At 56.5% G+C, this 57,671-nt stretch carries 40 protein-coding genes, 3 tRNA genes and 1 CRISPR repeat array (2 of these 44 cut by a window edge); of the genes, 12 read left to right on the top strand and 31 right to left on the bottom strand.

What is annotated here, in order from left to right; genetic code table 11:
• The 5 genes from IEX77_RS05930 to IEX77_RS05910 all read right to left on the bottom strand — a co-directional run.
• Positions 1 to 577, bottom strand: the beginning of a protein-coding gene (locus IEX77_RS05930; RefSeq protein ID WP_060935776.1) for an IMP dehydrogenase. It extends 920 nt beyond the left edge of the window; 577 of the gene's 1,497 nt are visible here — the first part of the coding sequence; the start codon lies at positions 575 to 577; its stop codon lies off the left edge, out of view.
• Positions 578 to 605: 28 nt separating this feature from the next.
• Entirely contained in the window at positions 606 to 1,823 is a 1,218-nt protein-coding gene (locus tag IEX77_RS05925) for a bifunctional 3,4-dihydroxy-2-butanone-4-phosphate synthase/GTP cyclohydrolase II (protein ID WP_188808125.1), read from the bottom strand.
• Entirely contained in the window at positions 1,820 to 3,856 is a 2,037-nt protein-coding gene (locus IEX77_RS05920) for an LptF/LptG family permease (protein ID WP_229770811.1), read from the bottom strand. The genes IEX77_RS05925 and IEX77_RS05920 overlap by 4 nt, the downstream gene beginning before the upstream one ends.
• Before the next feature lie 310 nt (positions 3,857 to 4,166).
• A complete protein-coding gene (locus IEX77_RS05915; RefSeq protein ID WP_229770810.1) occupies positions 4,167 to 5,681 on the bottom strand; it encodes a RagB/SusD family nutrient uptake outer membrane protein in 1,515 nt (504 codons plus the stop codon).
• Between the two features lie 36 nt (positions 5,682 to 5,717).
• Complete coding sequence (locus tag IEX77_RS05910) at positions 5,718 to 8,783, bottom strand: SusC/RagA family TonB-linked outer membrane protein (RefSeq protein ID WP_188808124.1); 3,066 nt, start codon at positions 8,781 to 8,783, stop codon at positions 5,718 to 5,720.
• Between the two features lie 1,126 nt (positions 8,784 to 9,909).
• On the opposite strand from IEX77_RS05910, the gene IEX77_RS05905 reads away from it, so the two are divergent.
• The 3 genes from IEX77_RS05905 (at position 9,910) to rnr (ending at position 14,661) form a co-directional block, all read left to right on the top strand.
• Positions 9,910 to 11,451, top strand: a complete 1,542-nt coding sequence (locus IEX77_RS05905; protein ID WP_188808123.1) for a sensor histidine kinase — start codon at positions 9,910 to 9,912, stop codon at positions 11,449 to 11,451.
• A gap of 76 nt (positions 11,452 to 11,527) precedes the next feature.
• A complete protein-coding gene (locus IEX77_RS05900) occupies positions 11,528 to 12,253 on the top strand; it encodes a response regulator transcription factor (protein WP_188808122.1) in 726 nt (241 codons plus the stop codon).
• A gap of 140 nt (positions 12,254 to 12,393) precedes the next feature.
• Entirely contained in the window at positions 12,394 to 14,661 is a 2,268-nt protein-coding gene (rnr, locus tag IEX77_RS05895) for a ribonuclease R (protein ID WP_188808121.1), read from the top strand.
• A 121-nt stretch (positions 14,662 to 14,782) separates the two neighbouring features.
• Here the strand turns inward: rnr and fabG are convergent, their stop codons facing one another.
• Together fabG and IEX77_RS05885 are read right to left on the bottom strand one after the other, a co-directional pair.
• Positions 14,783 to 15,529 carry a 3-oxoacyl-[acyl-carrier-protein] reductase gene (gene fabG / locus IEX77_RS05890; protein WP_060935769.1) on the bottom strand — a complete coding sequence of 249 codons (747 nt, stop codon included), beginning with the start codon at positions 15,527 to 15,529 and terminating at the stop codon, positions 14,783 to 14,785.
• 11 nt (positions 15,530 to 15,540) lie between these two features.
• Positions 15,541 to 16,155, bottom strand: coding sequence for a TetR/AcrR family transcriptional regulator (locus IEX77_RS05885; RefSeq protein ID WP_044115279.1), 615 nt, complete (start codon positions 16,153 to 16,155; stop codon positions 15,541 to 15,543).
• Positions 16,156 to 16,818: 663 nt separating this feature from the next.
• Between IEX77_RS05885 and IEX77_RS05880 the strand changes: the two genes are divergently transcribed.
• Positions 16,819 to 17,373 (top strand): pyruvoyl-dependent arginine decarboxylase, encoded by a 555-nt coding sequence (locus tag IEX77_RS05880; protein ID WP_188808120.1) that lies wholly within the window; start codon positions 16,819 to 16,821, stop codon positions 17,371 to 17,373.
• Positions 17,374 to 17,514: 141 nt separating this feature from the next.
• Here the strand turns inward: IEX77_RS05880 and IEX77_RS05875 are convergent, their stop codons facing one another.
• The gene (locus IEX77_RS05875) at positions 17,515 to 18,402 is read right to left on the bottom strand and encodes a YicC/YloC family endoribonuclease (protein ID WP_188808119.1); all 888 of its coding nucleotides are present in this window, start codon (positions 18,400 to 18,402) and stop codon (positions 17,515 to 17,517) included.
• Positions 18,403 to 18,481: 79 nt separating this feature from the next.
• The gene (locus IEX77_RS05870) at positions 18,482 to 19,135 is read right to left on the bottom strand and encodes a hypothetical protein (RefSeq protein ID WP_188808118.1); all 654 of its coding nucleotides are present in this window, start codon (positions 19,133 to 19,135) and stop codon (positions 18,482 to 18,484) included.
• A gap of 279 nt (positions 19,136 to 19,414) precedes the next feature.
• On the opposite strand from IEX77_RS05870, the gene IEX77_RS05865 reads away from it, so the two are divergent.
• Both IEX77_RS05865 and IEX77_RS05860 read left to right on the top strand, forming a co-directional pair.
• Positions 19,415 to 20,044, top strand: a complete 630-nt coding sequence (locus tag IEX77_RS05865) for a ribonuclease H1 domain-containing protein (protein WP_188808117.1) — start codon at positions 19,415 to 19,417, stop codon at positions 20,042 to 20,044.
• Positions 20,045 to 20,319: 275 nt separating this feature from the next.
• A complete protein-coding gene (locus IEX77_RS05860; protein ID WP_188808116.1) occupies positions 20,320 to 21,678 on the top strand; it encodes an alanine/glycine:cation symporter family protein in 1,359 nt (452 codons plus the stop codon).
• A gap of 83 nt (positions 21,679 to 21,761) precedes the next feature.
• Here the strand turns inward: IEX77_RS05860 and IEX77_RS05855 are convergent, their stop codons facing one another.
• From IEX77_RS05855 to IEX77_RS05810, 10 genes are all read right to left on the bottom strand, one after another.
• Positions 21,762 to 22,541, bottom strand: a complete 780-nt coding sequence (locus IEX77_RS05855; protein ID WP_188808115.1) for a 3'-5' exonuclease — start codon at positions 22,539 to 22,541, stop codon at positions 21,762 to 21,764.
• Between the two features lie 5 nt (positions 22,542 to 22,546).
• A complete protein-coding gene (locus IEX77_RS05850) occupies positions 22,547 to 24,325 on the bottom strand; it encodes a bifunctional metallophosphatase/5'-nucleotidase (protein WP_188808114.1) in 1,779 nt (592 codons plus the stop codon).
• A gap of 44 nt (positions 24,326 to 24,369) precedes the next feature.
• Entirely contained in the window at positions 24,370 to 26,412 is a 2,043-nt protein-coding gene (gene metG, locus IEX77_RS05845; protein ID WP_188808113.1) for a methionine--tRNA ligase, read from the bottom strand.
• 81 nt (positions 26,413 to 26,493) lie between these two features.
• The gene (gene galE / locus IEX77_RS05840; protein ID WP_188808112.1) at positions 26,494 to 27,528 is read right to left on the bottom strand and encodes a UDP-glucose 4-epimerase GalE; all 1,035 of its coding nucleotides are present in this window, start codon (positions 27,526 to 27,528) and stop codon (positions 26,494 to 26,496) included.
• Positions 27,529 to 27,549: 21 nt separating this feature from the next.
• Positions 27,550 to 28,146, bottom strand: coding sequence for a ribosome biogenesis GTP-binding protein YihA/YsxC (gene yihA / locus IEX77_RS05835; protein WP_188808111.1), 597 nt, complete (start codon positions 28,144 to 28,146; stop codon positions 27,550 to 27,552).
• Between the two features lie 568 nt (positions 28,147 to 28,714).
• Positions 28,715 to 31,231, bottom strand: a complete 2,517-nt coding sequence (locus IEX77_RS05830; RefSeq protein ID WP_188808110.1) for a glycosyl hydrolase family 95 catalytic domain-containing protein — start codon at positions 31,229 to 31,231, stop codon at positions 28,715 to 28,717.
• Between the two features lie 202 nt (positions 31,232 to 31,433).
• Entirely contained in the window at positions 31,434 to 32,771 is a 1,338-nt protein-coding gene (gdhA, locus tag IEX77_RS05825) for an NADP-specific glutamate dehydrogenase (RefSeq protein ID WP_044115292.1), read from the bottom strand.
• A gap of 325 nt (positions 32,772 to 33,096) precedes the next feature.
• The gene (locus IEX77_RS05820) at positions 33,097 to 34,329 is read right to left on the bottom strand and encodes an ABC transporter permease (protein WP_188808109.1); all 1,233 of its coding nucleotides are present in this window, start codon (positions 34,327 to 34,329) and stop codon (positions 33,097 to 33,099) included.
• 28 nt (positions 34,330 to 34,357) lie between these two features.
• On the bottom strand, positions 34,358 to 34,702 hold the full coding sequence (gene rbfA / locus IEX77_RS05815; protein WP_188808108.1) for a 30S ribosome-binding factor RbfA: 345 nt from the start codon (positions 34,700 to 34,702) through the stop codon (positions 34,358 to 34,360).
• A 266-nt stretch (positions 34,703 to 34,968) separates the two neighbouring features.
• Complete coding sequence (locus IEX77_RS05810) at positions 34,969 to 35,466, bottom strand: hypothetical protein (protein ID WP_188808107.1); 498 nt, start codon at positions 35,464 to 35,466, stop codon at positions 34,969 to 34,971.
• Between the two features lie 561 nt (positions 35,467 to 36,027).
• On the opposite strand from IEX77_RS05810, the gene cas9 reads away from it, so the two are divergent.
• From cas9 to IEX77_RS05785, 5 genes are all read left to right on the top strand, one after another.
• Complete coding sequence (gene cas9, locus IEX77_RS05805; protein ID WP_188808106.1) at positions 36,028 to 39,663, top strand: type II CRISPR RNA-guided endonuclease Cas9; 3,636 nt, start codon at positions 36,028 to 36,030, stop codon at positions 39,661 to 39,663.
• Positions 39,664 to 39,678: 15 nt separating this feature from the next.
• Positions 39,679 to 40,602 (top strand): type II CRISPR-associated endonuclease Cas1, encoded by a 924-nt coding sequence (cas1, locus tag IEX77_RS05800; RefSeq protein ID WP_188808105.1) that lies wholly within the window; start codon positions 39,679 to 39,681, stop codon positions 40,600 to 40,602.
• Positions 40,584 to 40,922, top strand: a complete 339-nt coding sequence (gene cas2 / locus IEX77_RS05795; protein ID WP_188808104.1) for a CRISPR-associated endonuclease Cas2 — start codon at positions 40,584 to 40,586, stop codon at positions 40,920 to 40,922. Before cas1 ends, cas2 begins: the two co-directional genes overlap by 19 nt.
• Before the next feature lie 115 nt (positions 40,923 to 41,037).
• A CRISPR array of direct repeats spans positions 41,038 to 42,567; the repeat unit is 48 nt; unit sequence GCTGTATTAGCTACTGTGAAAGTACGAAATCTGAAAGCTAATCACAGC.
• Positions 42,568 to 44,177: 1,610 nt separating this feature from the next.
• A tRNA-Asn gene (locus IEX77_RS05790) sits at positions 44,178 to 44,251 on the top strand.
• Positions 44,252 to 44,306: 55 nt separating this feature from the next.
• Positions 44,307 to 44,380, top strand: a tRNA-Asn gene (locus IEX77_RS05785).
• A gap of 166 nt (positions 44,381 to 44,546) precedes the next feature.
• On the opposite strand, the gene trxB is transcribed toward IEX77_RS05785, so the two are convergent.
• The 8 genes from trxB to IEX77_RS05745 all read right to left on the bottom strand — a co-directional run bounded on the left by trxB (position 44,547) and on the right by IEX77_RS05745 (position 51,077).
• Positions 44,547 to 45,491, bottom strand: coding sequence for a thioredoxin-disulfide reductase (trxB, locus tag IEX77_RS05780; protein WP_188808103.1), 945 nt, complete (start codon positions 45,489 to 45,491; stop codon positions 44,547 to 44,549).
• A gap of 45 nt (positions 45,492 to 45,536) precedes the next feature.
• Entirely contained in the window at positions 45,537 to 46,040 is a 504-nt protein-coding gene (locus tag IEX77_RS05775) for an RNA polymerase sigma factor (protein ID WP_044115306.1), read from the bottom strand.
• Positions 46,041 to 46,192: 152 nt separating this feature from the next.
• Positions 46,193 to 46,861, bottom strand: coding sequence for a uracil-DNA glycosylase (ung, locus tag IEX77_RS05770; RefSeq protein WP_188808102.1), 669 nt, complete (start codon positions 46,859 to 46,861; stop codon positions 46,193 to 46,195).
• Positions 46,858 to 47,730, bottom strand: coding sequence for an HAD family hydrolase (locus IEX77_RS05765; protein WP_188808101.1), 873 nt, complete (start codon positions 47,728 to 47,730; stop codon positions 46,858 to 46,860). Before IEX77_RS05765 ends, ung begins: the two co-directional genes overlap by 4 nt.
• 75 nt (positions 47,731 to 47,805) lie before the next feature.
• Positions 47,806 to 47,884 (bottom strand) — tRNA-His (locus IEX77_RS05760).
• A 65-nt stretch (positions 47,885 to 47,949) separates the two neighbouring features.
• Positions 47,950 to 48,645, bottom strand: a complete 696-nt coding sequence (locus tag IEX77_RS05755) for an RluA family pseudouridine synthase (RefSeq protein ID WP_188808100.1) — start codon at positions 48,643 to 48,645, stop codon at positions 47,950 to 47,952.
• A 23-nt stretch (positions 48,646 to 48,668) separates the two neighbouring features.
• On the bottom strand, positions 48,669 to 50,465 hold the full coding sequence (locus tag IEX77_RS05750) for a chloride channel protein (RefSeq protein ID WP_188808099.1): 1,797 nt from the start codon (positions 50,463 to 50,465) through the stop codon (positions 48,669 to 48,671).
• Between the two features lie 15 nt (positions 50,466 to 50,480).
• Entirely contained in the window at positions 50,481 to 51,077 is a 597-nt protein-coding gene (locus IEX77_RS05745) for an L-threonylcarbamoyladenylate synthase (RefSeq protein WP_188808098.1), read from the bottom strand.
• Between the two features lie 819 nt (positions 51,078 to 51,896).
• Here IEX77_RS05745 and IEX77_RS05740 point away from each other — a divergent pair.
• A complete protein-coding gene (locus tag IEX77_RS05740; protein ID WP_188808097.1) occupies positions 51,897 to 54,284 on the top strand; it encodes an outer membrane beta-barrel family protein in 2,388 nt (795 codons plus the stop codon).
• A 304-nt stretch (positions 54,285 to 54,588) separates the two neighbouring features.
• Here the strand turns inward: IEX77_RS05740 and rfbB are convergent, their stop codons facing one another.
• The 4 genes in view from rfbB to rfbA are tightly spaced (at most 22 nt apart) and all read right to left on the bottom strand, a layout consistent with a single transcriptional unit that may run on beyond the window.
• The gene (gene rfbB, locus IEX77_RS05735) at positions 54,589 to 55,629 is read right to left on the bottom strand and encodes a dTDP-glucose 4,6-dehydratase (protein WP_188808096.1); all 1,041 of its coding nucleotides are present in this window, start codon (positions 55,627 to 55,629) and stop codon (positions 54,589 to 54,591) included.
• Positions 55,630 to 55,648: 19 nt separating this feature from the next.
• On the bottom strand, positions 55,649 to 56,512 hold the full coding sequence (rfbD, locus tag IEX77_RS05730; protein WP_188808095.1) for a dTDP-4-dehydrorhamnose reductase: 864 nt from the start codon (positions 56,510 to 56,512) through the stop codon (positions 55,649 to 55,651).
• Positions 56,509 to 57,081, bottom strand: a complete 573-nt coding sequence (rfbC, locus tag IEX77_RS05725) for a dTDP-4-dehydrorhamnose 3,5-epimerase (protein WP_188808094.1) — start codon at positions 57,079 to 57,081, stop codon at positions 56,509 to 56,511. Before rfbC ends, rfbD begins: the two co-directional genes overlap by 4 nt.
• 22 nt (positions 57,082 to 57,103) lie before the next feature.
• On the bottom strand, positions 57,104 to 57,671 hold the 3' portion of the coding sequence (gene rfbA, locus IEX77_RS05720) for a glucose-1-phosphate thymidylyltransferase RfbA (protein ID WP_188808093.1). The gene runs 311 nt beyond the window's last position; 568 of the gene's 879 nt are visible here — the last part of the coding sequence; its start codon lies beyond the right edge, outside the window; it ends in the stop codon at positions 57,104 to 57,106.

The raw sequence follows: 57,671 nt of genomic DNA, 5'->3' as shown, positions 1-57,671 counted from the left end.
TGTGCTCCCAGATGATGTTGTTGGCTTCCTTGAGGGAGATGCCGAGGCGACCAACCTTGAGCTTGGAGAAGGGGGTCATAAAGTCCTTGACGAGCGCATCCTCGGGCGTGGTGCCGATGCGGTAGTCACGGCTGGTGACGATACCGAGCAGACGGCCGTTGGGCGAGCCGTCTTCGGTGACGCCGATCGTCGAGTGACCCATTCGGGCACGCAGAGCGAGGACATCACGCAGCGTCGCGTCGGGGCGGATGTTGGAGTCGCTCGATACGAAGCCCGCCTTAAACTTCTTCACGCGGCGCACCATCTCAGCCTGCTCAGCGATGGGCTGTGAGCCGTAGATGAAGGAGAGCCCGCCATTGCGAGCCAGCTCGATGGCCAGCGTATCGTTGGAGACCGACTGCATGATCGCCGAGACGAAGGGGATATTGAGGCTGATGCGGGGCTCCTGGCCACGAGCGAAACGGACCAGCGGTGTGGTCAGAGAGACGTTCTGTGGGGTGCACTGACGTGTCGTGAGCCCTGGGATAAGGAGGTACTCCCCGAAAGTGCGGGAGACTTCGTTGACGAATATTGCCATAAGCTAGCTATATGGATGAAGTGGGTGATTACTTGAGGTGGGGGAGGACGTGGCCCATGCGATCCTTCTTCGTCTGCATGTAGAAGGCGTTATGCTCATTGGGCTGGATCTCCAGAGGAAGCGTCTCGACGACTTCGAGGCCGTAGCCTTCGAGGCCGACGCGCTTGATGGGGTTGTTGGAGAGTAGGCGCATCTGCTGGATGCCGAGCTGCTGGAGGATCTGAGCGCCGACGCCGTAGTCACGTTCGTCAGCCTGGTGACCGAGGTGGAGGTTAGCTTCGACGGTGTCTAAGCCCTCTTCCTGGAGCTTGTAGGCGCGGATCTTCTCCATAAGACCGATGCCACGACCTTCCTGATTGAGGTAGACGACGACGCCACGACCTTCCTTCTCAATGAGCTCCATAGCCTTGTGTAGCTGCTCGCCACACTCGCAGCGCATCGAGCCGAAGATGTCGCCCGTGGCACAGCTGGAGTGTACGCGTACGAGGACGGGCTGGCCATCGGCGACATCACCCTTGATCAGCGCGATGTGCTCGAGGCCATTGCTCTTCTGCTTGAAGGGGATGAGGCGGAAGTCGCCCCACTGCGTGGGCATGGCGACCTCTTCACCACGCTCTACGATGCTCTCCGTGCGGAGGCGGTAGGCGATGAGATCCTTGATGGTGATGATCTTCAGGCCGAAGCGCTGAGCGACCTCCCACAGCTGGGGAAGGCGAGCCATCGTACCATCCTCGTTGATGATCTCGATGAGTGCGGCTACGGGCTGCAGGCCAGCCAGACGGGCCAGGTCAACGGCCGCTTCGGTATGCCCCGCACGGCGCAGGACCCCCTTGTTGCGAGCACGCAGTGGGCAGATGTGACCAGGGCGAGCCAGATCGCCTGGGGTGATATTGGGGTCAGCTAAGGCGAGGATCGTCTGGGCACGGTCATACATCGATACACCGGTGGTGCAGCCATTACCGAGTCGGTCGACGGTGACGGTGAATGGGGTCTCGTGGACGGAGGTGTTGTTGGGTACCTGCATCTCGAGCTCGAGTTCACGGGCACGGTCTTCGGTGATAGGTGCGCAGAGGACGCCACGGCCGTAGCGCATCATGAAGTTCACCTTCTCGGGGGTAACCTTTTCAGCGGCGATGATGAAGTCACCTTCGTTCTCGCGGTCCTCATCGTCGACGACGATAAGGAATTCACCACGGCGGAAGTCTTCGAGGGCTTCCTCGATGGTGTTTAGCTTGATTTCGCTCATAGATCTTGTGTGTGTATAGCTACCTGCCAGGAGTCTGGATCGGTAGGCTGTGTAGTGGATAATTCGGGTGCGGGACGATGGACTCCCTTAGCGGCTACGGCGACCTCTTCGGCGATCTGCGTGAGCACGGTGCGTGTCGTGCGAAGGTCAGCCTTGAGGTGGGTGCGTACTCGTGAGAGGAAGAGTCCAAACGGAAGAGATATGGGGAGGATAGCCCCAAGGATACGGCCCCAGCGCGGCTCCTCTGGGAGGAAGGGCGAGAGGCGTGTGGGCAGGAGTGGGAGGTCGCAGAGCTTGCTGACCAAGAGTCGCGAGGGCGTGTGGCGCAGGCTTTCGGTGATAGCGTCGAGCTCTTCGCTGAGGGCTGCCAATGCCTGCTGCTCGGCTCCGTGGCTCCAGATCTGCCAGATACGTCCTGAGAGCATGGGGCTGCGGAGGAGGGCATCGGTATGCGCGATGGCTTGAGCCACAGCGGCAGCACCAGCCTCGTAGTCGGCTTCTTCGATGATGAGCTCTTGGTACTCGACCTTACGGACCCCGCGGAAGCCGAAGAGCTTGCGGAAGAAGATCACGTAGGCCTCGACGTTGAGCGCCGAAGAGTCTTGGTTTGCCTTGTATGCGAGGAATATCCCGACGGGGAAGAGGAGGATGTTACTCAGCCACATCCCCAGCCAGATAGGTATCGACTCGCTGCGTAGCATATTCGTGCCGAAGGAGTCGATGATGAAGTAGACGACGAAGAAGAAGATGGAGATGATGATAGGCATCCCGATCCCCCCACGGCGTACGATGGCGCCGAGGCTGGCGCCGATGAGGGCGAAGATGATACAGGAGACGGGGAAGGTGAACTTGCGATGCCACTCCTGATGGAAGGTGCGGTAGTGATAGAACTCTGTGTCGTCCGTACCCGTATAGATTTGGGCTTCCTCCGTGATACGCTTCGCCTTGTCGAGGGCCGCGCCAATGGCCTGCAAGCTATCTTGTGCCGTGAGTGTGAGCGATGCCTTGGCTTCCTCCGGCTTCACTCCGCTGGTCTCTTTCACGAGGGTAGCGATACGCTCCTGCTGTCGGGCGAAGACCGTGGTATCCTCGTAGGCATAGGGTGAGAAGCCGTAGTGGCTGGTCAAGAGGTCGGACTGCACGATGCGAGCGTAGCTATTGCGCGTGCTGTCGAGGATGGGGCGGATGGAGTCAATGGATACCTGTAGCTGATGAAGATTCTTCCCGACGTACATGGAGCTGAGCTCTCCCTCATCCTGCATCTTGATATTAGCGTCGAAGGGGATGAAGGTCTCACTGTAGTCGAAGTGAGGGAGCATGTAGGGGACGGGCTCGCTGGCGGTATTGTAGCTCTGCGTCTGGATGTTCTCAAAGCTCTGGCCTTGGTAGAGCTTGAGGACGAGGAACTTCTTACTCTTGTCCATCACCAGACGGCCCGAGTCGGCACGGATGATGCGCGGATTGAGGTAGCCACGGCTCATGTCGTAGACCATCATACGGTGCATCAGCCCCGTGCTCGCATCGCGGCTCTTGGCGTAGAGACTGTAGCCTGGGATACCGGTATAGAATACCCCCGGGGTGATCTCCATCTCGGGGGCTGCATACTTAGCTGTGATGACCAGGGTCCACATACGGACCTGGGCACGGATCATCAGGTCGTTTTGGAAGTAGAAGAGCCCGCATGCCATCGCCACGACGAGGAGCATGATGGGGCGGATGATGCGGTAGAGGCGGATCCCCGAGGCCTTGAGTGCAAGGAGCTCAAGGCGCTCACCCAGATTGCCCAGCGTCATCAGCGACGCCAGCAGGATACCCAGTGGGAGCGACATAGGGATGAAGGAGAGGGCTGCATAGAAGATGATCTTCAGCAGCATGAAGCCACTCAGTCCCTTGCCGACCAGCTCATCGATGTAGCGCCAGAGGAACTGCATCACCACGATGAACCAGCACACGGCGAAGCTCATCACGAAGAGCGGGATGAAAGTCCGGAGGATATACTTATCTACGATCTTGGGCACGTCTACTATCGCCAATTTATTAATCACAAAGATACACTTTTTAGTGCTATAGAGGGAAATGCGCCTTCGGGGAGAAGTCGCGCTTCCTGCTGGGTGTTTGCCCTCTTCCTCTGTGGAATTTGATGGGCTTGCTTCCGAGGCGGTGATGTACCCCAGTCGTAGAGGGCGGTGCCAACCTATATAGCTTTATATCCCTCCTCTGTGGGGATGCTTTGCTCTTCTCTAAAAACGGCATCTCCCCCCGCCAGCTCTATTCGAGTGACGGGGGGAGATGCTATAGTGGGGTTACTTCAGAGAGCTGGGCGGTGCCCACCCTCTAAGAGGCTTAGTAACCAGGGTTCTGCTGCTTGCCCAGCGTAGCATTCGCATTGATTTCGCTCTCGGGGATGGGGAGGATCGTGCGGAAGTACGTGTGGTCGAAGGAGCGAGCTTCGTTGATCAGTGCGCCGTGCCAGCCGGGAAGACCCTTATAGAAGCGTTCGCAAGTCTGACCATTACGCATCAGGTCATAGAAGCGGTGGCCTTCCCCGACGAGCTCCTTGCTACGCTCCTTGAGGATGCGAGCGAGGGTGAGGTCGCCTGCAGCGACGCTCTTGGCGGGATTAGCACGCTTGACGATGACGTTGAGGTAATTCAGGGCGGTAGACGTATCTCCGAGCTTGAAGGCAGCTTCAGCAGCGTTCAGATAGACTTCGGCCAGACGGATGACGGGGATGTCGTTGGTACGCATATCCTTGAGGGCTGCCTTACCAGGGTACTTCCCGATGAACATCTTCATATCAGGCGTAGCGTCGGGGAGGTTCTTCACGACCCCTTCAGCCTTCGTGCCTTCGCTTGCCCAGAGGACATTCCAGCGGATATCGTTGTCGTCTTCCTTCATCTCTTCGTAGAACTTCTTCGTGATGAAGGCGTTGTAATACCCGTTGACGTTGAGTACGTAGGCAAGCCCTTCACGGTCAGCCCAGTCCTTAGAGTCGAAGTTCACGATCGAGAAGATCATTTCCTTCGAGCTGGCTTCGCTCCATACCTGCTTGTAGGTCGTGACATCGGTAGCGAGCTCATAGAGGTGGCTATCGATGACTTCCTTGCTCAGGCTGAGTGCCTTCGTATTGCCCTCGGTGTCTCCCTTGTAGAGGTACACGCGAGCCAGAAGTGCCTTAGCTGCAGACTTGCTGATGTAGCCATAGCTGGTATCCTCAAGGGCATTGCTGGAGATAGCCTCCGTGAGGTCCTTGATGATGAAGTCATAGCACTCCTTGAGGGTGTTACGACCAGGTGTAGCAGCATTGTCGGGGATACCCTCGATGAGGGGGACACCCAGCGCAGCCCCATCATTGGAGTAGGGATAAGGCGTAGCGTAGACACGGCAGAGGTCGAAGTAGCAGAGTGCTCGTACGGCCTGAGCTTGTGCCTTGGCATTAGCGATCTCCTTCTGTAGGCTGGCTGAAGCTCCCTGAGAGAGCTTTTCGCACATCTGCAGGAGGCGGTTAGCACGACGGATCGTATTGTAGATCTTGAACCAAGGCCCCGTGATATTGCTACGGGTATAGTCCATCTTGTAGTAATTATTCCCGCGGGAGCCTACGGTGGGGCACTGCATATCATCCCCTCGTACATCCCCTATGATGGTGAAGGATTGACCGTAGTATGAGGTGCTGGATCTTCCTCCCTGGAGGCCGTCAAAGAGACCACGGAGGGAGGGCTGTAGGAGGCTTGCTTCCTTGAGCGCCTTCTCCGTGCCAGTGGCGTTCGAAGGCTCGGTGTTGAAGTAACCCTTACAGGACGAGATGCTGGCCACGAGGCCCAGGGAGGCCACGAGGCCTATGATGATCCTTTTCATAAGACTTGAACTGTCATTTGTGTGGTTAGCAATAGACTAGATACCGACCTGAAGACCGAAGGTGACGGTGCGCAGGGGAGGCGTGCCGTAGGCTACGAAGCCACGCTGCTCGGGGTCGACGACGAGCATCTTATCCTTCCACGTGAGGAGGTTGTTACCTGCAGCGTAGAGGCGCAGGGTGTTGACACCGATCTTCTGCGTCCAGCGCTTAGGAGCAGTGAAGCCGATGGTGAAGTTCTTCAGACGCAGGTGGTCGGTGGGGCGCAGGAAGCGGGTCGAGTACGTATACGTATTCGTAGGCTCGAAGGAGGGAAGCTCCGTCTTGTCACCGACCTGCTTCCAGATCTTATTGATGTCGTAGTACTTGGGGATAGCCAGGTTCAGCACTTCTTCGTTACCGTCCTGGTAGAGCGCGGTAGCGCTATCGTAGAGGTAGCCACCGAGGGAGTAGCTGAGGGTGAAGTTGATGTCGACGGGGCCCCAAGTGATGTTGTTGATAAGCCCGCCAGTGAAGGTGGGGTCAAAGGGCTTGTCATCGATACGACGACGGTTGGCCTGAGAGCCCTCCGTGACGATGGAGCGGTCGTAGGTCTTCGTGGCTTCGTCGTACTTATTGGAGTAGTACTGTACCTTACCCGTGTTGGGGTCGATACCAGCGTATTCAGCCAGATAGTAGGCGTTGTAGGGGTGACCAACTTCGTGGATCCAAGTGCGGTCTACACGTGTGGTTTGTACGCCGTCGTAGCGCAGGAGGGTATTCTTATTGTGGCCGAGGGAGAAGGTCGTGCTCCAAGAGAACTTGTCCGTAGAGATGTTGGTGGAGCGCAGCTCGACTTCGAAGCCCGTGTTACGCATACTACCTACGTTCTGCAGCTCGCTACTGAAGCCCGTCGTACCTGAGATGTTCTTGTAGAGGAGTAGGTCGGTAGTCAGACGGTTGTAGTAGTCGAAGGTAACACCGACACGATTGAAGAGGCGGAAGTCAAGACCGAGGTTGAAAGCCTTGTTCTTTTCCCAAGAGAGGTTGGGTGAGCCGAGATCGCTTTCCGAAGCCCCCGTACCCCCGTTGTAGTTGTAGCCGAAGCTGTAGAGGGAGAGGTGGTCGTAGTAGCCGTAGGGGAGCGTACCGTTAGCACCATAAGAGAGGCGCAGGCGGGTGTCGGAGAGGATGGGCTCGAGAGACTTCATGAACTTTTCCTTACCGATGTTCCATGAGCCAGAGAGTGACCAGAAGAGCCCCCAGCGGTGAGCAGGAGCGAGGCGAGAAGAGCCGTCCCAGCGAGCCGAAGCACCGAAGATGTAGCGGTCATCGTAAGCGTAGTCCCCCTTGACGAGGAAAGAGAGCATGCGGGTCTTGTCGACTTCGGTGCTACCGCTTGAGTTCCCTGCATTCCCCAGTTCGTACTTGAGGTAAGAGGGGAAGTCAGTACCCCAGATATAGACGTTCAGCCGGTCGAAGGCTTCGGACTCGAAGCTGGCTACACCAGAGAGGTGGTGCTTGCCGAAGTCATGGTTAGCGTAGAGCTGAGACTGTGTGGAGAGGGTAGCACGCTCAAGGTTGGAGCGCTGGAAGACCCCGTTAGCAGCTTCACCGTCACCTTGGCGAGGATCCCACCAGACGGCTTCTTCGGAGTTGATGTAGTCGTAGCTGACATTCTGACGAAGCTTCAGCCAGGGGAAAAGGGTGAACGAAGCTTCGAGAGAGGGGTAGACGCGCACGAGCTGCGTTTCGGAGAAGTTTTGCGTCGTGGCGAAGAGGGGGTTGATGTTGTTGTTCCCCGAGAAGCTGCTGTTGTAAGATCCATCTTCCTTGAAGGGATAGTTGGATGGAGTCAGCGTAGCGGATATCCCGTAGATAGGGTTAGCGTAGGCACTGCCTTCACTGCTGGTGTGCTGCTTGGTCTTAGCGAAGAGCATACGAGCCTTCAGCTCCAGACGGCGGTCGGTGTGGCTGACGTTGAAGCTACCAGTCAGACGGTTGAAGTCAGAGGCCAGTGAGATACCCTTCTGGTCAGCGTAGGACATCGAGGTGTAGAACTTCGTCTTCTCACCACCACCTGAGACGCTGAACTCGTAGTTCTGTGAAGCGCCATTGCGGAGGAGGATCTTGCGCCAGTCCGTGTAGCCAGACCAAGGCTTAGCGATAGCGGTACCGATGGTCTTCTCTACCTGAGCAGCTACGTCAGAGGCGTTGGGGTAGAGGAGCTGATTCGTCGTCTTGTCACGGAGCTCGCTGTAGTACTTGGTGTACCCGTGGCGGATCAGTTCGTTACGCTTCTCAGCGCTGAGGGTAGGGCGGTAGTCGATAGCCATATCGGAGCTACCCCAGTCAGCCTTGAAGTTGTAGTGCGTCTTCCCAGCACGTCCGCTCTTGGTCGTGATGACGACGACCCCGTTAGCTGCACGTGAGCCATAGAGGGCTGCAGCACCAGCGTCCTTGATGACGGTGATATTCTCGATGTCGTTGGAGTTGATCGTAGAGAGTGGACTCATACCCCCCTTAGCGTAGTCGAAGACTGAGGCGCTGCTGTTATTGACAGGTACCCCGTCGATGACGTAGAGTGGGTCGCTACCAGCGTTGATAGAGCCGAGACCACGGATACGCACCGTAGCGATGCTACCGGGCTGACCCGAGTTGGAGTTCACTGCTACCCCTGCGATAGCCCCAGTGAGCTTATCTTCGAGGGATGTGGTGGGTACGTCCTTCATGTTCTTCGTGGAGATGGTCGTAGCAGAGCCTGCGAAGGCGGACTTACGGGTGTTCCCATACCCCGTGATGACGACGTCCTTGATCACCTGCTCTTCTGCCTGGAGGGTGATCTTCATCTCACCCGAGGCGATGGGTAGCTTGAGCTTGTTGAATCCGATGCAGCTGATCGTAAGGTGCTTAGCTGCATCTGGTAGCTTCAGCGTGAAGCGTCCGTTGACGTCGGTCAGGGTCCCTGTGGTGGGGAACTCGACGCAGGACACGCTGGCTGCGATGACGGGCTCCTTATCCGCAGATGAGATGATGACCCCCGTGACGGTGATCGTCTTCTTCTGCGACCAACCCACTCCTGCGAAGAGGAAGAGAGCGAGGAGGAAGAAAAGTGCTCTTCTCATGAGAATAGTAGTTTTAGTGTGATATGTGCGTACTTGCTTTTGAGCCGTAACTTGAGATTACTATCTATTCCATAGGGTACTCTGGAGGTGTCATCCTCGCGGTCTTTCACGTCATGTCTTTCTCCTAAAGGGAGGGTTGCCCTCCCCGTGCTCCAGCGTATCCTTTTTTCAAATGTAGAGATTTTTATTTCCTATCCAATAGCAGGCTACCCAGGGAAGCCGTGAAGAAGGCGGTTTGTCGCTATCTGTGGGGGCTCTTACGGCCTGTAAAAGGGAGGGGGAGATGTATAGATGTACGGCTGTAAGTGTCTGTAAAGTATGTATATGTGTGTGGGTGGATGTAGGCTCTTTCTCCTGCTCTTAGTTATCTGAGATGTGTACTTGCCATGGGCGAAATTTTCTCATCGGAAGGCCTTGGGATGGGGCGTTTTTCGGGTTGAAATAACCTTAAATAATTTAGGAAGCTCGTTTGGTTGTTGATGTGTACGAAAGGAACGTGGTACCCTTGACTTTAGTATTTAAAGATGGGTCTTCGTAGAGGTGGGCTTTCGTTTCTCTCGTCGGCGTGCTTTTTATTCCGCTTATCGCTTCCTACCTGCTTGCGCTGATGCGGTATGCCCCATACGACTCCTTATATATTATATGTGCAGGAGAAGGAAGGTGTACGCATTGGGAGGGGGTGTTTTCTACCAGTACTGGTCAGCGAGGCAACCAGTACTGCTCACTCGTCGAACCAGTACTGGTAACTAATAGCGACCAGTACTGCTTCGCTTCGTGACCAGTAGTGGTCGCAAAAGGGAGCTTATACGACTTCGCCTAACCTCGTCATAATGAGCCGGCTTCTTGGTGGTGAGGAGTTTGCTCCAAAGGCGAAGAGTTGGCTTTGCGCTCTCTGAGTAGTGGCGGGTGGAGACCGCGTGGTGTAACGTCGGTAGGATGCTGCTTCGTAAGCAAATTTCAAGGTGACATATCTTTACCTTATCACTGTGTGGGTGAGGAGGGAAGGGGGTGTCTTTGACGCTTTGACAAGGAATTAACGGTGCGACGGGCAGAAATGCTTATCTTTGCATATAATAACAGTAATGTGTCTCTTTAGTCGTCACTCCCAATAGCTACTGCATCGTTCATGAGAAAACGAGTCATCTGGATCATCGTCATGGCCCTTGTCTCGGCCTATGGACTCCTCTCATGGGTGCAATACGAATACTATGGTCGCGTGCTTGAGCTGCGCACCGAGGGGATTCGCAATCAGATGAAGGAAGCGATGGGCGAGGTGGCTGAAGAGCTGCAGGTACGTGAGCTGATACGCTACCTCAATAAGGGGCTCAATCGCAAGAATGACCGCTTTGAGGACAGCGAGTTCCTACCGACCTCTGTCGCTTCGTTCGATATCTGGACGCGCACCAAGCTCGATACCCAGATCGTCCAGCGGGCTCTGGATAGGGAGAACATCTACCTGAAGATGCCACACAAGGGGAATACGAGTCGTGTCGACTACCGTCCGTCCGACCGCCTTGTACACGCCTACTTCGCTAACGTCCATGCGCTGGACCGCTACATCCTGAAGTATCTATATGATAGCTACAACAAGGATAGCATCCCGCAGATGGTGAATGTGCGTCTCTTGAAGAGCCTCATCCGTGAGCATCTGGACAACAAGGATCTCTGCGGGCCCTACATGATGTCGCTACATGACTACCAGGGGCGTACGCTCTATGAGTACATCCCCCCGGCGATGGTCAATGCCAAGCGATGGGAAGAGCGCAATACGGTGGTGCAGTATCTCTTCGTGCCGACTGATGGTGCAGAGACAGACCGCCCCTACATGAAGGTCACGCTTGACGTCACCCCCACGAAGTCGGAGGTGCTTCGGCTGGCATTGCCCAGCTTCATCTCCACAATCATCGTGCTTGTCCTCGGCTTCTCCGCCCTCGGGGTCCTTCTCAAGCACATGAGCTTCTCCTCGCAGCGCACGAGCTTCATCAACAATATGACGCATGAGCTGAAGACGCCTGTGAGTACCATCCTCCTCTCCAGTCAGTCGCTGGGACAGTCTCTCGCCGAGCGGGGCGACCTCACGCCGCGAGCTCAGAGTGCACTGGATATCATCGGGCTGGAGGCGCAGCGTATGAAGTTCCTCATCGACAAGGTACTGCAGTTCTCGCTGCTGGACGGAGCTTCGGGGCGCTTCTCGCTGGAGCCCTTGGACGTCAATGAGCTGCTCCTGCCCGTAGCGGAGATTTATACCTTCCACGCCCAGCAGCGTGGTGGGGACTTGGAGCTGGACCTGGATGCCCTGAATACGTGGGTGCAGGGGAATCATATTCACCTCTCCAACGTCTTCTTCAACCTCCTCGACAACGCGGTCAAGTACAGCCGCCCTGATGAGCCTCTACGCCTGGCGATCCGTACTGCTGACGAAGACGGCAAGATCCGTATCACCATCGAGGATAATGGGATCGGGATGGAGAAGCGCGAACTGAAGCGTATCTTCGACCGCTTCTACCGCGTCACCTCCGGAAAGCGCCACGACGTGCGAGGCTTCGGCCTGGGTCTGGCGTACGTGGCCTCCGTCATCAGCCAGTGTGGTGGTACGATCACCGCCGAGAGTGAGCTGGGTGCGGGGACTAAGATGATTATTCACCTACCGGCCTCTGAGCCGGAGTAGTGCTACCAAGCGGTTTGCGTTACCTACCTATATAGTATATAGATTAAAAACTACGACAGCTAATAGATTAAAGACTATGGACGAACCATTAAAGATCCTCCTCTGTGAGGATGAAGAGAACCTCGGGAACATCCTTCAGGAGCTCCTGCAGAGTAAGAAGTTCGCCGTCACGCTCTGTACTGATGGTGACCAGGGATGGGAAGCCTTCAAGAGCGCTAAGTACGACCTTTGTCTCCTGGATATCATGATGCCTAAGCGTGATGGTCTCACCCTGGCAAAGGACATTCGTAGCCTCTCGGCCGACGTACCCATCATCTTCCTCACCGCCCTCGGTATGCGTGAGAACATCCTCGAGGGCTTCCGCTCTGGGGCTGACGACTACATCACCAAGCCCTTCAGCATGGAGGAGCTCCTCCTGCGTATCGAGGCGATCCTGCGCCGTACGATCAAGCATGAGGGTGAGAAGGAGCCCCAGCGCGTGTACCAGCTCGGGCGCTATATCTTCAATACGACGACTCAGACGCTCTCCCTCGGCGAGACGTCGCGTCGCCTGACGACCAAGGAGTGCGAGCTGCTCTCGCTGCTCTGTCTCTTCGCCAATCAGACGCTCGAGCGTAGCCATGCGCTCAACGTCATCTGGGGGCTCACCGAGCCTACTGGCGGGCATGAGAACTCCTTCAGCCAGCGTAGTATGGACGTCTATGTGACGAAGCTTCGTCGCATGCTCGATGCTGATCCTCGCGTCGAGATCAAGAACGTCCACGGTAAGGGATACAAGCTCGTCATCCCCACTGAGGCGTAGGCACGCCCCCTCTTGGGCTCCGCCCACTACTCATCAGACAGCTACACATCACTTACCTCCCCCTTGGCCGCCTTCCTACGGCGGGTATCCTCCGCGATACCTGCCGTAGGAGAGTGGCCTATTATCCATAAAAGAATTGAATGATGAGTAAAAAGAATAAGCCCATCTCTGCCAAGAAGGGGAAACCCTCCAAGCAAGGCACAGACAAAGGGCAATCCATAAGTAAGCGGGATATCCTCCGCATCGCACGCCTGGTATTTGAGCAGAATGATGGGCGTGTACTGACCTACAAGCAGGTCTGCCATGCCTTCGGTAAGACGAATATGGGGCAGAAGCGCGCCATCTACCAGACGCTCGTCTCGATGGCCGAAGGTGGCGAGATCCAGGAGCTGGAGCCCGGACGCTTCGTCCGTGGTGGCCTCTCGAAGGAGCGCCTCGAAGGGCGCTTTGACTATCGTGCAGGCCGTGCTTCCTTCATCCCCGATGACCCCGAGATCGATACCCTCCCCCTCTCTGATCGTGCGCTCGCCAATGCCCTGCATGGCGACCGTGTCGCCGTATCCTTCGTGCGTACCCGCCGAGGGGAGTACAAGCGTGTGCAGGTCGTCGAGATCCTCGAGCGCCGTGAGGCGACCTATGTCGGGCGTCTGCAGATCTCTCGTGGCTATGCCTTCTTCGTCTCGCTCAATAAGGAGCTACGCCAGGATGTCTTCATCCCCGAGGATAAGACTATGGGTGCGACGGGCCATGATAAGGTCGTCGTACGCATCACCGACTGGGACCGCAAGAGCAAGAACCCTCGCGGGGAAGTCATCGATATCCTCGGTAAGGCCGGCGACAACTCTACGGAGATGCACGCCATCCTCGCTGAGTTCGGCCTCCCCTATAGCTATCCCGAGGCCGTAGAGAAGGCTGCCGAAGCACTCTCTGCCGAGATCACCGAAGAGGAGCTCGCACAGCGTGAGGACTTCCGTGGAGTGCTGACCTGCACCATCGACCCGCGTGATGCGAAGGACTTCGACGATGCCCTCTCCTTCCGCACGCTTCCTGAAGGGGGCTATGAAGTCGGGGTGCATATCGCCGACGTCAGCCACTATGTCCAGCCTGGTAGTATCATCGATGATGAGGCCTACAAGCGTGCCACCAGTGTCTACCTCGTGGACCGCACGATACCTATGCTCCCCGAGCGCTTGAGCAACTTCCTCTGCTCGCTCCGCCCCGACGAGGATAAGTATGCCTACAGCTGTATCTTCTCACTGGACGAAGAGGCGCAGCTCCGCTCAGCACGCATCGCCCGCACCGTCATCCGTAGCCAGCGCCGCTTCACCTATGAGGAGGCGCAGGAGATCATCGAGACGGGGAAGGGTGACCATGCAGAGGCTATCCTGACGCTTCACCGTCTGGCGCAGAAGCTCCGTGCTCGCCGCTTCGAGGCGGGGAGTATCGCCTTTGACCGCCCCGAAGTCCGCTTCGAGCTGGACGAAGAAGGTAAGCCCCTCTCTGTATACATCAAGGAGAGTAAGCCCGCCCACCAGCTCATCGAGGAATTCATGCTGCTGGCGAATCGTACGGTCGCTGAGCGTATAGCCGAGCCTGCTCGCAAGGATATCAGCCCCGCCCTTCGCTTAGGGCGTGGTGGCAAGCCTGCCTTTGTCTACCGTATCCACGAGGCCCCTGATGAGGAGAAGCTCCGAGGTCTGGCTGACTATGTGCGACGCTTCGGCTACAAGCTCAAGGTCGAGGGCGGAAGCTCCGTCATCGCTAAGAGCCTCAATGCCCTGCTCGCTGATATCAAGGGTAAGCCCGAGGAGGATATGCTGACGATGCTCGCTATCCGCTCGATGGCTAAGGCACGCTATACCACGACGCATATCGGTCACTACGGCCTTGGCTTTGATAGCTATACGCACTTCACCTCGCCTATCCGTCGCTACCCTGACTTGATGGTGCACCGCCTCCTCACACGCTACCTCATCGAGGGTAAGCCTTCGGCGGATGCCGCTGCGCTGGAGGATCAGTGTGACCATGCCTCCGAGATGGAGAGTGTGGCAGCCAATGCCGAGCGCTCCTCGATCAAGTACAAGCAGGTCGAGTATATGATCCCCCGCTTGGGTGAGGCCTTCACGGGCGTCATCACAGGGCTGGCTGACTGGGGCTTCTACGTCGAGCTGGAGGAGAATAAGTGCGAAGGGCTGGTACCAGCACGTGACCTCTCCGACGACTACTACGTCTATGATGAGGCGAACTTCCGTCTCGTCGGGCGCCATACGGGCCGCACGTTCACCCTCGGTCAGCGTGTCGAGGTCGTCGTGGCGCAGGCCGATCTGGCACGCCGTCAGCTGGACTTCGCCCTGGATGAGCCCTCGATGAAGCGCCCTGAGCCCCGTCGTGCGCTGCGTCGCTATTAGTCACAAAAGGCGCACCGACTCCACTATAAAAGCTAAGGCTTGGCTCCACTGATGTGGAGCCAAGCCTTATGAGTATATGCCTTCGTCAGGTGAAGGCTATGGGGGTCTGTCCGCTCGTGGACTACATGTTCATCCCACCGCAGACGTGGATCGTCTGACCAGAGACGTAGCTGGAGAGGTCGCTTGCGAGGAAGGTAGCTACGTTGGCTACGTCCTCAGGCGTACCGCCACGACGGAGGGGGATCTGTACTTCCCACTGCTTGCGAACTTCTTCAGAGAGTGCACCCGTCATATCGGTGATGATGAAGCCAGGGGCAATAGCGTTGGCACGGATACCGCGAGCTCCGAGCTCCTTTGCGATGCTCTTTGCCAGACCGATCATACCAGCCTTAGAAGCGGAGTAGTTCGCCTGACCTGCGTTGCCAGAGACACCGACGACGCTGGCCATATTGATGATGCTACCGCTACGCTGCTTGACCATGACGGGGGTGACAGCGTGGATGAGGTTGAAGGCACTCTTGAGGTTGACGTTGATGACGAGGTCCCACTGCTCTTCGGTCATACGCATCATCAGCCCGTCACGCGTGATACCAGCGTTGTTGACGAGGACGTCGATACGGCCGAAGTCTGCGACGACTGCTTCGACGAGCTTGTGAGCATCTTCGAAGTTAGCTGCGTTAGAGGCATAAGCCTTAGCCTTGACACCGAGCCCTTCGAGCTCCTTGACGAAGGCTTCTACAGTCTCGTCGATCTTGAGGTCAGTGATCACTACGGAAGCACCTTCCTGTGCATACTTGAGTGCAATAGCGCGGCCGATACCACGGCCTGCGCCGGTGATGATGGCTACCTTGTTAGCAAGTAGATTCATTGTTTATCGTATTAAGAGTTGGATTCGTTGGGCACCTCTTCACTCTGGCGGATGCCGAAGAGCAGGAGGTGGCGTACTGCTGCGCGGATCTCCTCGACCGTGCCCTTGGAGCGGTAAGCCCCACTGATGAACGGGACTTCCATACCCTTGACGATGTTCTGCAAGAGATAGGCTGTGAGGCGTGTGTCGGGGACGTGGAAGAGTCCACTTTCCTTCCCCTCCTCGAGGAGCTCGCGGAGCTGGCGGATCTCCTTCTCGTCGAAGGCTGCGCGAGAGTTCTCTACGAGCCAGATGTCTCGGAAGAACTCGGCACGGAGCGAGCCATTGCGCAGGACCAAGTCCTTCATCTTGTCCAGATGCGTCAGGAGCATCGTCAGGATCTTGTCCTCGGGGGAAGCGGGGAGGCGGCGGATCAGCTCCAGGTCGTGCCATAGGCGCTCGAGCTCGCGCTCGATGACGGCGTGGAAGATCTCATCCTTGTTGCGGAAGTAGGTATAGAGCGTACGCCGGCCCTTCTTCGAAGCGTCGGCAATATCGTTCATCGTCGTGTTGGTGAACCCAACCCGAGCGAAGAGCTGCCGAGCCACCTCGATCATGAGGTCTTTTGTCTTGACAATAGTAGCCATGCGTTGCTGTCTCTGTATCCGTATCTATATATAATTTATGGTGTACCTCGTGAGGATATTTCCCACAGAAGGTACGGACAAAGTTATGAAAAATTGCGCAAAAGTGCCCGATGCGTGCAATGAGGCAGTCGCATCTCCCTCCACATTCACCCCAAAGAGGTAGGAGAGTGCGCCCCGCATCCTACCCCTTTGCTACCACGTCTCTATATTGATTGCTCCGCGACTTTGTGAGGGATGAAAAAGTAACCTATACTGGTTGGTGAAGCAATCGATATGAGTACGTGGGTCAGAGTTATGTTAGGCCGTTGCTCTGCGTAGGAATAAAAGTTGTGGATGAGTGGCAGAAAAGTTTGGACTACGTACGTGGCTCTAATATCTACGTACGTGGATATTTGGATTGACGTACCTGGTCTTTAAGACTACGTACGTAGATATGGAAACACCACTACGTGAAGGCGCTTTTTTCTTCACGAGAAGGACACTTGTAGTCCCGCTTCTTATCACTGCGAAGCAGTGGAATGTGTCGAGAAAGAGGTCAATAAGAGAGCTAAAGTTCTTAAAAATAGTGTACCTTTGTAAGCCTTCGTCCAGTCGTATGCATAGCGGAATGGGCGGAAAGAGTGCGCAATAAGTATTAACAATCATAGATTTATAAGGAACTAAATGAGCAAGTACGTAGGGAATCTTATCCCCCACACCTTCTTCGTGACGAAGGGTAGCGGTGAGTCGGATCTGGAACTTCACGCTGGGTCATACCACATGGCTCTGCATGATGCTGGGATCTCTGACTTTAATATCATGGTCTATTCGTCCGTGCTGCCCGCTACGGCACACATCGCTTCGATGGATGAGATCGACCTGCCTCCCTTCGGCTCAGAGCTGAAGACCATCCTCGCAGTATCGCACGGTCAGCAGGACGAATTCGTCTCTGCAGGTGTCGTCTACGCATGGATGTATGCTGATGAGAACTTCGATAAGAAGGTCGGTGGTCTGGTCTGCGAAGTCAGCGGCCGCTATCGTATCGAGGAGCTCGAAGCTCGTCTGATCCGTGTGATCAACGACCTGCACCAGAAGACTTATGGTCACTACTACCTCGGCGAACTGAACTTCGTCACCGAAGGGATCACGATCGAGAAGCGCTATGGTACGGCTCTGGCTGGTCTGTGCTTCATCGACTTCCAGCTGCCTGAGGTAGAGCCCGTAGAGCGTCACTTCTAAGCGACCTCTCGCTCTCGCCTGCGACTTCACGATAGAGTCGCACGGACATAAAAGCCACGAGCTTCAGCATCCCACGCTTGGTGGGGCTGAAGCTCGTGGCTTTTCTATGTAGTCGGGTAGTGAGGGCTACCGCAGAGTGGCTTAGAGGATGTTGAGCACCTGCTCCTTGATCTGCTCAAGCTCGTCCTTCATCTTGACGACGAGCTGCTGCATCTCGGCTTGGTTGCTCTTCGATCCCATCGTATTGATCTCACGACCGATCTCCTGTGCGATGAAGCCGAGGGTCTTACCCTGACCAGGCTGATCGGCATTGAGTACCTCGATGAAGTAGCTGAGGTGGTGTGCCAGACGCGACTTCTCTTCGTTGATGTCGAGTTTCTCGATGTAGTAGATCATCTCCTGCTCGAGACGGGAGTTGTCATAGCCACCCTGAGGGGCGACCTTCGCGAGGCCCTCTTCGAGGCGCTGACGGATAGCGGCGATACGCTCAGCTTCGGGGAAAGTGATCTCCTCCAGCAGCGAGCTGATCTTCGCGATACGTGAGGCGCAGACCTCGTGGAGCATCTTCCCTTCCTGCAGGCGGAAGGCTTGTAGCTCCTCTACAGCCTGACGGGTGGTGGCACGGACGACGTCCCACTCCTCCTTGCTGACCTCGGTCGTGCGGCTACTTTCGCTATCCATGACGCCAGGCAGACGCAGCAGGGCGACGGGGTCAATGGGGAAGTCCAGCCCAGACTCCGTGCGGAGCGTCTGGAGCTGATGGACGTACCCGAGGAGGGCTTCCTTGTTGATGGGGGTAGTGTTGCCCTCGAGGGCGTCATCCTCCATCGTGATGGTGAGGTCGATCTTACCACGCTGCAGGCGGTCGGTGATCAGAGAGCGGAGCTCCAGCTCACCCTCGCGGTAGATGGAGGCAATGCGTGCCGAGAGGTCGGCCTGCTTGCTATTGAGAGACTTGATGGCGACGGTGATGGTGCGGCTACCGAAGCGTGCCGAGGCCTTCCCGAAGCCAGTCATAGAGTGTATCATACGGGTCTTTGCTTTTATTCGCGGGCAAACATACGAAATATTCGTGAGTTAGCCCGCCCAGACTCACGCTGTGAGCGCCTTAGAAGAGGATACCGAACTTGAGAGATACCCCGCCCGAGCTACCCCAATACTTGTCGAAGTAGCGGCTGGAGTTGAACTCCTGATAAGCGTAACCCAAGCTGATCGTGAAGCGGTTGACAACGATACCCCCCGAGAGCGCGAAGTAGAAGCCGTGCAGCCCCGAGTGAGTAAGGCCGATGGAGTACCCAGGCTTGATGTCGAGGAAGGGCTTGACGACGGAGTTTGTGGGGAGCGTCGCACGGAAGTTCACAAAGAGGGGAAGCATCCAGAAGGCGTCGCGGTGCTTGTGAGAGAAGTAGCCATTGAAGCCCAAGCCCCCACCGAGGTAGATCGTGGGGCTGACGAGCGTACCGAAGGAGCCGAGTAGCTCCATACGCCCCAGACGGTCGGCGGAAGTAAAGCCCAGCTCCAGTGTCCCGGAGTAGTAGGGGGCAGAGCCGCCACCATAATAGCCTCGGCGACGTGGTGCGGCCTCGGCGAAGTTCATCAGGTAGTCACTCTCCGTGCTGACGGGAGCTTCGGTGAGCTGCGCGGTAGGCTCCTCGTGCTGTGTGCTGATGGTCGTGAGTGCTTGGCTCTCGACGGACTGCGCCTGTGCCCCGATGCTCATCAAGCTGAAGAGGAGGGCAGCGGTGAAGATCATCTTCTTCATGTGTGGTGTCTTGTTAGCAGTGAAGTGTCTTACGCTCCCTAAATGCCTGAGCAGGGCGGAGGCTGGAGCGGGAGACACGTGTACCATTAAAACGAGCGCACTTCTCCGCTCGGTATGTGAGCCTCCCTCTTACTCTTGGCCTTGAGGAGCTTGAATGCCCTCAGATGATGCTGCTCTTACGGTGCTGGAGCGGTAGCACGGGGGATTGTTGTACTTTTGGGCACCGCTCCCACGACGGGAGACGGCAGTAAACGACTTCATCCAAGAGCAAGTAAGCCGATGGCAAAGCAACAAAAGTGGTACGTCGTCTGGGCGGGACACGAGCCTGGGGTCTATGAGACCTGGGCGGAATGTCAGCGCCAGACGCAGGGCTATCCCAAAGCCCTCTTCAAGTCCTTCGAGAGCCGTAGTGAGGCTCTGCGAGCCTATGAAGAGGGCTTTCAGGGCTTCTCCCGTCGCCACCGTGCCCCCACGGGGATGGAGAGTAGCACCGAGGCTCCCATAGAGGAGGCGCTCGCTGTCGATGCTGCCTGCTCGGGCAATCCAGGTGTGATGGAGTACCGCGGCGTGTACCTACCTTCGCGTCGAGTCATCTTCGAGATGGGGCCCTTCCCCAAGGGAACGAATAACATCGGGGAGTTCCTCGCCATCGTGCATGCGCTGGCGCTCATCGAGAAGCAGGGGCTCTCACAGCTCGTCATCTACTCCGATAGCCAGACGGCTCTCGGATGGGTGCGCAAGAAGCGCTGCAAGACCCTTCTGGAGCGCACGGCCGAGACGGCTCAGCTCTTCGACCTCATCGAGCGTGCTGAGCGCTGGCTCCAGACGCATACCTACACGACACCCTTATATAAGTGGGATACCGTCCGCTGGGGTGAGATCCCCGCTGACTACGGTCGCAAGGGCTAAGCACCCTTATTTCTTCCGGCACTATTTATACCTTTGTAGGCGAAGTCCATGGACACTTCGCCCGTGGACGTATGGCTTGCCCCTCTATAATACCAAGAGGAGCGCCCCCTATGATGCGCATGAATAGCTCAAGTATTCCGCTCTTTGTACGAGCGCTATCCCTGATAGGAGCACCCACTTCTACGTGTAGGTGCGCCGATTCCTGTGCCTCTTACCCTTAGGTCTAAGCCACAATTCACAATACCTCTAACACTAACTCACAAAACTCACAGCACATGGATGTATTAGGGTTCGTCAAAGAGTTCAACGGGATTCTTTGGAACAGCTTCCTGATGTACGCCCTCCTCGGCGTCGGCATCTTCTACACCATCTACCTCGGCTTCCCACAGATCCGCCACTTCAATCTGGCGATGAAGTATGCCTTCGGCCCTGCTATGCGGCGGAAGAAGGGCGAGGAGGGTAAGTCCAAGGTCAACTCCTTCCAAGCTCTTGCCACCGCCGTAGCCGCCCAGGTCGGTACGGGGAACGTGGCAGGTATCGCCACCGCTATCTCCATGGGCGGCGTCGGATCGATCTTCTGGATGTGGATCTCCGCCATCCTCGGTATGGGGACGATCTTCTCCGAAGCTGTCTTAGCGCAGAAGTATCGTGAGGTACGTCCCGGAGGAGCTATCGGAGGGCCCGCCTTCTATATCCGTGAAGGCCTCGGGCTCAAGTGGCTGGCGCTCTTCTTCTCGATCGCCTTCATTACCTATGTGGGCTTCACGGGAAGTATGGTGCAGGCGAACTCCATCACGGTCGCGCTGACTACGGCCTTCGATATCGAGCCTTGGGTCGTCGGTGTGGGTATCGCACTCATCGTCGGTATCGTGATCGTCGGGGGGCAGAAGCGCATCACCACGGTCGCTGAGCTCGTCGTGCCCTTCATGGCTATCGCCTATATCTTGGGTTCGCTCGTCATCATGTGCATCTATTTTGATCAGATCCCCCAGGCCTTTGCTGAGGTCTTTAGAGAAGCCTTCTCTACGAAGGCAGCTGCTGGTGGTGCTGCTGGTATCGCGATGAAGTATGCCATCCGCTACGGGGTCGCTCGTGGCCTCTTCTCCAACGAGGCCGGTATGGGTACTTCGCCCCACGCTCACGCTATGGCCGAGGTGAAGGATCCTGCGATGCAGGGCTTCGTAGCGATGTCGGGTGTCTTCATCACGCTCCTCATCTGTACCTCTACGGCGCTGGTCATCCTTCTGACGGGTGTGCATAAGCAGCCTGGGCTCGAGTCGACAGCGATCACGCAGGAGGCCTTCGATATGGTCTTTGGTAAGGCCGGTATCATCTTCCTACAGGTGAGTATCTTCTTCTTTGCCTTCACGACGATCATCGGGAACTATATCTTCGGTGAGATGAATGTCCGCTCGCTCTTCGGCAAGGTCGGGGTCTATGTCTTCCGCGCAGTGGTCATCGGCTCGGTCTTCGTCGGGGCGATCTTCGCTGTGACCTTCGTGTGGGAGATCACTGACACGGTCACAGGGCTGATGGTCATCCCGAATATCATTGCCCTCATCTTCCTCGCTCCACAGACGAAGGCAGCCTACAAGAACTTCCTCAAGAAGCGCTCTGCAGGCGAGATCGACTAAGAAGCAATTCACATAAATAGCGAGCGGGCATCCCACCGATGGTGGGATGCCCGCTCGCTGTTTATGGTGACGTGTGGAGTGTGCTACACGATAAGTTGCCTAAGGCAAGCTGCGCAGAGGCGGACGTCACGCAGGCCCTTTTGGCGGAAGCGCACGTGGACGGCTGGCTGGTGTAGGTAGAGGTAGCCGAAGAGTTCGCTGAGCTTAGGGTAAGCTGCCTCGCCCGAAGTGCGGCGCTTGAAGCCTAAGACTCGCCCGCGCTCCATCGTGCATAGGGTGGGGAGTGCCTCCAGCGAAGCTGTCGGTAGCCCTATGGCTTCCAGCTCTGAGAGGACGAGGGTGCGATGGAAGCGGACGTTGTGTGCGACGAGTACTTTCGCCTCACTCATGGCTTGGAGCAAGCGCTCCAGCACGGGGCGTAGCTCCTCGCCTTCACACTCCATCTGCTCCGTCGTGATGCCGTGTAGGGCGGTCGCCTCCTCTGTTATGGAGGCGCTACGACGGATGAGGTGCGTCTCCTCGGAGAGGCAGGCACCTGTAGCGTCCAGCACCTGCCACGAGAGTAGGATAATCGGCGAGGGTGCGAACTCTATCCCTACCTCCTCTTCGTGGAGGATATCCTGCGTCTCGGTATCGAGGACGAGGTAGTGGGGGAGGGCTTCTCTTGGAGCAGGGCTGTCAAAGAGTGGGGACGAATCGACATCGACCTCTACAGCGATAGGTGCATCCTGTCGCTGTAGAGGTCGATGTGTATGTGCCGAGCGGAGAAGCTCCGAGCGGCGCTGAAGGCCCCATCTCAAGAGAAGCTGCAGGAGTACCAGTGCAAGAGGTACCAAGAGCAGAAGGAGTGGGGCAAGGCGCATAAGGCTTACTTCTTAGGGAAGAGGAAGGCGCGGCTACGCTCGGCGGCGGCCTTTGCCCAGTCCTCGGGGAGGAAGCGCCAGTTCTTCGGGTCTACGGGGCGGACGACCTTGTGACGGCGGAAGAATTCTGCTAAGTAATAGGACTGGTCGTGCGAGGTAGCACCGACGATACGCTTCGGCAGGTCTTCCTTCGCGATGCCAGACCCCGTGGTGAGCATCCCACCAGCACCACCAGCGCGGTAGGAGTTGATGGCTACACGATAGGTGCGGTCGAGGTCGAAGGGCTCGCTATGCCCCGTGAGGCGAAGTATTGTCACACGCTCGCCTTCAGGCTTGGAGAGATCGACGGTGTAGTCGATGCCTTGCGCCGCGCTGTAGTTGTAGGGCGGTACGAAGGTCTTATACTTGTCCGTCGGCTGTGCTCCAGTGCGCAGGCGGATGAGCCCACCATCTTCGGTGATGGAGGTCGCTGCCCAGCCTGCATAAGAGTACTCAAGGTAGCCACGTATCTCACGACCCGTGAGCTGCATAGCGTAGAGGAAGTTGGAGAAGGGACAGAACTTAAAGAGGTCGCGTACATAGACCTTGCCAGCGGGGAGGACGGCAGAGGTCTTCAGCGGTGCGGCAAAGGAGATCTCTGCATTCACCGACTCGAGCTGCATACGGTGGATGACATCCATATAGGGTGTCGTACCGAAGAGCGCATCTTCGCCACGCACCTCGGAGGCCAGCTCCCCGACTTCAGTAGCCAGATAGTCGTTTACTGCAGCGTACTCCTGGGCGAAGTGGCGGAGGAAGACCGAGTCTGGTTCTACACCCTCGAGTGAGATGAAGGAGGGGACGAGCTGCTTGGAGATGATGCGGCCACCTTCCTTGCGTACGGTGATCTGGATGTCCGCGACACGATCGAGATGGTTCGCGGGATTGATGAGAAGGACGGAGTCCGTCGTGCTTCCCTCAGGGCGGATCCACTCCAGCTCCTGACGGTGGTCGTGGCCAATGAGTAGGAGGTCAATGCCCATACCCTTGTTCGCCAGCGCACGGCCAGCATTCTCGAGGTAATCGGGGTTGTCATTCTCCAGCCCGGAGTGCATCAGCACGACAAGGAGGTCGGGCTTCTCGCGCTGCAGGATGAGGGGTACCCAGTGTGCAGCCGAGGTGAGGATATCGTCAAAGTGCAGGCCTTCCCAGAGGTGGGCAGGTACCCACTGCGGGATGGCAGGTGTCGTGAAGCCTAAGACGGCTACACGGAGCCCAGCACGGGTGAAGACGTGATAGGGCTTGAAGTAAGGCTCACCCGTCTTGTCGGAGATGATGTTCGCTGCGATGAGGGGGAACTTACACTCGCGCCCCCACTTGTCGAAGACGCTATGCCCAGGCTCGATGTCGTGGTTGCCCATGGCGACTGCGTCGTAGCCGAGGTAGTTCATCGCCGAGGAGACGATGTGTGTCGAGAGGGTGTCGACGTAGTTGTAGTAGTACGTCGGGGGCTCACCCTGCAGGAGGTCACCAGCATCCAATAGTAGGGTCTCGGGGTCCGTACGACGGATCTCGCGCAGTACCGTCGAGAGACGTGACATACTCCCCGTGCCTGGGCGGTCATTGAGGAAGTCATAGGGGAAGATATTCCCGTGGACGTCTGTTGTGTGCAGGATGCGGAGCTTGTGCTGTGTGACACGGGGCGCCTTCTGCGCCCAGGCTACGGAGCCCAAGAGGAAGAAGAGGACGAGTACCCCTGCCCAGCGGAGTGGGCTAGGGATACTCGTCTTGAGAGAGCTATTCATGTAAGTGGGTTCTTGGTCTGAATAAACGGGGGAGGGGCGAAGCCTTACTTGACTTCGCTACCAGGGGTGATCGGGCCCTGAGGCGTGATCACGCGTAGCTGACCCGTCGTGCGATCGGCTGCGGAGAGGATCATCCCCTGCGACTCGATGCCACGGAGCTTACGTGGAGGGAGGTTGGCGATGAAGCAGACCTGCTTGCCTACCAGCTCCTCGGGAGCATAGTGCTCAGCGATACCTGAGACGATCGTGCGACCACCCAGACCATCATCGATGCGGAACTGCAGGAGCTTGTCGGCCTTAGGCACTTTCGTGCATTCGGTGACGGTACCCACGCGGATGTCCAGCTTGAGGAAGTCCTCGAAGTCGATATTCTCAGCTATGGGGGCTGCGTGATCTTCGGCAGCCTCGTTGGCTTCCTTCGTCGCCTGCAGCTTCTGGATCTGAGCCTCGATGACGTCATCCTCGATCTTCTCGAAGAGGAGGCTGGCCTCGCCGAGCGTGTGCCCAGCTTCGATGAGGTCGCTACGGCCGAGGTCGGTCCAAGCGGGGAGGTCGATGGCAAGCATCTTACAGAGCTTCTCGCTGCTCATCGGCAGGAAGGGCGCGAAGGCAATGGCGAGGTTAGCCGTGATCTGCAGGGAGATATTGAGGATCGTGGCGACACGCTCCATATCGGTCTTCGCCAGCTTCCAAGGCTCGGTGTCGGCGAGGTACTTGTTGCCAAGGCGTGCCAGATTCATCGCTTCCTTGAGGGCTTCGCGGAAGTGGAAGTTGTCCAGCTCACGCTCGATGGCGGCACGGACGGTGGAGAGCTCTGCGAGGGTCTCGCGGTCAAAGTCGGTCAGCGCACCGAGAGCGGGAACCTTGCCGTCGAAGTACTTCGAGGTGAGGACGAGGGCACGGTTCACGAAGTTACCGAAGACAGCTACCAGCTCATTGTTGTTGCGTGCCTGGAAGTCACGCCACGTGAAGTCGTTGTCCTTCGTCTCGGGGGCATTGGCCGTGAGGACGTAGCGTAGGACGTCCTGCTTACCGGGCAGATCCTCGAGGTACTCGTTGAGCCAGACGGCCCAGTTGCGGCTCGTGGAGATCTTGTCGCCCTCGAGATTGAGGAACTCATTGGCGGGGACGTTCTCGGGGAGGATGTAGGAGCCTTCGGCACGGAGCATCGCAGGGAAGACGATGCAGTGGAAGACGATGTTGTCCTTACCGATGAAGTGCAGGAGGCGCGTGTCTTCGCTCTTCCACCACTTCTCCCAGCTGTCGGGCAGGAGCTCCTTCGTATTGGAGATATAGCCGATGGGCGCATCGAACCACACGTAGAGCACCTTGCCCTCAGCACCCTCTACGGGCACGGGGATACCCCAGTCGAGGTCACGGCTCACAGCACGGGGCTGCAGGCCTCCGTCGAGCCAGCTCTTACACTGCCCGTAGACATTGCTCTTCCACTCCTTGTGGTCCTCGAGGATCCACTGCTTGAGGAAGGGCTCGTGCTTGTCCAGAGGTAGATACCAGTGCTTTGTCTTGCGGAGCTCAGGCGTAGCACCGGAGATAGCGCTCTTGGGGTGGATGAGGTCGGTGGGGTTCAGCGTCGAGCCGCAGGACTCACACTGGTCACCATAGGCACGCTCATTCTGACAGCGAGGGCAGGTACCCGTGATGTAGCGGTCCGCGAGGAACTGCTTGGCCTCGGGGTCGTAGTACTGCTCGCTCTCTTCTTCGATGAAGCCGCCCTTGTCGTAGATGGTTCGGAAGATCGAAGAGGCAAGCTCACGGTGCGTGGCGCTCGTCGTACGGCCGTAGGTATCGAAGGTGATACCGAAGTCAGCGAATGACTTGCGGATGATCCCGTCGTAGCGGTCGACGATATCCTGTGGGGTCACGCCTTCCTTCTTAGCCTTGATCGCGATGGGCACACCATGCTCGTCGCTACCACAGACGAAGAGCACCTCCTCTCCACGGAGGCGCAGGTAGCGAGCATAGATATCAGAGGGGATGTACACACCTGCCAGGTGGCCGATGTGCACGGGGCCGTTCGCATAAGGCAGGGCGGCGGTGATGAGGGTACGCTTGAAGTTCTTCTCCATCTATATTCTTTCTATCTAAGCACCATACGAAGGGGTAGGACGGATAAAAGTCCTACCCCTCGGCGCGCATGATGCGGTATATTACTTATTCTTCTCAATGAGGCGCTCCTGCCAAGCCCAAGCAGAGCGGAGCGTGTCGGCGAGGGATTCCTTAGCTTCCCAGCCGAGGATGGTGTTGGCCTTCGTGGGGTCAGCCCAGACCTTCTCGATGTCGCCTTCGCGGCGGCCGACGATCTTGTGGGGGACCTTCACGCCCGTGACAGCCTCGAAGGTGCGGATGAGCTCCAGCACGCTGACGCCACGACCGGTACCGATGTTGAAGGTCTCCAGAGGCTCGCTACCCTTGGAGTCGTCTAGCATACGCTCGATAGCGATGACGTGGGCCTTAGCCAGGTCGACGACATTGATGTAGTCGCGGATGCAAGAGCCGTCGGGGGTGTTGTAGTCATCACCGAAGACGCTGAGCTGCTGACGGATACCAGCAGCGGTCTGCGTCAGGTAGGGGATGAGGTTCTGAGGCACACCATTGGGGAGCTCACCGATGAGTGCAGAGGGGTGAGCACCGATGGGGTTGAAGTAGCGCAGGCGGATGACCTTGTAGGGTACACCTGCATAGACTACGTCGTTGAGGATCTCTTCATTGATCTGCTTCGTGTTGCCGTAGGGCGAGAGGGCTACCTGGATAGGAGCTTCCTCGGTGACGGGCAGGATCTCGGGCTGGCCGTAGACGGTGCACGACGAGGAGAAGACGATCCCCTTGGTACCGTGGCGCTGCATAGCCTCGAGGAGGACGATCAGTGAGAGCAAGTTATTCTTGTAGTAGAGCAGAGGCTTCTGTACGGATTCGCCGACAGCCTTGCTCGCAGCGAAGTGGATCACGCCCTGGATCGAGGGGTGAGTCGTGAAGATGCGCTCGATAGCTGCCTCGTCATTGCAGTCAGCCTCGTAGAAGATGGGGCGAATGCCGGTGATCGCTTCGATGCCATCAAGGACCTCGATATTGGAGTTCGACAGGTTGTCAATGCTGACGACCTGATAGCCAGCTTGGATCAGTTCGACGGTGGTGTGAGAGCCGATGTAGCCGGTACCGCCAGTGACGAGAATGGTTCCTTTCATTGTCTTACTTTGTGGAGTCTATTATAATGTAGTGTTGATTTCTTCGATGTAGCCGAGGAGTTCGTCACGCCCCATACGCTCCTCCGAGGAGGTGACGAAGATCGGGGGGAGTTCCTCCCACTCCTCGCGGAGCTTAGCCTTGTAGGCCTCGACGTTGGCTGCGAGACGACCCTTGCTGAGCTTGTCGGCCTTCGTGAAGACTAGAGCGAAGGGGACACCCTCCTCGCCCAGCCATTGGATGAATTCCAGGTCGATCTTCTGGGGCTCGTGTCGGCAGTCCAGGAGCACGAAGAGCAGTACCAGCTCCTTGCGCTCCAGTACGTAGTCCTCGATCATGCGTCTCAGGCTATCGCGGCTATCCTTGCCGAGGCGGGCATAGCCGTAGCCGGGGAGGTCGACGAGGTACCACGCATCGTTGATGATGAAGTGGTTGATGAGCTGCGTCTTCCCAGGCTTCTGCGAGGTCATAGCCAGCCCCTTGCGTGCGGTGAGCATATTGATGAGCGAAGACTTCCCGACATTGGAGCGCCCGATGAAGGCGTATTCGGGGAGTCCCGTCGTCGGGCACTTCTCCACACGACTATTGCTGATGACGAACTCTGCAGACTTGATGACCATAGGCTTTATTACGCTTATCTAGTGGCTACAAAGATACGGCTAAAGAAGCAAATAGCTACATCTCGGCCAGCTACCCTTCAGGGCTGACGCATCAAAGTGCAAGCAGTTGGTACTCAATACAGCTTGTTAGCCGAACTTCCTTGGGGGAAGTGGCGCGAAGCAATGGGGAGGTAAGGATACCACAATAGTCGTCTGCACTGTGGAGCGATAGTCGTTTGTCAATCTACCTACTGACCTTGCATCAGTGAATGGCTATAACTGAGGATCTCGTAAGCTCTGCTCTTATCCTGCTCTGTGGAGTCTGCGAGAAGCAACTGCAGGAGGAGGGGGAAAGCAAGCAGTACTGGTCACTCGAGTGACCAGTACTGGTTCGCGCTCCGACCAGTACTGGTTGATATTCGTAACCAGTATTGCTTCGATTGGTGAGCAGTACTGGTCGCAAAAAGCCTCTCTATTAGAGCTTGGTATAGAGGGATATAAGTAAGGGGCACGAACCGCAGTCGGTTCGTGCCCCTTACTTGTGTGACTCTTCTTGGGAGAGCCTGTGATAGAGTGGCTTGTGTATGCCTTAGGCTTTCTTCACGACCTCCAGACGATCGCCAGCCTGCATCTGGGGGAGGTGCAGGCGACCTTGGTGGAGGAGCGTCTTCGTGTCTAAGGGACGGCCGTTGAGTCGGAGGACGTAGCCACGACCTTCGTCAGGCAGAAGGAGCGTGTGACGATAGGCGTGGTGTGCCTCGAGGACTAAGCGGTCGAGCTCGCCAGCAGACCAGCTGAGTGAGCAGGTGGCATTACCGATGACACGCAGGCCTTGGATGCTACCAGCCTTCCATGCCTTGGGCAGTGCCGGCAGCGGGATGATGCAGCCCGTCTCACTGCTGAGGAGCATCTCCATGATGCCCGAAGAGCCGCCGAAGTTCCCGTCGATCTGGAAGGGCGGATGTGAGCTGAAGAGGTTGGGCTCTGTACCACTGCCGTAGGGCTTATTCGTCTTGGGGTCGATGGCGTCGACGGGGCGGAGGAGCATGTTCAGCACCTCATAAGCACCCTCAGCATCGCCCAGTCGTGCGTGGAAGTTCACCTTCCAGCCCATGGACCAGCTGGTGCTGCTTGAGCCACGAGCGATGAGCGTCTTCTTCGCGCCTTCAGCCAGCTCGGGCGTGCTGTGTGGCGTGATCTCGCTCCCAGGGAAGAGCCCGTAGAGATGCGATACGTGGCGGTGGTGTGGCTCGACCTCCTTGTAGTCCTCCATCCACTCCATAATACGCCCGTCAGGGCCGAGGGTGGTGGGCTTCAGCTGGCGCAGTGCCGTGGAGAGGCTGTCGACGAAGGTGCGGTCACGACCGAGGACCATCGCTGCCTCGCGCGTCGTGGAGAAGAGCTCGCGCAGGATCTGATTGTCCATCGTCGAGCCTGCAGCTACGGCTACGGCCTTGCCTTGGGGCGTGTAGTAGCTGTTCTCTGGTGAGGTCGTGGGGACGTTGACGAGGTAGCCGCTCTTGGGATCCTTGACCAGCGTCGTGAGGAAGAAGCGTGCTGCTCCCTGCATCACGGGGTAGATGCGCTGCAGGTAAGCGCGGTCTTGGCTGTAGCGATAGTGGTTGTAGAGGTGCTCACAGAGCCAAGCGGCGGAGGTATTCGTAGCGCCCCAGCTGGGATGCTCGCCAGGGGCGGTGAACTGCCATACGTTGCCGAGGACGTGCGTGACCCAGCCCTTAGCACGGTAGAAGGTGCGTGCTGTACGCTCGCCCGAGGGTACGATGCTCTCGACCCAATCCGTGAGCGCCCCGACGGTCTCGGGGAGTGCGCCCTTCTCGGCAGGCCAGTAGTTCATCTGTAGGTTGATGTTCAGGTGGTAGTCCCCGTTCCAAGGCGCTTGGATGGTTTCGGTCCATATCCCCTGCAGGTTGGGGGGCAGAGCGCCAGGGCGGGTGCTGGAGATCAGGAGGTAGCGGCCCAGCTGCATATAGAGGGCGGCCAGTGCTGGATCGCGCTCAGGGTGCTCGTAGTAAGCGATGAGGCGGCGCTGGATAGGCAGCGATGAGAGTGCTGGGTCGGAGCCGAGGAAGCGCGCCTGTACGCGGTCCATCTGTGCGGTGAAGCGCTGTACGTGCTCAGCGAAGAGGTTGGCTTCGCCCACGGCCTTAGCTTGGAGCGTCTGCTCGATGCTGCGTGCCATGACGGGTAGGCGCTTATCGTAGTAGTTGGTGTTGTGCGCGATGTAGAGCTCGATCGTGGGGGCATTCACTACGAGTAGCTCATCGCCACGGGTGATGAGCGTACCGCCCTGAGGCAGGACGGGGCGCACGACGATGGCGTAGCTCATGCCACGACCGCCCTTGCCGTCGGGGAGCTGACCCGAGAGTGTCAAGAAGCCTGCCTCGGCTGCGGGGTGCCCGTTCTCGGGGCGTGAGAGGGAGAGGCGCAGCGTGTCACGGCGGGCCTCTTCGCTGTGGTTCGTGAGGTGTACGACCTGCACCTCACGGCCGAGGACGCTGTACAGACGCTTCGTGCGATAGGCTTGCCCGTCGACGATGAGGCTCTCCTTGCTGACACCTTCGCTGAGGCTCAGCCCACGGTAGTAGCCGCTGAGCTCGGGAGCCTTGTCCCAATTGAGGTGAAGGAAGCCGCCGACTTGGTAGCTGCCGTAGGGGGTGTTCGCTCCCTGTCCGCGTCCGCTCCCTACGCCACCGCAGACGAAGGTGCGGTAGATGAGGTCTTCGGCTTCCTTAGCACGCCCAGCGAGGAGGAGCTTACGGATGGCGGGGAGTTGCTTGTAGGCCTCGGCGTTCCAAGCAGTGGAGTCGACCGAGCCGCTCCACATGGAACTTTCGTTGAGGGTGATCCTCTGATGCTGTACGCCACCATCGGAGAGCATCCCCAGGCGGCCATTGCCGAGGGGGAGCGCCTCCATCATGCTCGTGGCGGGGCGATCGAAGAAATAGGTGAGGCTCTCGCGGTAAGCCTGGTCTACAGAGGTAGTCGTCTTAGCCCGCGGTGTCGCCGTCGTGGGGCTGGCGAAGGCGTTGCCTGCGCTGAGGGCTGCTGCGACGAGGGTGCAGCGAAGTAGGGTAGTATATGCCATAGGACTTGTGCAAGCGATATGGAAGCATCGGCTCCCGTTTGCCCGCAAAGATAAGCCATTCTTCCGCCCAAGCATCAGTCTCGCCTCTCAGCTCCCTCCTCTCGGTCGTTCGCTGGGGCTATAAAAAGGCTCAGCCCGCATCCCCCGAGCGTGGGGAATGCGGGCTGTAAGCCTTATGAAACTTGAGGGAAGGGTTCGCTTCTTAGATGACGCCCTGCTCGAGCATTGCCTGAGCTACCTTGAGGAAGCCAGCGACGTTAGCACCCTTGACGTAGTTGATGTAGTCACCTTCACGGCCATGAGCCACGCACTGCTCGTGGATGTCGCTCATGATCTGGTGGAGCTTAGCATCGACTTCTTCGTTGGTCCAGTAGAGGTGCATAGCGTTCTGGGTCATTTCGAGACCAGAGGTAGCTACACCACCAGCGTTGACTGCCTTACCAGGAGCGAAGAGCATCTTCTTTTCTACGAAGTACTCAGCAGCTTCGGCCGTACAACCCATGTTCGACGTTTCAGCTACGATGGTTACGCCGTTAGCGTGGAGCATCTTAGCATCTTCCTCGTTCATTTCGTTCTGCGTAGCGCAAGGCATAGCGATGTCTACCTTCTGCTCCCAAGGCTTCTTGCCAGCGAAGAACTGAGCGTTGGGGAACTTCTTAGCGTAGTCAGAGACGACGTCGTTACCGCTGGAGCGGAGGTCGAGCAGCGCCTGGAACTTCTCGGGGGTGTTGATACCGTCTGGGTCGTAGACGTAGCCGTCAGGACCAGAGATAGTGACGACCTTAGCACCGAGCTCCGTAGCCTTCTGAGCTACACCCCAAGCTACGTTACCGAAGCCAGAGATAGCTACCGTCTTGCCCTTGAGGTCGATGTTGTGCTGCTTGCAGATGTGCTGTACGAAGTAGACAGCGCCGAAGCCCGTAGATTCGGGACGCAGGCGAGAGCCACCGAAGGTGAAGCCCTTACCGGTCATCGTACCCGTGTGCTCGTTAGCAAGGCGCTTGTACTGACCGTACATATAGGCGACTTCGCGACCACCTACGCCGATGTCCCCTGCGGGTACGTCGGTGTCAGGGCCGATGTGGCGCCACAGCTCGCGCATAAAGCTCTGGCAGAAAGTCATGATTTCGCGGTCGCTCTTACCCTTAGGAGAGAAGTCAGCACCACCCTTACCACCGCCCATAGGCAGCGTGGTGAGTGCATTCTTGAAGGTCTGTTCGAAGCCGAGGAACTTCAGGATAGAGAGGTTGACAGAGGGATGGAAGCGGATACCACCCTTGTATGGGCCGATAGCGTTGTTGAACTGTACGCGGTAGCCGATGTTCACATGGACTTTACCTGCATCGTCGATCCAAGGTACACGGAAGGTGATGATACGGTCGGGCTCTACGAGGCGTTCCATAATAGCTGCCTTTTCGAACTCGGGGTGCTGGTTGTAGACTTCTTCTACAGAGAGAAGAACTTCCTTCACAGCCTGGAGGAATTCCTTTTCCCCAGGGTGCTTTGCCTCGAGCGAGGCCAAAATCTCAGCGGATTTCATAACTGATCGATCTAATAGTTTTGCGTGTACGGCTCGTGTAGGAGCCTTGATTTCACAGCAAATATATGCAATGATTTTTACCTTGACAAATGTAGTAGCTTCTTTTAATTTCTTAGGAAAGAAGCGCATCTACACGGCTTTTCCGCTATGTGTGAATAGGGGTGTGAAAGGCAAAATAGCTGGTGAAAATCGTGTGTTATCCTTCGGTATCGTGGCAAATCTTTTGCTTTTTACTTCACCCTCCTTCTCCGTATTCATGGGCACAGTATACCGCCCTATATATAATATGTATAGGGGGAGGTGAAGACGACGGGGTGGAATGCGCCTAACCGCGGCGGAAGAAGCGGGTGGGGTAGAGGGAGATGAGGAAGGAGAGCGCCGTCACCGAGACGAAGATGACGAGCATGTCCAGCGGGCGAACATCCACGGGGAGCGCCATCGCTTCGATACCGCTACCAGAGCGGATGATGCCGAAGCGTGCCTGCAAGAGGCAGAGTATCCAGCCGAGGAGCATGCCGACGCTGGTCCCTGTGAGGGCGATCAGTAGGCCCACACGGCGGAAGACCTGCTGCGTGAAGCTGGGCGGTGCACCGAGGGCGGTGAAGATACGGCTGTCGTCTTGCTTCTCGATGAGGAGCATAGCCAGCGAGCTGGCGACGTTGAAGGCCGCCAGGAGGAGGATGAAGAGGAGGATGAGATAGGTCATAACCTTCTCCATACGGATGAGGTAGGAGAGGTCTGGGTGCTGCTCTTCGCGGTCAAGGGCGGTGAGGCGGTCGCCGTAGAGCACCTTCACCTGCTGCTTGAAGTCGGAGGTCTTGACGCCCGATCGGAGGTGAATGCCGAGAGCGGATACTTCGCTCTCCTCATAGTCGAGTACGTCCTGCAGGTCAGCCAAGGGGAGGTAGATCGCAGCATCCGTCTCTTGGCTCGTGGGCTGATACTGCCCGATGACCCGTGCCTCGAGGCTCTGGAAGGACGAGGCGGGGGCTAAGGGATTGGTGAAGCCGAGGCGCTTGGGGAAGAGGACTTCGGCAGCGGGACCGTTGTGCTCGGTGCGGCTGCTATCCTGCGGGAGCTGAATTGCTGCGCCGAGCTGGATGGGGGTAATGGGTGCACCTTCGGCGTCTACGAGGGTCGTCGCCGAGTGGAGCTCGGGTACATCAGCTGCACGCCCCATCGGGTAGACGGAGGCAAAGGCCGAGTCCACCCCGACGGCATCCACGACCCACTGCTGCTCCCCTACACGTAGGAGTCCCTTGCTCTCCAGGCGCAGGGCAATCGCTTCGGCACCTGCCTTCGTGAGCTTGGTGCGGTAGTCGGGGAACTTCTTCAGGTCGAAGACTCCGCCCTCGGTATCTCTCAGGACGATGTCGGCATCGACCTGCTTTGTAGCTCCGAGGATCATCGCCACATAGCCATTGTACACGCCGACGACAGCCACCAGCGCCATAGCGACGACAGCGATGGCGACGGCAGAGAGTGCCGTCACGTAGTTCACTGCATGCAGGCGGGTGCGGCTGAAGAGGTAGCGGAGGGCTATGCGGAAGCTGAGCACGGGCGAGGGGCGGGGAGTGTGGAGATCGTTACTTGTCGTTCAGCCCGAGGAGGCTATCGATGCGCTCGAGGTAGTCGAGTGAGTCATCGATGAAGAAGGTTAGCTCGGGGAGCTTACGTAGCTGCTTGCCTACGCGTAGGCCCAGATCGTAGCGGATGGTCTTTGCGCTGGAGCGAATTGACTCGAGTAGCTCTTCGGCCTTCTCCGAGGGGAAGATGCTCAGGCGTACACGAGCGATGCTGAGGTCGGGGCTCACGGTCACCGACGTCACGGTGATCAGTGTGCCGGGCATGCTCTGGGTCTGTATGCGGAAGAGGTCGCTGACCTCCTTTTGGATGAGTCGATTGATTCGGCTCATTCTTGTATTATCCATTCTCTCTGTCTTTTTGAATTACGCTTACAAAGTTAGTCAAAGCTCGCCTCATCTCCCGCCTCTACAAGGGCGGTCGGCGAAGGTCCGATGACTGACTACCTATATATAGTACTTCATTCGGGGTGGGAGAGTGCTCGGCAAAGCCACTTCCTCGAAAAGAGAAGATCCCACTTGATACGCCCCGAGAGAGGAGCAGTATCAAGTGGGATCTTGCCTGAGGGACTATGTGCCAGAGGGCCTGCCCCTCCTAAGTCGGGATCGTTTGGCTAGTTGCTGTTAGCCTCGACTTTGTAAAGTTCACTTGATAATGACTGTGAAGAGGTGAGTGTTACCTCCTTCTCGTAGGTCTTGAGGTACTTGTTCCCTCTATACTGCTTCACGCTCGTCTTCACCTTGATGGATGCAGGGGCATTATCGGGTCTGCGTACGATAATACCAACATATAGCCCCGAACCCTTGTGGGTGAAGGTCGTGCGATAGGACTTTGCGATGGGGTCTCTCCACTCGGAGTTGTAGATGGTCTGAGAGACGAGCTTGCCGTCACGGTAGATGTCAGATCCCCCTTGGGTGTTGGCTGTGAAGTGGACGCTGATCGGAGCGGATGCACTGATCGATACCTCTTGCTTGAGGTCTGCGCTGCCAAAGCCGCCGAATTCTCCGCCTGGCAGGTCACTCTTGCCACCGCAAGAGCTGAGCACTAAGGCAAAGGAGAAGAGGAGAAGAGATAGGATGCCGTGTCGGCGAATTGATTGTTTTGTAGCCATTTTACTTGTAGTTGATGATGAGGCGGAGGGAGGGTAGACCGAGCTATCCAGCTCCGCAGTAATGGTTCCGTTAAATGAATTGTACTTAGGGAAGGAGTGTAAGACGGGCTTCTTCTCCTACCTTAACCATAACGAGAAAATGTATGGATATGTTGTTTTATCGCGGAAATATGTTCGTGTATAATAGTATGTAGTAAATAAAAGTAAACAATCTTCGCATCGTATATACCCCGAATTCGCGGAGAAGCAGCCTCAAGATAGCTCATTTTTGGTGTAGGGAAGGAGGGAGTATGGTGAGCCCTCCTGTGAGGTGTAAGTCGCTCATAGATGTGGTGTTGCTTGCTCGACAGCGGGGAAGTTGCTACATTTGTTTCAGTGCTACGGCTGATCGTAGTGGCCTGACCTCTCGGTCTGATCACAAAAAAAGAAGGGTGAGAACCTCACTTAAGAGGCCCCACCCTGGATGTTCTCACAACGGAATAAATCCTTATTGTGATTAGCTTTCAGATTTCGTTACTGCAAATGTAGCCATTTTTCTTAATATCAACACAACCAATGCTTATGAGCAAACATGTACTTGGTCTTGACCTCGGAGTAGGATCAATAGGGTGGTGCCTTATCGCCCTCGATGCGCAGGGAGATCCAGCCGAGATCTTAGGTATGGGGAGCCGTGTCGTCCCCTTAACTAACCTTGGAGATGACAAGGCCTTTTCCAAGGGGGAGGCCTTCACAGCAAACCAAAAGCGGACGGCGCGCCGTACGATGCGCCGAGGCTTTGCCCGCTATCAGCTGCGTCGCTACCGCCTGCGTCGGGAGCTGGAGAAGGTCGGGATGCTCCCCGATGCCGCACTCATTCAGCTCCCTCTGCTGGAGCTGTGGGAGCTCCGCGAGCGGGCGGCTACAGCTGGTCGGCGCCTGACGCTGCCCGAGCTGGGGCGTGTGCTCTGCCACATCAATCAGAAGCGTGGGTACCGTCACGTCAAGAGCGATGCCGCTGCCATCGTCGGTGATGAGGGCGAGAAGAAGAAGAAGGACTCGAATAGTGCCTACCTCGCTGGCATCCGTGCGAATGACGAGAAGCTCCAGGCCGAGCACAAGACGGTGGGGCAGTACTTCGCCGAGCAGCTCCGTCAGAATCAGAGTGAGAGCCCCACGGGCGGCATCAGCTACCGCATCAAGGATCAGATCTTCTCCCGTCAGCGCTACATCGATGAGTACGATCAGATCATGGCGGCTCAGCGCGTGCACTATCCCGATATTCTTACGGACGAGTTCATCCGGATGCTGCGCGATGAAGTCATCTTCATGCAGCGCCCGCTGAAGTCCTGCAAGCACCTGGTCTCGCTGTGCGAGTTCGAGAAGCAGGAGAGGGTGATGCGCGTCCAGCAGGATGACGGCAAGGGCGGTCGGCAGCTCGTCGAGCGTAAGGTCAAGTTCGGCCCGAAGGTCGCCCCGAAGTCCTCGCCCCTCTTCCAGCTCTGCCGTATCTATGAGGCGGTGAATAATATCCGTCTGATCCGTCCCGATGGCTCGCCACGCGACATCACACCCGAGGAGCGCGACAAGCTCGTCGCCTATCTACAGACCTACGAAGCACCTAAACCACCCAAGAGGAAGCCTGCTAAGGTAAAGCCTGTAAAGCTGGCTCATCCCAAGCTTGACTTAGATAAGCTCAAGGAACTTCTCTGTATCGAGGAGGAGCTACTTGCAGATAAGCTCCTCGAGGAAGGCCTGAAAGGAGATACTACGCGGATAGCTCTCAGCATTATTCTGCAGCCCTATCCGCAGTATCACCACCTCCTCGATATGGAGCTGGAGACGCGTATGATGAGCGTCCAGCTCACCGACGAAGAGACGGGCGAAGTTACTGAGCGGGAGGTCGCCATCGTCACCGATAGCTACGTCCGCCAGCCCCTCTATCGCCTGTGGCACATCCTCTACTCTATCGAGGAGCGTGACGCGATGCGCCGTGCTCTCATCACCCAGCTCGGTATGAAGGAGGAGGACCTGGATGGTGGGCTCTTGGATCAGCTCTATCGTCTGGACTTCGTCAAGCCCGGCTACGGGAATAAGTCCGCGAAGTTCATCTGCAAGCTCCTCCCCCAGCTCCAGCAGGGGCTGGGCTATAGCGAGGCGTGTGCAGCCGTCGGCTACCGCCACTCGAATAGCCCCACCAGCGAAGAGATCACTGAGCGCACGCTTCTGGAGAAGATACCGCTGCTGCAGCGCAATGAGCTGCGTCAGCCCCTCGTCGAGAAGATCCTCAACCAGATGATCAACCTCGTCAATGCGCTCAAGGCCGAGTACGGCATCGATGAAGTCCGTGTCGAGCTGGCACGCGAGCTGAAGATGTCCCGCGAGGAGCGTGAGCGTATGGCTCGAAATAACAAGGATCGGGAGGAGCGTAATAAAGAAGTCGCTGCGAAGATCCGTGAGTGTGGGCTTTATCCGACGAAGCCTCGCATCCAAAAGTACATGCTGTGGGAGGAGGCTGGTAAAGTGTGTATGTATTGTGGCCGGACGATTAGCTTGAGCCAATGTCTCAATGGGGACGATATGGAGGTCGAGCATATCATCCCGAAGTCCGTCCTCTATGATGACTCCTATGGTAATAAGACCTGTGCCTGCCACGAATGTAATCAGACGAAGGGCAATCGCACCGCTCTCGAGTACATCCGAGCAGAGGGTAGGGAAGCCGAGTATATGAAGCGCATCAATGACCTACTAAAGGAGAAGAAGATTTCCTACAGCAAGCACCAGCGTCTGCGCTGGCTGAAGGAAGATATCCCCTCCGACTTCCTCGAGCGCCAGCTACGTCTGACGCAGTACATCTCTCGCCAAGCTATGGCTATCCTCCAGCAGGGTATCCGCCGTGTCTCTGCGAGCGAGGGTGGAGTGACTGCCCGGCTTCGTAGCCTCTGGGGTTATGGTAAGATCCTCCATACGCTCAACCTCGATCGCTACGACTCGATGGGCGAGACCGAGCGCGTATCTCGGGAAGGTGAGGCGACCGAGGAGCTTCGCATCACAAATTGGTCGAAGCGCATGGACCACCGCCACCACGCTATCGATGCTCTCGTCGTGGCATGTACTCGTCAGAGTTACATTCAGCGACTCAACCGCTTAAGCTCTGAGTTTGGGCGGGAGGATAAGAAGAAGGAAGATCAGGAAGCCCAGGAGCAGCAGGCGACGGAGACCGGTAGGCTCTCTAACCTAGAGCGCTGGCTGACCCAGCGTCCTCACTTCTCGGTGCGGACCGTCAGCGATAAGGTCGCCGAGATCCTCATCTCCTACCGCCCAGGGAAGCGTGTCGTCACCCGCGGACGTAATATCTACCTCCGTCACGGGAAGAAGTGCGTGCAGTCGGGGCTCTTAGTGCCCCGTGGTCCGCTCTCGAAGGAGACGGTCTATGGGCAGATCACGGTCAATGGGGAGCAGCAGATCGTCTGTAAGTATGACCTCCATAGCCTCAAGGCTAAGGATGTAGACTACGTCGTTGACTTGGCTCTGAGGAAGCGTCTGAAGGAGCTTCTCGCACAGCACGGAGGCAAGGAGAAGGAAGCCTTTGCGGGAGATGTGTACATGGATGAAGCGGGTACGCAAGGTCCCATCCGTAGTGTGCGCTGCTTCACTGGGCTGGATCGGGATAAGATGAAGGCGGTGAAGTACGATGAGCAGGGCGACGCTGTTGGATTTGTCTCGCCTCGCAATAATCATCATCTGGCGATCTATCGTACTCCTAAGGGCAAGCTCGAAGAGTCTATTGTGACCTTCTGGGACGCTGTAGACCGTGCGCGCTATGGCATCCCCTTAGTCATCACGCATCCGCGTGAGGTCATGGAGCAAGTCCTACAGCGGGAAGATATTCCAGAGTCGGTACTGAGCTTGCTCCCATCTTCCGACTGGATATTTGTTGAGTCCATACAGAGGGATGAGATGGTGTTGGTAGGTTTGTCTGATGAGGAGATTCGGCAAGCCGTTGAAGCACAAGACTATTGCAAACTCAGTGAGCATCTTTACCGAGTGCAGAAGATCGCTACAGGGAATTATATGGTTAGATATCATCTAGAGACAGATACAGATATGAATAGGTCGGGGCGTATCCCTAAGCTTTATCAGCTTAGCTTAACATCTTATGAAGAGAAGAACGTACGCAAGGTTCGTGTCGATCTTCTCGGACGTATCTCTCTGCTCTGATGCTCCCCTGCTACCATGATGAAGCGAACGATCTATATCGGCAATCCTGCCTACCTCTCTCTGCGCCTCAAGCAGATGGAGGTGCGGCAGCCGTCGGATGATCGTGAGACGACGGTACGGACGATCCCGATAGAGGATATCGGGGTCGTCCTCCTCGACCACCCACAGATCACGATCACCCACACCCTCTTAGGGGCTTTGCTCGAGAATAATTGCGCTGTCGTGACCTGCTCGGCGACGCACATGCCTTCGGGACTGCTCCTCCCGCTGGACGGACATACGCTCCAGACCGAGCGCTTCCGAGCGCAGCTCGATGCTTCGCTCCCCCTGAGAAAGCAGCTCTGGCAGCAGACCGTGCAGGCGAAGATCCTCAACCAAGCCCATGCTCTGCATACCGTCTTGGGAGAGCCAGCGAAGAATATGCTCGCCTGGTCCCGCCAGGTCAAGAGCGGGGATGCAGACAATCTCGAGGCACGGGCTGCGGCCTTCTATTGGCGCAACCTCTTCATCTCCCTTCCGGGCTTCGTGCGGGAGCGAGAGGAGGCTGCCCCGAATTCGCTCCTGAACTACGGCTATGCCATCCTTAGAGCTATCATCGCACGGGCCCTCGTCAGCTGTGGCCTCCTCCCGACACTCGGCATCCATCACCACAATAAGTATAATGCCTATTGCTTGGCGGACGATATCATGGAGCCCTACCGCCCCTATGTGGACCTGCTCGTCGTGGAGATCTGTGAGGAGCAGGGCTTCCCTACGGAGCTGACGAAGGAGATCAAGGCACGACTACTCGCCCTTCCGACGCTGGATGTGGAGATTGAGGGACAGCGACGCCCGCTGATGCTGGCTGCGACGCAGACGGCGACCTCGCTCCTGCGTTGCTTCACGGGTGAGGCCCGCCGCTTGGCTTACCCTCTCTTGTCATGCGAGCCAAGCGACTAAGTGAATACCGCATCATGTGGGTCTTTGTCTTCTTTGATCTGCCTACGGGTACGCCTAAGGAGCGCAAGGCGGCTACCAGCTTCCGCCAAGAGCTGCTGAAGGATGGCTTCACGATGTTTCAGTACTCCATCTATATGCGCCATTGTGCGAGTATGGAGCAGGCGCAGACGCATTTGCGGCGGGTCAAGGCGATGCTTCCCGATGAGGGCGAGGTGGTGATCATGACGCTTACCGACAAGCAGTTTGGTATGATGGAGCATTTCTCTTCGCGTAAGCCTACTGATGCTGTTCAGCTTCCAGGCCTCTTCGATATGCTGTGAGATCTTAGATCGGAAAAGTCGCTACGTAAAGGAAAAGCCCGTGGATATCCACGGGCTTTTCTCTTTCTAAATCCTTCCACTAAGTGCTTGTTGCATAGACTCCTCTGCAGGATCCGCTGTATTAGCTACTGTGAAAGTACGAAATCTGAAAGCTAATCACAGCAAGTTTCTGCTACCCGAGCTCGGAGGATAGGCTGTATTAGCTACTGTGAAAGTACGAAATCTGAAAGCTAATCACAGCTGATTTGACTTATGAAACATTCTCTATCCGGCTGTATTAGCTACTGTGAAAGTACGAAATCTGAAAGCTAATCACAGCATTTTACTGCTACATTATGCTACCCTGCTTGCTGTATTAGCTACTGTGAAAGTACGAAATCTGAAAGCTAATCACAGCGGGCTCTGGGAAAAGGAATTATTGCAGAGGCTGTATTAGCTACTGTGAAAGTACGAAATCTGAAAGCTAATCACAGCTATCCCATTTAAGATTATCGTTTCACTCATGCTGTATTAGCTACTGTGAAAGTACGAAATCTGAAAGCTAATCACAGCACCAGGGCGAGGGATCGCCCTGGTAGTAGGGCTGTATTAGCTACTGTGAAAGTACGAAATCTGAAAGCTAATCACAGCAACTTCAAGAAAATCAACTTCAAGGACAAGGCTGTATTAGCTACTGTGAAAGTACGAAATCTGAAAGCTAATCACAGCTCTATCGCACGCTGTCTGTCGTCTGCGGCTGCTGTATTAGCTACTGTGAAAGTACGAAATCTGAAAGCTAATCACAGCGCCTTTACAAGGAATACCTCTGAATCTGACGCTGTATTAGCTACTGTGAAAGTACGAAATCTGAAAGCTAATCACAGCCGCGGGGTCAAAGAAATTGACCACTTGGGGGCTGTATTAGCTACTGTGAAAGTACGAAATCTGAAAGCTAATCACAGCAAAGGCTCTCGAGATATTGGTCGCATTTGTGCTGTATTAGCTACTGTGAAAGTACGAAATCTGAAAGCTAATCACAGCCGACGAGTCATCTATCTTATCAGGACCTCTGCTGTATTAGCTACTGTGAAAGTACGAAATCTGAAAGCTAATCACAGCCTCTATCCTTGTCAAGACGGAGCAGGGGCTGGCTGTATTAGCTACTGTGAAAGTACGAAATCTGAAAGCTAATCACAGCAAGCGGTCGGTAAGGGTGGCACTGGACGAGGCTGTATTAGCTACTGTGAAAGTACGAAATCTGAAAGCTAATCACAGCTGGGTCATGATTCTAGCAATACGCGTACATGCTGTATTAGCTACTGTGAAAGTACGAAATCTGAAAGCTGATCACAGCGGAAATGGTCATTTATACGATAGTTTTGAAGCTGTATTAGCAAGTATGAAGGTACGAAATCTGAAAGCTAATCACAGCCGCTCAATAATGAGGGGCTGAGGGTGTCATGCTGTATTAGCAAGTATGAAGGTACGAAATCTGAAAGCTAATCACAGCCGGTTATGATAGATATAACTTTGGTGGCTAGCTGTATTAGCAAGTATGAAGGTACGAAATCTGAAAACTAATCACAACAAGGTAGCCTGCATGTTCTCGTTCTTTACAGCTGTATTAGCAAGTATGAAGGTACGGAATCTGAAAGCTAATCACAACAGAGACTTGTTTACTACTGCACATCTGGTAGTTATGGTAATGGATTGTTGGTCCGCATAGGGATAAAAATTGCGGACGAGTGGCAGAAAAGTTTGGGCTACGTACGTGGCTCTAATATCTAAGTACGTGGATATTTGGATTGACGTACCTGGTCTTTAAGACTACGTGCATAGATAGAATAATACCACTACGGGAAGACGCTTTTTTCTTCACAAGAACGATGCTTTTCCCTCCGCTGAATAAGAGGAATACTCGCGATAAGGCGCAGGGCTTGTGTATCACTTCGGAGGGGCATAATCGTGTAAACCACTTCTGTCTTCCCGGCTGGGTATTGCTTGCCAATCGGACGGTGTGTGAAGTAGTAATAGAGGGGGCAGAGTTGCTGTAATAGTTGTTTGCGCTCGGTTCAGTAGTGGTTTCATATACGAACTACTATTAGTTCGTAGGCGAAACGAATAGTTATTTGACCCCCAAACGAGTAGTCGTTTGAGTGCAGACCAATAGTCGTTTGGAAATCGACTTTGCCTCAATATTGCTTCCGTATAAGGATGGGGCTTTGATCTCATTGATTAGGTGTCCTAAACTTATACTATCTTTGCGATGGTGAGGTACTCCGATAGGGGACGTCGCCCCGATTAGACCTCATCCCTCGTATAAGCTGGGATGAGGTCTAATTTCATATACTCACTCCTTGAACTACAGTTGGGGTTAGAGGCTCATAGCCTACTGCCCCTACCGATGATCTTGCTGGGATCTGCAAGCGTCCATCGGTAGGGGGCATTTCTGTTTTTAGGAGGATGGCGCGAGAAAAGTGAAGGGATGGGGTGCTGGGTGGTAGTGGCTTGTATTCGAGTTTGTTATCAAGGTACTTCGTTGGACGAGTTGAGGAGGGTGATGTGAAGCTATATAGGTCGCTGGGTTGACCTATATAGCTTCGCTTCATGACCTATATTGGTCACGCTGCCGACCTATATAGGTTGACTCGCTGACCAATATAAGGTTGGTGGTGCTTTCTTATCGTGGGATAGATGCTATCCGCATGCTGAGCCTGTGGTATGTGCAGCGAGGGAAAAGAGAATGGAGCCACGGATGACTCCGTGACTCCACCATGAAGTGTCACCCAGAGACCAGCGGAGCTTGATAGAATCGCACTTATAGTTTGCTGGCGTGCTGACAATACAAAGATAATCCTTAACTTTGCACTGCGAGGTACTCCGAATAGGGGACGTCGCTCCGATTAGCCCTATCCTCTGTCCAGAGCATAGGGCTAATCCTTATAGTAGAAGCCCCACTCAAGTCGAGTGGGGCTTGCTGCAAAAAGCGAACGTACGGAGCTTGAAGTGATCGCGCCATAGGTAATACGATCGCTTCGCTGGACGCAGAGATAGTTTGTCTGTTCCTTGTCTCACCTTCTGTCCCCTTGCCGTGTCGTAGACTAAACCGCTGAAGTGAAGGGGCTTGAAGGACTGGGGTGCGCTCGCTGATAGCTCCCCTTGATGGCAGGCTTTGTGTTCTCAGACTCTGCAGAGTTGCGGGCAAGTGGAAGAAGCGTTTGCGTATATGAAGAAGTTGTATTACCTTTGCAACCGCAACAAAGAAGGTGGCAATACTCTTCCTTAGCTCAGTCGGTTAGAGCATCTGACTGTTAATCAGAGGGTCCTTGGTTCAAGTCCAAGAGGAAGAGCTTCTCCCGAGTATGGGCGTGGTGAATAAGCCTCTTCTGACGCTGCATTAAGTACTCTTCCTTAGCTCAGTCGGTTAGAGCATCTGACTGTTAATCAGAGGGTCCTTGGTTCAAGTCCAAGAGGAAGAGCTTAGAGAAGGAATTAGATTCAGGGAGATACCCTCAGGTTCAATTACGAGAACTTGGGGGTATTTCCTTTTATGTCCCCCCGTAGAGTGGGACGAAGGCTATATAACGACAGCGCCCCTGCTCACCGATGGTGGGCAGGGGCGCTTGTCATATAGGGGAGTGGGACTTAGAGCCCGTGTTCGCCGAGGTAGCGCTCAGCTTCGATAGCCGCCTTACAGCCTGAGGCTGCAGCGGTGACTGCCTGACGATAGAGGGGGTCTGCGACGTCGCCAGCAGCGAAGACGCCAGGGACGCAGGTGCGTGGCGTAGGCCCTTCGGTCTTGATGTAGCCCACCTCATCGACCTCGACGTAGTCAGCGAAGAGCTCGGAGTTGGGGTGGTGACCGATAGCGAGGAAGAAGCCATCGATGGGCAGGTCTACGCGCTCTTCATCGGGCTGGCCGAGGCGCTTGACGAGATGTGCGCCTTCGACGCCATCTTCACCGTAGAGGCCCACGGTATTGTGCTCGTAGAGGACGGTGATCTTCTCGTTGGATGCGACGCGCTGACGCATGATGTCAGAGGCGCGGAGGTAGTCCTTACGCACGATCATGTAGACGTGCGAGGCGAGGCTCGCCAGGTAGAGTGCTTCTTCGCAGGCCGTGTCACCGCCACCGACGACAGCCACCTTCTTATTGCGGTAGAAGAAGCCGTCACAGGTAGCACAGGCCGAGACGCCCATACCTGCGTACTTCTCTTCGTCGGGCAGGCCGAGGTACTTAGCGGAAGCACCCGTAGCGATGATGACCGTATCGGCTTCGACCTCGACACCTTCCTCGAAGGTGATGACGTAGGGAGCCTTAGAGAGATCAGCCTTCGTCGCCAGACCAGAGCGGATCTCCGTACCGAAGCGCAGAGCCTGATTGCGGAGGTCCTGGGTGAGCGCTGGGCCGGTGACACCCTCGGGATAACCAGGGAAGTTCTCTACATCCGTGGTCTGCGTGAGCTGTCCTCCAGGCTGGATGCCTTCGTAGAGGAGTGGGGAGAGGTTGGCACGTGAGGCATAGATGGCTGCAGTGTAGCCAGCGGGGCCGGAGCCGATGATGAGGCAGCGGCGATGTTCTCTACTCATACTTGCGTAGTCTATATGTGATGGTGATAGAAATAGGGGCGAGTCTTAGCGCATGTCGCGGAGCTTCTTCTGGAGCTCTTGGCGAGCGAAGAAGATGCGGCTCTTGACCGTGCCGAGGGGGATGCCGAGGGTATCGGCGATCTCGTTGTACTTATACCCAGCGACAAACATGGAGAAAGGCTCCTTGAGTGAAGGCTGCAGCTCAGCGATAGCACCCGTGATCTCCTTGATATCCATGGAGCCCTCGGGGGTGTTGTGCCCGCCTTCGCTAAGCAGAGGTACGTTGTAAGCGTCGACGTTGGGGTCGATGAAGCTCTGCGTGCGCACGAGCTTGTGGTAGTTGTTGATGAAGATATTACGCATGATCTTCAGCACCCACCCCTTGAAGTTGACGTTGTCGACGAACTTATCGTAGTTGTTTAGGACGCGCAGCGTAGTGTCTTGCGTCAGGTCTTCTGCATCGGCTTCGTCCTTCGTCAGCGTACGCGCGAAGTTCTTCATATAGTCCTGCATGCCGATCAGGTCCTTCTGTATCTGTAATACGTCCATGTCTGTAATGCTCTATTTTGTATAGTGAGGCGGTGCGCCGAGGGGCAATGTGGCGAGCCGTTTAATATCTTTTTTACAAAGATACTATTAATTCTTCCGCAGAAAGCACGGGACTTTATATAGGTATATTGATATACTCAATATAGAGCGCATCACCAGCGGATGGGTGCCTTGCCCCACTGGGTGAGGTAGGCATTCGTCTGGCTGAAGTGACGGCATCCGAAGAAGCCACGATGGGCTGAGAGCGGGGAGGGATGTGGAGCTTCGAGTACGAGATGGCGGGTGCGATCGATCATACTTCCCTTGCGTCGGGCAGGGCTTCCCCAGAGGAGGAAGACGACGTGGTCACAGCTGCGGTTGATCGTCTCGATGATAGCATCGGTGAAGGTCTCCCAGCCGAGGCCCTGATGGCTCGCTGCCATACCGGCACGGACGGTGAGGGTGGTGTTGAGGAGGAGGACTCCCTGCTCCGCCCACGGCAGGAGGTGCCCGTCAGGGATGATCGAGGGCTGGCCGAGGTCGGAGGCGATCTCCTTCTTGATGTTGATCAGGCTCGGAGGTATGGGGACGCCCGCTGGCACGGAGAAGGCTAAGCCCTCGGCTTGCCCTGCACCGTGGTAGGGGTCTTGGCCTAAGATGACGACGCGCACTGCAGGGAGGGGGCAGGCGTCGAGGGCACGGAAGATGAGCCCTCCAGGGGGATAGATAGGGCCTTCGTGCTGGTAGGCCTGGCGGATGCGATCGGTGAGGATGCTGAAGTAGAGCTTGTCGAACTCAGGCGCAAGGGCGGTACGCCAGCTCTCGTCGAGGCGGATGTTCATCGTGTAGTCGGGAAGAGGGGTGGGAGGTCTGCGGAGAGGATCTGATGGACGAGGCCACGCAGGTCTCCGTGCTGTGCGGTGTAGAAGAGGGCATGCCCTACGGCGGCGAGGGCGTCGAGGTCATTGGCACCATCGCCCGTATAGAGTGTCGAGGCGAGCGCCCCTGCAGTCCACTCCTCGAGGAAGGCACGCTTGCCCTCGGCATCAATGATAGCCTCGGGATCAAGTCCATCGAATTCGCCGTCAGCGGTATAGCGTACGGCGCTCCCTACAAAGGCGGAGAGACCGACTCGCTCACAGATATCTTCGACGAAGGGCTGGTAAGCTCCCGTGACGATAGCCGTGGGGAGGGAGAGCTCGCGGAGGAGAAGCGTGGTGTCAGTGGGGAGGGTGATGCTTCGGATGACCGAGTGAAGCGCCTTACGGGATAGCCCACGAAGGAGCTCAGTGCGGTGTATGAAGCTCTCACGGAAGGGTGTGGCGCCTGCCATAGCCGCTTCGGTGAGGGCGGTCATCTCCTCCGAGCGACCTGAGAGACGTGCCAGCTCGGGCAGCAGCTCCGTCGTCGTGAGCGTGCCGTCGAGGTCGAAGGCGACGTGCGTGATCTCAGCTGTGGCACTCGTGGCGGGAAGGTAGAAGGCGCTGTGTGTGGTGCGCCCCCAAGGGATGAGCCGTGTGAGAAGCTCACGGCGTAGCTCCGTCTCGCTCATGCTTCGCTCCGTAGAGTAGCTGTAGAGTCTGCCCTGTGGGGTGTCCGTGATACTTACCTTCGGTGTAGCGCCTATCGTCTCAGAGAGGAGGGCTCTGAGCTGCTGGTCCTCTCCGTCCGTAGGGCGAGAGAAGAGATAGAGGTGCTGCACGTGGGGCATCGAGGCGGCGTGAGGGTATGTGTATATATAAAAGCAAGAGTGCTTGACTTCGATAAGCCAAGCACTCTTCAGTTTTGGGGGTGGAAGATGGGATTCGAACCCACGACACCTGGAACCACAATCCAGTGCTCTAACCAACTGAGCTACAACCACCATGTAAATGCTCTGCTTTCCGCTTGAGCACTGCAAAGGTAATACTACTTTCTCAATTCACCAAACCTACCGCTCAATGGCGGCTTCGAGGTCGTGCCATAGCCGTTCGTCGGGTACGGGAGCCGTGAGGGTGAGGGCTTCCTTGCTCACGGGGTGTGTGAAGGATATCTGTCTGGAAAGTAGGCTGATACTCCCGCCAGGGTTGCTGCGAGGTGCGCCGTACTTCAGGTCGCCCTTGATGGGGCAGCCGAGGGCAGCGAGCTGGCAACGGATCTGATGATGACGGCCCGTGTGGAGCTCGATCTCGAGGAGATGATAGTGTTCGCCCGAGGCCAGTAGGCGGTAGGAGAGTCGGGCGAGCTTGGCGCCAGGCGTCGCAGCGCCTTGGCGAGCCACGTAGCTCTTGTTCTGCGACTCATTGCGCACGAGGTACTGCTCGAGGGTGTCGGAGTGCTTCGGCGGGAGGGCGGTGACGACGGCCCAGTAGCGCTTCGAGACGTCTCCCGTGCGGAAGAGCTCGTTCATACGGCTGAGTGCCTTCGACGTCTTGGCGAAGAGGACGAGACCACCCACGGGTCGGTCCAAGCGATGGATCACGCCGAGGTACACGTTGCCTGGCTTGTTGTACTTCTCCTTGAGCCAACCCTTGAGGGCTTCGCTCATCGGCTCATCGCCCGTCTTGTCACCCTGGACGATTTCGCCGGGGCGCTTGCTGACGCAGAGGAGGTGGTTGTCTTCGTAGACGACGGTAGGCTTATACATACGGGGATATGGGGAGGGGAGACTTAGTCCCCGATGAAGGTGCAGTTGAGTACCTCGCGGTAGCTATTGAAGATCGCGCTCTTGCTGATGAAGCCGAGGTAGCGCCCTTCCTCATCGACGACGGGCATCTTCCACGCCTTCGTCTCGTCGAAGAGGCGCATGACCTCCGTCATCGGGGTAGCTGAGGAGACCTTGACCTCGGGAGTGACCATGATCTTACGCACTTTGTAGCGGTCGTAGAGTTCGGGGCGGAACATAATGTTGCGCACATTATCCAGCTCGACGATGCCGACGAGCATGCCGCGCTCATCGACCACGGGGAAGGAGTTGCGGTGGCTCACTGAGATGACGCTGACCATCTCACCGAGGGTCATGTCGGGGGAGACGACTTCGAAGTCGCGCTCCAGCACGCTCTCGAGATTCATCAGCGTCAGTACGGCCGTATCCTTCTGATGCGTGAGGAGCTTGCCCTGCTCTGCCAAGCGGAGCGAGTAGATACTGTGGGGCATAAAGATACGGATCGTGGCGAAGGAGGTCAGCGACACGAGCATCAGTGGCAGGAAGAGGTTGTACCCGCCCGAGAGCTCTGCGATGAGGAAGACACCCGTCAGTGGGGCGTGCATCACGCCAGCCATCAGCCCTGCCATACCGAGCAGGATGTAGTTCTTAGGGGAGATGAAGACGTTGAGCGAACTGAAGTAGTTCACCAGATAGGAGAAGATGAAGCCCGTGAGCCCGCCCATAAAGAGGGTAGGAGCGAAGAGCCCGCCACAGCCACCGCCCGAGTTCGTCGCTACGGAGGCGAAGACCTTGAAGAGGACGGTCAGGAGGAAGAAGGTGAAGACGACCCAGTAGGAGTTCGAGAACGCCTCGAAGATACTCCCATCGAGGAGCTGCGTGTACTGCCCATCCAAGAGGATATTCACCGAGTCATATCCTTCGCCATAGAGCGGAGGGAAGACGAAGATGAGCAGGGAGAGGATAGCTGCCGAGATGAGGTAGCGCAGGCGGATGTCCTTGATGCGCTTCAGCTCGCTCTCGAAGCGGAACATCGTCTTCGAGAAGTACAGCGACATCAGCCCGCACACCACGCCCAGCAGGATCATCAGCGGGATGCGCTCGATATGATAGGGGTCGGTCTGGATGAACTGGAAGAGGATCTCCTTCCCTGAGAGGACGTAGGCCACGGCAGCAGCCGAGACGGAGCTGACCAGGAGAGGGAGGACGGAGGCCATCGTGAGGTCAAGGAGTAGGACCTCGATGACGAAGACAAGCCCCGTGATAGGTGCCTTGAAGATGCCCCCGAGGGCACCAGCGACACCACAGCCGATGAGGAGCATAAGGTTGCGCTGCTCGAGGCGGAAGAGACGTCCGAAGTTCGACCCCACGGCTGCACCCGTCATTACGATAGGGCTCTCAGCCCCTACCGATCCCCCGAAGCTAATGGTCAGGGCACTGGCTATGATGGAGCTCCAGGTGTTGTGCGGCTTGATACGGCTCTTACGCTGGGAGATGGAGCTGAGCACCTTCGTCACCCCATGGCTGATATCGTCCCGCACGATGTAGCGGACGAAGAGCAGGGAGAGGAGGATCCCCAGTGCGGGGAAGAGTAGGTAGAGGTAGTGATGATCCTCGATATTCTGGAGGATGAAGGTCTCGACGACGTGGATGATGAACTTGAGGAGAGCAGCCACAAGCGCCATCGTCACCCCGATGAGCAGGCTCAGGATGAGGAGGAAGTAGCGCTCGCTGATGTGGCGCTCTCGCCAGCTGATGAGGCGGTCGAGCAGTGGTGTGATGGCTTGACTGAAGGCAGACATCGGCGTGTGCAGCGGCTATGGGCGTATGACCTTGACCTCGCCCGTGGGCCCGAGCATGATGATCTGAGAGGGCTCACGAGGCGTCTCGTCACTCTGACGGTACTTGACGATATAGTCTACGCCAGCGACGATCTCGGGGCTGATGCCCGAGAAGAAGAGCGGGGTAGGCTCCCCACTGATGTTGGCAGAGGTAGAGACGATGGGGCGGCGCAGGCGCTTGCAGAGGGTGGAGGAGAAGAGCTCACGGCTCTGGCGGATGCCGAGAGAGCCTCCTTCGCCGAGGAGGTTAGGCGCTACGCCTGTGGCGTGGGGATAGATGATGGTGATGGGGCGCACGGCGAGCTCCATAAGGTCATAGGCGACCTCGGGGACTTCGCTCACCAGACGCTCGACTTCGTAGGTCTCTGCTACGAGGACGAGCATACTCTTGCTGTCTTCGCGACGCTTGAGCTCGTAGATACGGCGCACAGCTTCTTCGTTGGTGGCATCACAACCGATACCCCACACAGTATCTGTGGGATAGAGGATGATCCCACCACGGCGCAGGGTCTCTACAGCTTCGTCTAGGTCGGCTTTGTCGTAAGGCTCTTGAGTAATCTTCTTTGTGTCCATCTCCATATATATAATAGGTAGGGACAAAGGTACGACCTTTTCCCCGTAGTCGCTTTGCCCGAAGGGGGTAATTCGAGGCAAATAGCAGAAAAGGAATAGAAGCTACGAAGCCGTAGGTCCTATTGTCACTTAGTTGTCCTATAGAGGAGGGTAGTATGCACCTATATTGGTCGATGGCGTGACTAGTATTGGTTCGTCGCGTGACCTATATTGGGTTGTTGCTCCGCTTAGGGGTGAAAGTTGCGGACGAGTGGTAGATAAGTTTGGGCTACGTACGTGGCTCTAATATCTACGTACGTGGATATTTGAATTTACGTGCCTGGTCTTTAAGACTACGTACATAGATGCGGAAAAACCACTACAGGAAGGCGCTTTTTTCTTCACGAGAAGGACACTTTTCCCTCCGCTGGATAAGAGGAATACTCGCGATAAGGCGAAGGGCTTGTGTATCACTTCGGAGAGGTATATTGGGTAGCTGGGTGCGCAATGACTTAGCACTCTAAATAGAGGACAGGACTCTCGGCAACAGTCTCTATATAGGCTCGTGAGCGAACCAATATAGCTTGACGCGCTCTTCTACAGCTTCATTCCACTTCCTCATAGACGCTCGGCTGAAGTGCTGTATCAAGCACGAATAGCCTACACCTTGATGTGGGCGCCGTGTAGACTTGTGGCTTAATAAAATCGATATAATTAACCGTACCTTTGCTATATACCTGCATATAAGGGAATATCAAGTTGCTTCCGCAGCTCCTCAATATCCATCACAAGTGTGGGGCGGTCTGTCCCAGCGAGCTTGTAACCACCACCACTAAAGCAATGAATAGATTTACGCTAAGGCTCTTCTTGTTTTGTATGGCGATAGGCTGTGCTATCTCGGGAAGTGCGCAGACAAAGGTCATGGGGAGAGTCCTCGACGAGAACCGCCAGGGAGTGGATGCAGCCGTCGTCATGCTGGTAGCTTCTCCAGGAGATGTCCTCGTAGAGTCCGTACTCACTGATGCTGCTGGGCAGTATTCGATCCTCCAGCGCAAGGGGGAGTTCCTCCTTTGTATAAGGGCACTGGGCTATAAGGAGGTGAAGAGAAAGATGGCTATCGCCTCGGCCGATACACTCCCCGATATCCAGCTGGAGGTAGAGGATATTTCCCTAAAGGATGTCGTCGTCACCGCTCGCAAGTCCCGCTCACTGACCAGCGCATCCAATGGGAAGATCCGGATTCACGTCGCTCAGTCTTACCTCACAGATATAGGGACTGCGCTGGATGTGCTGAAGCATTCCCCGGGTATCTTGGTGAGCAACAAGGGGGATATCTCCTTAGCGACCATCGGGGGAACAGCGATATATGTCAATGGGCGGAAGCTGATGCTAAAGGGGGAAGAGCTATCGGCTTATCTACGCTCGCTCCCCTCCTCAAAGATCTCCAGCATAGAGACTTCCCCGAGTCCGAATGCCAGCTTTGGGGCTGATGGAGCTGGTGGCGTCATCAATATCATCACGAAGGCATCCGTTCGCTCTGGCTTTTACCTCACCACCTCACACAGCTTTGCCTATTGGGAGAACCTTCGCCAGAGCTCGGACCTCGCTCTATCCTACAATACAGATAAGTGGCAACTGGGGCTCAATTATAACCATGCCATCGGGCATCATGCGATGGACTACGGCTATGAGAGGCTTCAGGATGGGAATAAGTATCTCTCCGAGACGGTAGATACCGATATGCGTAACACCTATTCGGCGGGGATTGATTTCTCTTGGCAGGCCACTCCGACGAGTAAGCTCTTCGTCAATAGCTCGGTGAATCTACTCGCTGGTCCTGGGGTCACAGCGACAGAGACCCAAGTCTATCAAGGGACAACTACGCTGGACGGCATCCTTCGGGCGCGTAATGACTATGTGGAGCAGAAGACCCTCCGCTACAGCAATAGCTTGAACTATCTCTATCGCCCATCTGACAAGCACCAGCTCTCCATCACTGCGGACTGGACACGCTTTGATGGCACAGCGCGCTGTGAGCAGCCTAACACCTACTACTCTGCGACCAACATGCTGGTGCGCTCGGACTTCTTCTACTCACAGCCCGACAAGGATATAGATATCTATGCGCTCCTGGCGGACTATAAGCACAAGCCCAATGATGAGAGTGAATGGCTCGCTGGTGCTAAGACCTCCTTCATCAGAAGCCACAATACCTTCCTCTTTAAGAAGAATGGAGCTATCGATAACCAGCGCTCAAATACCTTCCACTATGACGAGGGGAATATCGAGGGCTATACGCAGTACACCCATACTCTGGGGAAGCTGGAGCTTAGTGCGGGGCTACGTCTGGAGTATATGCACACCTCCAGCAAGCTCAATGCCTATTCCAGTCAGGACGGGGAGGAGCATAGCGATAGCCACCTACGACTCTTCCCCAACCTGAGTATCTCCTATGCCCTCAATGAGCAGAGTAAGGTAGCCCTGCTGTATAGTCGTCGCCAAGATAAGCCCCGCTACGAAGATCTTAACCCCTTTGAATACCTGCTTGATGAGTTGTCCTATTGGAAGGGGAACCCCTTCCTCAAGCCACAGATTAGCAATAAACTTATCCTGAGCTATGTGTGGAACAGCCTCTCTCTTAACCTCTCTTACTCCAAGCTCGACGACTACTTCACCTCGATCACAGATGCGCTTGGGACGACGAAGACCGTTATGACCACGAAGAATATCGGGGCACAGCAGCAGGTGGGGCTGGAGGGACTCTTCTCCAAGCGCCTTACCCCGTGGTGGGACTTCAGTGCAAATCTCGGCTTGTACTACTTCGTGAATAAGCTGGACTACGAGACCTACAAGGAGGAATACAAGCGCCCCTCATACCTTATGTCGGTGAGCAATAGTATCCTTCTTCCCCTCGGGCTTAACCTTGAATTGTCGGGTCGCTATAACTCCAAGCGCCAGGGCGGGAGCTACGAAGTCATCAAGCCCAATGGTAGTCTGGATATCGGGCTTAGCCGTATGTGGGTTGATGATCGCCTGCGCCTCTCGCTCTTGATGACGGATATCTTCCATACCGATCGCTGGGACAACTATGGGCACAAGGGGGCATTGGACCTGACTACACGGTTCGGTAGCGAAAGTCGTAAGGTGATCCTTCGCCTTAGCTATAGCCTCGGTAAGCAGAAGTTTAATAAGGTGGAGAGCAGCCTCGGCGAGCTGGATCGACTATAGCTTCGGTATAGAGCTATGCACTTCTATAGGGGAGGGTGGTGTGAACCTATATTGGTCGATGGCGCGACCAATATAGGTCTGTCGCGTGACCTATATAGGTCCGTGAGCGAACCAATATAGCTTGACTCGCTGACCAATATAGGTTCATATTACCTACCGTGCGATGTCGCTGTGGGCGGTAGGTAGCAGAGGATGTGAGCAGCCTTGTAGGTGCGTCCTTCTCTACGCAAAAAAGCAACGTGGGCTACCCTCAGAAGGAGAGGGTAGCCCACGATGTGTTTGATGTGAGGAGGAGCGGATGGCCTTAGCTCACGCGCTGGCTGACGTGGTCGATCCAGTCTTGGTGCTCGAGGTACCACTTCACGGTCTTCTCCAGACCTTCCTCGAATTGGAGGCTGGGCTCCCAGCCAAGCTCTCGGTGTAGCTTCGACGAGTCGATGGCATAGCGCAGGTCGTGCCCCGCGCGGTCGGTGACGAAGGTGATGAGCTCCTCGGAGTGACCTTCGGGATTGCCCAGGAGGCGGTCGGTGACCTTCACCAGCAGGTGGATGAGGTCGATGTTGCGCCACTCATTGAAGCCCCCGATGTTGTAGGTGTCGGCGGTCTTCCCCTTGTGGAAGATTAGGTCAATGGCGCGTGCGTGGTCTTCGACGAAGAGCCAGTCGCGGATGTTCTCTCCCTTGCCGTAGACGGGCAGGGGCTTGCGCTTGCGGATGTTATCGATGAAGAGGGGGATGAGCTTCTCGGGGAACTGGTACGGGCCGTAGTTATTCGAGCAGTTCGTCACGATCGTTGGCAGGCCATAGGTATCGTGGTAGGCACGGACGAAGTGGTCGCTGGAGGCCTTGCTGGCGGAGTAGGGGCTGTGCGGAGCGTACTTGGTCTCCTCGGTGAAGAAGCCCCCGCCGATCTCCAGTGCGCCATAGACTTCGTCGGTGGAGATGTGGTAGAAGCGCTTCCCCTCAAAGCGCTCGGGCGTAGCGCCCCACGTCACGCGGGCAGCTTCGAGTAGGCTCAGCGTACCCATGACGTTGGTGCGGGCGAAAGTGAACGGGTCGGAGATGCTTCGGTCTACGTGGCTCTCTGCTGCCAGATGGATGATGCCGTCGATGGCATACTCCGTGATGAGAGCACGCATGCGCTCGTAGTCACAGATGTCCGCTTCGACGAAGGTATAGTTGGGGAGGCTTGCGACATCCTCGAGGGTCTTCAAGTTGCCCGCATAGGTGAGCTTATCCAGGCAGACGATGTGGTACTGTGGATACTTATTGGCCAGAAGTCGGACGACATGCGAGCCGATGAAGCCAGCGCCGCCGGTGATGAGAAGGGAGCGGTGATAGTGCATGAGTGGGTGGTGAAGAGGATTATTCGGGGAGTGAGGCGGTGAGCTGCAGGCATTCCTCCAGCGTGGTGCGCCAGTGGGGGATGGTGATGCCGAAGGCTTCGCGCACACGTGCCTTGTCGAGGACAGAGTAATGGGGGCGCTCCGCACGTGTCGGGTACTCGCTGCTACGGATGGGATGGAGCTGCGTGTCGTAGCCCGAGAGGCGGAAGATGGCTTCGGCGAAGTCGTACCAAGAGCACACGCCTTCATTGGAGAAGTGGTAGAGCCCAGTCTTATCGAGCTGTCTGCGCTCAATGATCCCCACGATACAGCGTGCCAGATCGAGTGCCGAGGTCGGGGTGCCGACTTGGTCGAAGACGACGCGCATCTCGGGGCGCTCCTTGCCGAGGCGTAGCATAGTCTTCATAAAGTTCGCCCCATAGGGAGCGTAGAGCCATGAGGTGCGCAGGATGATGTGGCGGGGTGCGAGGCGCTGTATCGCCTCTTCGCCACGGCGCTTCGTCTGCCCGTAGACGCCGATAGGCTCCGTGGGCATGTCCTCTGTGTAGGGCATAGAGCTACGCCCAGAGAAGACGTAGTCGGTGGAGATATGGATGAGGAAGATGCCGAGGCGCTCGGTGAGCTCCGAGAGGCGTGCTACGGCAAGGTGGTTGACTTCGTCTGCCTGCTCGGGCTCGTCTTCGGCACGGTCGACAGCGGTGTAGGCTGCCGAGTTGATGATGACTTCGATGCCCTCACGGGTAGCGAACTGCTCGATAGCCGAGGTGTCGGAGAGGTCCAGCGTCTCTCTCGTAGCGAAGTGATAGTGGTCGGTAGAGCCCTGAGCGACGTGCTCGATGCAGCGCCCGAGCTGGCCTGAGGCTCCGAGGACGAGGATCTTCATAGGCGGCTGGTCGGGCTGTAGTCGAAGAGCTGTGGCGCTTCGGCGAGGCGAGGGTGCCTGCTATCCTTCTCGGATAGGCAGATGGCTTCGGCGGGCAGCTGCCAGTTGATGCCGAGTGCAGGGTCATCCCATGCGATAGCACCCTCAGCTTCGGGCGCGTAGTAGTTGTCGCACTTGTACTGGAAGATGGCCTCATCGCTGAGGACGCTGAAGCCGTGTGCGAAGCCACGAGGCAGGAAGAGCATCCGATGATTGTCCTCCGAGAGCTCGACGGCGACGTGCTTCCCGAAGGTCGGTGAGCCTACGCGTACGTCGACGGCGACATCAAGTACCCGTCCACGGACGACCCGAACGAGCTTAGCCTGTGCGTGAGGGGGGAGCTGGAAGTGCAGGCCACGCACCACGCCATAGGTAGAGCGGCTCTCGTTGTCTTGGACGAAGTGGGTAGGAGTGACGAGCTCGGCGAAGCGCTGCTCGCTGAAGGATTCGAAGAAGTAGCCCCGCCCATCACGGAAGATGCGCGGCTCGATGATGACGACCTCGGGGATCGAGGTAGGGATGATTTGCATGGAGAGGTGAGGCGGATGGGGATTACTTCATGTCGGCTACACGCAGTAGGTATTGCCCGTACTGGTTCTTAGCCATAGGAGCTGCGAGCTCGATGAGTGCCTCGCGAGTGAGCCAACCAGCACGGTAAGCGATCTCCTCGAGGCAAGCAATCTTCAGCCCCTGACGCTTCTCAATGACCTCGACGAAGGTCGAAGCCTCAGAGAGTGAGTCGTGCGTACCGGTATCGAGCCATGCGAAGCCACGGCCGAGTGTCTGCACAAGGAGCTGCTCACGGCGGAGGAACTCTTGGTTCACACTCGTGATCTCCAGCTCGCCACGTGCCGAGGGACGTACGCCTTCGGCGACCTCGACGACGGAGTTCGGGTAGAAGTACAGCCCCACGACAGCGTAGTTGCTCTTGGGTTCCTTGGGCTTCTCCTCGATAGAGATACAGCGGCCGTCGGGAGCGAACTCCGCCACGCCGTAGCGCTCAGGGTCGCTGACCCAGTAGCCGAAGACGGTAGCCTCATTGCGCTCCTCGGCATCCTCGACAGCCTGACGCAGGGTCTGCGTGAAGGACATGCCGTAGAAGATATTGTCGCCGAGTACG

It is taken from the genome of Porphyromonas pasteri, from assembly GCF_014647755.1.
In the GTDB taxonomy this organism is placed as follows: domain Bacteria; phylum Bacteroidota; class Bacteroidia; order Bacteroidales; family Porphyromonadaceae; genus Porphyromonas; species Porphyromonas pasteri.
Note: the sequence above shows the minus strand (reverse complement) of the source record. Positions and strands in the feature narration are given on the sequence as shown.

Excerpts from the sequence above, each read along its gene's own strand:
- IEX77_RS05925 (WP_188808125.1), bottom strand. The coding sequence starts at position 1,823 with ATGAGCGAAATCAAGCTAAACACCATCGAGGAAGCCCTCGAAGACTTC.
- IEX77_RS05915 (WP_229770810.1), bottom strand. The coding sequence starts at position 5,681 with ATGAAAAGGATCATCATAGGCCTCGTGGCCTCCCTGGGCCTCGTGGCC.
- IEX77_RS05910 (WP_188808124.1), bottom strand. The coding sequence starts at position 8,783 with ATGAGAAGAGCACTTTTCTTCCTCCTCGCTCTCTTCCTCTTCGCAGGA.
- IEX77_RS05905 (WP_188808123.1), top strand. The coding sequence starts at position 9,910 with ATGAGAAAACGAGTCATCTGGATCATCGTCATGGCCCTTGTCTCGGCC.
- IEX77_RS05900 (WP_188808122.1), top strand. The coding sequence starts at position 11,528 with ATGGACGAACCATTAAAGATCCTCCTCTGTGAGGATGAAGAGAACCTC.
- rnr (WP_188808121.1), top strand. The coding sequence starts at position 12,394 with ATGATGAGTAAAAAGAATAAGCCCATCTCTGCCAAGAAGGGGAAACCC.
- fabG (WP_060935769.1), bottom strand. The coding sequence starts at position 15,529 with ATGAATCTACTTGCTAACAAGGTAGCCATCATCACCGGCGCAGGCCGT.
- IEX77_RS05885 (WP_044115279.1), bottom strand. The coding sequence starts at position 16,155 with ATGGCTACTATTGTCAAGACAAAAGACCTCATGATCGAGGTGGCTCGG.
- IEX77_RS05880 (WP_188808120.1), top strand. The coding sequence starts at position 16,819 with ATGAGCAAGTACGTAGGGAATCTTATCCCCCACACCTTCTTCGTGACG.
- IEX77_RS05875 (WP_188808119.1), bottom strand. The coding sequence starts at position 18,402 with ATGATACACTCTATGACTGGCTTCGGGAAGGCCTCGGCACGCTTCGGT.
- IEX77_RS05870 (WP_188808118.1), bottom strand. The coding sequence starts at position 19,135 with ATGAAGAAGATGATCTTCACCGCTGCCCTCCTCTTCAGCTTGATGAGC.
- IEX77_RS05865 (WP_188808117.1), top strand. The coding sequence starts at position 19,415 with ATGGCAAAGCAACAAAAGTGGTACGTCGTCTGGGCGGGACACGAGCCT.
- IEX77_RS05860 (WP_188808116.1), top strand. The coding sequence starts at position 20,320 with ATGGATGTATTAGGGTTCGTCAAAGAGTTCAACGGGATTCTTTGGAAC.
- IEX77_RS05855 (WP_188808115.1), bottom strand. The coding sequence starts at position 22,541 with ATGCGCCTTGCCCCACTCCTTCTGCTCTTGGTACCTCTTGCACTGGTA.
- IEX77_RS05850 (WP_188808114.1), bottom strand. The coding sequence starts at position 24,325 with ATGAATAGCTCTCTCAAGACGAGTATCCCTAGCCCACTCCGCTGGGCA.
- metG (WP_188808113.1), bottom strand. The coding sequence starts at position 26,412 with ATGGAGAAGAACTTCAAGCGTACCCTCATCACCGCCGCCCTGCCTTAT.
- galE (WP_188808112.1), bottom strand. The coding sequence starts at position 27,528 with ATGAAAGGAACCATTCTCGTCACTGGCGGTACCGGCTACATCGGCTCT.
- yihA (WP_188808111.1), bottom strand. The coding sequence starts at position 28,146 with ATGGTCATCAAGTCTGCAGAGTTCGTCATCAGCAATAGTCGTGTGGAG.
- IEX77_RS05830 (WP_188808110.1), bottom strand. The coding sequence starts at position 31,231 with ATGGCATATACTACCCTACTTCGCTGCACCCTCGTCGCAGCAGCCCTC.
- gdhA (WP_044115292.1), bottom strand. The coding sequence starts at position 32,771 with ATGAAATCCGCTGAGATTTTGGCCTCGCTCGAGGCAAAGCACCCTGGG.
- rbfA (WP_188808108.1), bottom strand. The coding sequence starts at position 34,702 with ATGGATAATACAAGAATGAGCCGAATCAATCGACTCATCCAAAAGGAG.
- IEX77_RS05810 (WP_188808107.1), bottom strand. The coding sequence starts at position 35,466 with ATGGCTACAAAACAATCAATTCGCCGACACGGCATCCTATCTCTTCTC.
- cas9 (WP_188808106.1), top strand. The coding sequence starts at position 36,028 with ATGAGCAAACATGTACTTGGTCTTGACCTCGGAGTAGGATCAATAGGG.
- cas1 (WP_188808105.1), top strand. The coding sequence starts at position 39,679 with ATGATGAAGCGAACGATCTATATCGGCAATCCTGCCTACCTCTCTCTG.
- cas2 (WP_188808104.1), top strand. The coding sequence starts at position 40,584 with ATGCGAGCCAAGCGACTAAGTGAATACCGCATCATGTGGGTCTTTGTC.
- trxB (WP_188808103.1), bottom strand. The coding sequence starts at position 45,491 with ATGAGTAGAGAACATCGCCGCTGCCTCATCATCGGCTCCGGCCCCGCT.
- IEX77_RS05775 (WP_044115306.1), bottom strand. The coding sequence starts at position 46,040 with ATGGACGTATTACAGATACAGAAGGACCTGATCGGCATGCAGGACTAT.
- ung (WP_188808102.1), bottom strand. The coding sequence starts at position 46,861 with ATGAACATCCGCCTCGACGAGAGCTGGCGTACCGCCCTTGCGCCTGAG.
- IEX77_RS05765 (WP_188808101.1), bottom strand. The coding sequence starts at position 47,730 with ATGCCCCACGTGCAGCACCTCTATCTCTTCTCTCGCCCTACGGACGGA.
- IEX77_RS05755 (WP_188808100.1), bottom strand. The coding sequence starts at position 48,645 with ATGTATAAGCCTACCGTCGTCTACGAAGACAACCACCTCCTCTGCGTC.
- IEX77_RS05750 (WP_188808099.1), bottom strand. The coding sequence starts at position 50,465 with ATGTCTGCCTTCAGTCAAGCCATCACACCACTGCTCGACCGCCTCATC.
- IEX77_RS05745 (WP_188808098.1), bottom strand. The coding sequence starts at position 51,077 with ATGGACACAAAGAAGATTACTCAAGAGCCTTACGACAAAGCCGACCTA.
- IEX77_RS05740 (WP_188808097.1), top strand. The coding sequence starts at position 51,897 with ATGAATAGATTTACGCTAAGGCTCTTCTTGTTTTGTATGGCGATAGGC.
- rfbB (WP_188808096.1), bottom strand. The coding sequence starts at position 55,629 with ATGCACTATCACCGCTCCCTTCTCATCACCGGCGGCGCTGGCTTCATC.
- rfbD (WP_188808095.1), bottom strand. The coding sequence starts at position 56,512 with ATGAAGATCCTCGTCCTCGGAGCCTCAGGCCAGCTCGGGCGCTGCATC.
- rfbC (WP_188808094.1), bottom strand. The coding sequence starts at position 57,081 with ATGCAAATCATCCCTACCTCGATCCCCGAGGTCGTCATCATCGAGCCG.